This is a genomic window from Streptomyces sp. NBC_01288, from assembly GCF_035982055.1.
In the GTDB taxonomy this organism is placed as follows: domain Bacteria; phylum Actinomycetota; class Actinomycetes; order Streptomycetales; family Streptomycetaceae; genus Streptomyces.
Genome location: NZ_CP108427.1, coordinates 5091687 through 5147917, shown reverse-complemented (window position 1 = coordinate 5147917; position 56231 = coordinate 5091687). Strand labels below are relative to the sequence as shown.

Genomic DNA, 56231 nt, shown 5'->3' with positions numbered 1-56231 from the left:
CCAGGCCGAGGCATGGGCCTCGGAGATCATCCGCCCGCTGCGCATCACCGCCCGCCTGGCCGCAGGCATCATGGCCGGGACGATCCGCTTCGGCGAGACGGGTCTCAGCGGCGAGGAGATCCGCCCCGCCAACACCGGCTTCGGCGTCTCCTACGCCCTGCCGATCATCGTCGCCGGACTGCTCACCGAGCCGGGTGATCTGCTGATCGTGGAGAATCCGGAGGCCCATCTGCATCCGGCGGGACAGTCCCGGCTGGGCCGTTTTCTCGCGCAAGTGGCGGGCAGCGGCGTGCAGGTGCTCGTGGAGACGCATAGCGACCACGTCCTCAATGGCGCCCGCCTCGCGGTCGCGCAGGACGGCTCGCTCCCCGCGAAGGACATGGTCACGCACTACTTCGACCACGACCGAACCCTGCCCATCGCCATCAACGACAAGGGCGAGCTCAGCCACTGGCCGAGCGGCTTCTTCGACCAGATCGAGACCGACTTGGGGAGGCTTGCCCGTGCCCGGCGCGACAGGTGATGCCACGGCCGAGGACGACTACCGCGTCGTTGTCGGCGAGGAGTGCTTCGACTGGCGGGAGCTGACGGACTCGGATCTCCAGGACGCCCTCGACCTGCTCGCGGAGTTATTGGAGCCGCTGGCGGACGGGCGCACGGCGGCTCTCATGGAACCCGCGTACGAAGCCGAATGCCGTCCGTCCCTCGCCCTGTTCGACGTCCTCTACTCACCGGACGGCGGACTGCCCCGCGACAAGCGGGTCCGACTGCAGAAGCTGCTGGGCAAGTGCAGGCGCGTGGAACCCGACGAGGCGGATCTGCCCCAGCCGGTCCGCGTGGCCGACGGCCCCTGGCGCGAGCCCTCCTGGGGCACGGCACACGCCCTGGCCAGGGCGGCGGAAGGCCGCGCCATGTCCTGCCTGCTCGCTCCCTACGCCAAGGAACCCGACTGGCCGTCCGGGTGGCTCACCGTCACAAGGACCACGGAGACGGGCCACGACGAGGTGAAGGCGCACGTCCTGCGGACACCGGAGGACGCCCCGGGCTTCTGGCGAGGTCTGCTCACCCGTGAGCCCGTCCCGGCCGCCCACTTCCTCACCTTCACCGGGGACGCGTTCCCCCGGCTGCTCTTCGCCGACTCCCTGAACCTGCATCACTTCAAGGGCTCCTACGCCGAGGTCCTGCCCTGGCTGGTCAAGCTCCTCGGTGCGCTCAACGACCACTTCACCCAGACACTGGCCGACTGCGGCGGCGACCTGAGCCAGGTCATCCGCAGGTTTGACACGATGGATCTGGAGATCTCCCCCGAGAGCGCCAACACGAAGAAGAACGCCAAGGCGTGGGAGCAACGCAACGTTGACCACGGCGGCGGCACCTACCGGTGCGACTGGCACGGCAAACGCCTCTACGACCGCGACCGCGTGCACTTCTCCCTGCCGATCCCCGAGCGGGACGGCCGGATACTCGTCGGGATCTTCGTGGGACATCTCGCGACGTGACCGCCCGGCGAGGTGACTGTCAGTGGCGAGTGGCACTCTTGATCCATGACCGATGCATCCCCCGCCCCGACTCCCCGCCGAGCCCGTGTCCGCGCCCCCCAGCTGACCGGCAAGGGCGGCTGGCTGAACACGGGTGACAAGCGGTACACCCTCGCCGACCTGCGGGGACGCATCGTCATCCTGGATTTCTGGACCTTCTGCTGCATCAACTGCCTGCACGTCCTGGACGAACTCCGTGAGCTGGAGGAGAAGCACCGGGACACGGTCGTGATCATCGGCGTGCACTCGCCGAAGTTCGTGCACGAGGCCGAGCACCAGGCGGTCGTGGACGCGGTCGAGCGGTACGGCGTGGAGCATCCGGTGCTGGACGACCCGGAGTTGGCGACCTGGAAGCAGTACGCCGTCCGCGCCTGGCCGACGCTCGTCGTCATCGACCCGGAGGGGTACGTCGTCGCGCAGCACGCGGGCGAGGGGCACGCGCACGCCATCGAGCGGCTGGTGGAGGAGTTGGAGACCGAGCATGCCGCGAAGGGCTCCCTCCGGCGCGGGGACGGCCCGTACGTGGCACCGGAACCCGAGCCGACGGTGCTGCGCTTCCCGGGCAAGGCACTGGCCCTGCCGTCCGGCACCTTCCTGGTCAGCGACACCACCCGGCATCAACTCGTCGAGCTGGCGGCGGACGGGGAGACCGTCGTACGGCGGATCGGTTCCGGCGCGCGCGGCCTGCACGACGGTTCGGCCGACTCCGCCACCTTCAACGAACCCCAGGGGCTCGCCCTCCTCGACGACGGCTCCGTGGTCGTCGCCGACACCGTGAACCACGCGCTACGACGGCTCGACCTCACCACCGGCGCCGTCACCACCCTCGCGGGCACCGGCCGCCAGTGGATGCAGGGCGAGCCCACCTCGGGTCCCGCCCGCGAGGTCAGCCTCTCGTCCCCCTGGGACGTGGCCTGGTGGCAGGGCAAGGTGTGGATCGCCATGGCGGGTGTACATCAGCTCTGGGCCTACGACCCCGCCGCGGACCCGACTAACCCCGCCCACCCCGCCCACCCCACCGTCGCCGTCACCGCCGGCACCACCAACGAAGGCCTCGTCGACGGACCCGGACCCGAGGCCTGGTTCGCCCAGCCCTCCGGACTCGCCGCGACCGCCGACCGGCTGTGGGTGGCCGACTCCGAGACGTCCGCCCTGCGCTGGGTGGACCTCGACGGGGCTGTCCACACCGCCGTCGGCACCGGCCTCTTCGACTTCGGGCATCGTGACGGATCCGCCGAACAGGCGCTGCTCCAGCACCCGTTGGGCGTCACCGCGCTCCCGGACGGCTCGGTCGCGATCAGCGACACGTACAACCACGCCCTGCGCCGCTACGACCCCGCGACCGGCGAAGTCACCACGCTGGCCACGGACTTGAGGGAGCCGAGCGACGCCGTGCTCGTCGGCCACGACATCCTGGTCGTCGAGTCCGCCCGGCACCGGCTGACCCGGCTGCGCCTGCCGGAGGAGGCCGTGCGGGTCGAGTCCGTCGCTCATCGCACCCAGCGCGCGGCCACCGAAGTCGCCCCCGGCGAGCTGGAGTTGGACGTCATCTTCCAGGCCCCGGCCGGGCAGAAGCTCGACACCCTCCCCCACGCTCGAACAGACTCGCGCGGGGGGACCCCCATCGGCCCCTCGACCCGGCTGCTCGTCTCCGCCACCCCGCCCGAGCTGCTCGTCGGCGGTGAGGGCGCGGGCACGGACCTGAACCGCACCCTGGCCCTCAACCCGGCCGTGGCGGAAGGCGTGTTGCACGTCTCCGCGATGGCCGCCTCCTGCGACGACGACCCATCCAACGAGTACCCCGCCTGCCATGTCCACCAGCAGGACTGGGGCGTCCCGGTCCGCCTCACCAACGGCGGGGCGGACCGACTCCCCCTCGTGCTGGCCGGCCTGGACGAGCGAGGCGACGGGGCCGACCAGGACGCCTGAAACGGGGGACCACAAAGACACCCGGCAGGGTCAGCGGCGACGCGCCCGCGGTGCCAGCTTGTACAGCGCCATCCCCGCCGCGACCAGTGTCGTCGCCGCCACCATCATCGCCATGCTGTTCATCCACAGGCCCGTCGCGGCCAGCGTGGCCCCACCGGCGCCGGTCGTGCCGGCGCCGACAACTCTTCCGTACATAAACGTTTCTCCTAAAGGGTTCCGATACAGCGTTCCGGTGCGTGAGGGGTGGGCTAGGTCGCCACCCACTTCTCCTCGCTCCGGCGGGCCAGGCCCCACAGGGAGGTGAAGTAGACGGCGTGCTGGAAGAGGTCGTAGAGCATCTCGGGGATCATCAGCGCGGCGACCAGCACCGCGACGGGTCCGGCGCGGCGGACGGAGACGGTTTTCTCGACGACGAAGATCAGGCCGATCGCGGTCCAGAACGGGGAGACGCCCGGGAAGCCGTAGACCGTCGTGTAGGTGGCCATGAAGGTCAGGTAGACGAGGAAGGACAGGGCGCCGAAGCCCATCAGGAACTGCTGGAGGAAGTAGCGGGCGGTGACCTTGGTCCAGCCGTAGTCGCGGAGGTTCTCCAGGGCGCCGCGCTGCCAGCGGAGGCGTTGGTGCCAGAGTTTGGGGAGGCTGGTCATGACCTCGGTGGTGACCGCGCAGCCCGCCGGTGACATCGCGCGGTAGCCGAGGGTCTTGACCGCCTTGGTCATCTCGTCGTCCTCGGTGAGGGAGGCGAGGCTGTAGTAGCCGTCGCCGCCGCCGATGAGACCGTCGTGGCGGGCCTGACGCACCTCGCGCAGGACGCGGGCGCGGAACATCGTGCCGGTGCCGGTGAGGACCTGGGCCTTGCCGCCGGTGCGGTTCAACTCCCAGGCGTAGCGCTGGAACTCCATGCGCTGGAGGAGACCGAGGAGTCCGCCGCCCGGTTCGCCGTAGAAGACTCCGCCGACGGCGCCGACCTTGCGGTTGAAGGTGGCCATTGCGGTCTCGCTGAACCACGGGTTGAGGACGGTGTCCGCGTCCTGGACGAGCAGCAGATCGCGTTCGTCGAGGTGGGGCAGGACCCAGTCGATGGCCTGGTTGAGGGCGCCGGCCTTTTTGTGCGAGTTGCCCTGCGTGGCGAAGACTTCCGCTCCGTGCGAGGCGGCTACGGCGGCCGTGTCGTCGGTGCAGTTGTCGGTGACGACGACGATCAGGTCGGGCTTGCGGGTCTGGCGCCACAGGCCCTCGATCGCGGCGCCGATGCGGTCCGCTTCGTCGTGCGCCGGTATCAGGACCACCAGCCGTGGTTCGAGCACGGCAGCGGCCTCCCCCGTGAAGATCGTGAGACGGGCCCGGGGCTGCCTCTCCCCGGGCCCTCAACTGCACGAAGTCTTCACGAGGTTCACACAAGCCACAATGCGCACCGCGTCACGGATTGCTCACGGTTGGCTGTGTATGTCCTGTGCGGGTGATTCGGCCCGAGTGTGGACTACGCCCGAGTATCCACCGCCGAAGGATTCGGTCAGGCGGGGTTCAGGCGCCGTAGCCACCGCGGTAGCCGCGCGTCTCGTCGTCCTCGACGACGGTCGTCTGGCCCGGTATCAGCACGCGTCGGCGCCGGGCCATGCTGCTGAACGTCACGACCCCGATCAGCCCGACGATCATGAGAATGACGCCGACCAGGTCGAGATTGACCCCCTGCATGTGCCAGTCGGTCGCGAACGTGAGGATCGCGCCGACGGCAATCAGGATGATGCATCCGCCCAGGCCCATGAGTGTCGCCTCCCTGTCCGGTCCGGTCGGCCCGGTCCGCCTCCGGGTACCCGGGAAGGCAACACCCATGCGCCACAGGCGAGTTGACTAACCCTCCAGGAACGCCGTCAGCGCGTTGGCCAGCAGGAACGGGTCCTGGTCGCCGCAGAGTTCGCGGGCGCTGTGCATCGAGAGGATGGCCACGCCGATGTCGACGGTCTTGATGCCGTGCCGGGCCGCGGTGATCGGGCCGATCGTCGTGCCGCAGGGCATGGAGTTGTTGGAGACGAAGGTCTGGAACGGCACGCCGGCCTTCTCGCAGGCCGCGGCGAACACCGCGCGGCCCGAACCGTCCGTGGCATAGCGGTTGTTGACGTTGACCTTGAGGATCGGTCCGCCGTTGACCCGCGGGTGGTGCGTCGGGTCGTGCCGCTCCGCGTAGTTCGGGTGCACCGCGTGACCGGTGTCGGAGGACAGGCAGACGGTGCCGGCGAAGGCCCGCGCCCGGTCCTCGTACGAGCCGCCGCGCGCGAACACCGAGCGCTCCAGGACTCCGCCGAGCAGCGGTCCGTCCGCGCCCGTGTCGGACTGCGAGCCGTTCTCCTCGTGGTCGAAACCGGCGAGCACGGGGAGGTACGGCAGGTTCTCGCGGGCGGCGGCGGAGGCGAGCGCGGCGGCGCCGGCGTGCAGCGACAGCAGGTTGTCCATGCGCGGAGCGGCGACCAGCTCCTGGTCACGGCCCAGGTAGGCCGGTGCCTCCACAGAGTGCGTCATCAGGTCCCAGCCGGTGACCTCGCCCGGCGCGAGCCCCGACTCCTCCTCCAGGAAGGCGATCAGGTCGCCGTCGCGGACGTCGTCGCCCAGGCCCCAGATCGGCTGGAGGTGCCGCTGCTTGTCGAGCTTGAGCCCGTCCGCCGACACGGAACGGTCCAGGTGGATGGCGAGTTGGGGCACTCTGAGCAGCGGCCGGTCCACGTTCACCAGGCGGGTCGAACCGTCCCGCAGGGTCAGCCGGCCGGCCAGACCGAGATCCCGGTCGAGCCAGGAGTTGAGCAGCGGGCCGCCGTAGATCTCGACGGCGACCTGGCGCCAGCCGTGTCCGCCGGTGTCGGGACGCGGCTTGACCCGCAGGTTCGGGGAGTCGGTGTGCGCGCCGACGATGCGGAAGGGGGTGTGGGGGGCCGCACCTTCGGGGACGAACCAGGCCACGATCGCGCCACCGCGCAGCACGTACTTGCCGCCACTCGTCCCGTCCCAGGCGTCCGTCTCGGCGACCTGCCTGAAGCCCGCCTTCTCCAGCCGCTCGGCGGTGTTCGCCACGGCGTGGTACGGCGTGGGACTCGCCGCCAGGAAGGACAACAGGTCGTCGGTGTGGCCGCGGTCGAAGCGGGAGGGTTCGCTCATGGGGTTCACCTTAACGACGTACGAGGGCCCGCTCCCGGCGCCGGGAGCGGGCCCTCGCAAGGGCGATGTGGGGTTTCGCGAAGCTGTTCCGGTCTGTCCCGGAACGTGGTGCGGTGCTGGTGCGAGGCTGTCTAGAAGGCTGCCTCGTCCAGCTCCATCAGGTCCAGTTCTACGCCCTCGGCCACCTTCCGGGCGAGGGTCAGGCCGGGCAGAACGTTCGCCGCGAAGAACTTCGCGGCCGCGATCTTGCCGGTGTAGAACGGCTTGTCCTTGGCCGACGCCGTCTCCAGCTTCTCGGTGGCGATCGCCGCGCCCTTGAGGAGCAGGTAGCCGACGACGACGTCACCGGAGGCGAGCAGCAGGCGGGTGGTGTTGAGGCCCACCTTGTAGATGTTCTTGACGTCCTGCTCGGTCGCCGCGAGGTCGGTGAGCATCAGGCCGACGATGGCCTCCAGCTCGACGGACGCCTTGGCGAGGTGCTCGCGGGCGCCCGCCAGGTCCTCGCCGCCCGTGCCCAGCGCGAGGAACTTCTTGATGTCCTCGGCGAGGGAGTTGAGGGCAGCGCCCTGGTTGCGGACGATCTTCCGGAAGAAGAAGTCCTGGCCCTGGATCGCGGTGGTGCCCTCGTACAGGGTGTCGATCTTGGCGTCCCGGATGTACTGCTCGATCGGGTACTCCTGGAGGAACCCGGAGCCGCCGAAGGTCTGGAGCGACTGCGCGAGCTGCTCGTAGCCCTTCTCGGAGCCGTAGCCCTTGACGATCGGCAGGAGGAGGTCGTTGAGGGCCTCCAGGGCGGCGGCGTCCTCGCCGGAGGCCTCCTTGACCTGGATCTCGTCCTGGATCGAGGCGGTGTACAGGACCAGGGCGCGCATGCCCTCGGCGTAGGCCTTCTGCGTCATGAGCGAGCGGCGCACGTCGGGGTGGTGCGTGATGGTGACCTTGGGCGCGGTCTTGTCCATGAAGTTCGCCAGGTCGGGGCCCTGGACGCGCTCCTTGGCGTACTCCAGCGCGTTCAGGTAGCCCGTCGACAGGGTGGAGATCGCCTTTGTGCCGACCATCATGCGGGCGAACTCGATGATGCGGAACATCTGCCGGATGCCGTCGTGCTTGTCGCCGATCAGCCAGCCCTTGGCGGGGTGGCGGTCGCCGAAGGTCATCTCGCAGGTGTTGGAGGCCTTGAGGCCCATCTTGTGCTCGACGTTCGTCGCGTAGGCGCCGTTGCGCTCGCCCAGCTCGCCGGTCTCGAAGTCGAACTCGTACTTCGGGACGAGGAACAGGGACAGGCCCTTGGTGCCCGGTCCGGCGCCCTCGGGGCGGGCGAGGACGTAGTGGAGGATGTTCTCCGACATGTCGTGCTCACCGGACGTGATGAAGCGCTTCACGCCCTCGATGTGCCAGGAGCCGTCGTCCTGCTGGACCGCCTTGGTGCGGCCGGCGCCGACGTCCGAGCCCGCGTCGGGCTCGGTGAGGACCATGGTGGAGCCCCACTGCTTGTCGACGGCGATCTTCGCGATGTGCTTCTGGACGTCGTTGCCCTCCTCGAAGAGGATGCCCGCGAACGCGGGACCCGAGGAGTACATCCAGACAGCCGGGTTCGCGCCGAGCACCAGCTCCGCGTAGGCCCAGATGAGGGAGCGGGGCGCGGTGGAGCCGCCGATCTCCTCGGGCAGGCCCAGACGCCAGTACTCGGAGTCCATGAACGCCTTGTACGACTTCTTGAAGGAGGCCGGGACGGGCGCGGTGTTGGTCTCGGGGTCGAAGACGGGAGGGTTGCGGTCGGCGTCCGCGAAGGACTCGGCCAGCTCGTTCTCCGAGAGGCGTGTCAGCTCCGCCAGGACGCTCTTCGCGGTGTCCGTGTCCATCTCCGCGAACGGACCGGTTCCGTACAGCTTGTCGCGCCCGAGGACCTCGAAGAGGTTGAACTCGATGTCGCGGAGATTCGACTTGTAGTGCCCCATGGCGACGACTCCGTAGAAAGATATGTACAGCGAGACGTTTACTAAGCAGTAGCTACGATGATGCTACCCGTCGGTAATAAGACGCAACCCCAAGCCGTCCATCTGTGACTCGTTACTCTTGCGGGCATGTACGGCTACGACCAGAACGTGGGGGCTCAGCAGGGGTACGTCCCGCCCCAGCAGCAGGCAGCCGGTGGCGTGGGCGGCTACGGCCAGCAGCCGCCGCTCTACCCCGAGCCGTCCCCGCCCTCGCTCGCGGACGCGGTGCGCGCGTTCACCACCGGGCAGATGGCGGCCGAGGACTTCCAGCAGGTCTTCGCGACCTCCAAGGTGTACTGCCCGCGCGGTGACAACCCGGGCTTCCTCGCGCTCCACAACACCCAGCAGCCGGTGATCCCGATGTTCACCTCGCTCAAGGAACTGCGCCGCTACGCCGGCAAGGAGTCCAAGTACTTCGTGATCACCGGCGCCGAGGTCATCGACCTGCTGCCGACGGGCTACGGCTTCGTCGTCGACATGGAGGGCGAGCACCGGATGGTGTTCGACGCGAAGGCGGTCGAGCAGATGGTGGAGTTCGCGATGCGCAGGATGTACGGCTGAAGACTCGCGATGTACGGCTGAACACTCACGGTGTGCGGCTGACGTCCATCGCCCCGTCACACGGAACGCCCGGAGGGAATGCCCTCCGGGCTTCTTCTGTTGTGGGGTAGCAGAAAGTTCAACGCTCAACTAAACTCGACGCACAAGGAGGTCCCGACATGCCTGCAGTGACCGTAGAGAACCCGCTGACCCTGCCCCGCGTGGCCGCGCCGGCCGACGCCGTGGCACGTCCCGTGCTCGCCGTCTCGACCGCGCCCAGCGGTTTCGAGGGTGAGGGCTTCCCGGTGCGCCGCGCGTTCGCCGGGATCAACTACCGCCACCTCGACCCGTTCATCATGATGGACCAGATGGGCGAGGTGGAGTACGCGCCGGGCGAGCCCAAGGGCACCCCGTGGCACCCGCACCGCGGCTTCGAGACCGTCACTTACATCATCGACGGCGTCTTCGACCACCAGGACTCCAACGGCGGTGGCGGCACCATCACCAACGGCGATACCCAGTGGATGACGGCGGGCGCGGGCCTGCTGCACATCGAGGCTCCGCCGGAGTCGCTCGTCGTGTCCGGCGGGCTGTTCCACGGGCTCCAGCTCTGGGTCAACCTGCCTGCCAAGGACAAGATGATGGCCCCGAGGTACCAGGACATCCGTGGTGGTCAGGTGCAGTTGCTGACGACTCCCGACGGTGGCGCGCTGCTGCGGGTCATCGCCGGTGAGCTGGACGGTCACCAGGGTCCCGGCATCACGCACACGCCGATCACGATGATCCACGCGACGGTGGCACCGGGTGCGGAGGTCACCCTGCCCTGGCGCGAGGACTTCAACGGTGTCGCGTACGTCCTGGCGGGCAAGGGCTCGGTCGGTGCGGAGCGGCGCGCGATCCACATGGGCCAGACCGCGGTCTTCGGCGCGGGTTCGTCTCTGACCGTCCGCGCGGACGAGCAGCAGGACGGGAACACCCCGGACCTGGAGGTCGCGATCCTCGGCGGCCAGCCGATCCGCGAGCCGATGGCGCACTACGGCCCGTTCGTCATGAACACCCGCGAGGAGCTCCAGCAGGCGTTCGAGGACTTCCAGAAGGGCCGGCTGGGGACGATCCCGGCCGTGCACGGGATGGGTGAGGGCGGCCTGTAAGGCTGTAAGCCTGTGTGGCTGTAAGGCTGTATGGCTCACGAGAGCGGAAACACCGAAGGCCCCGTCCATGTCTGGACGGGGCCTTCGGTATGAGGGTGTTCGGCACGGGGGTGTTCGGCATGAGGTTCGGGCATGGCGGCTCCTGTGACGCGGCGCCCGGTGGCTCAGCGGGGCGTCGTACGGCCCGGTCGGGGCTGTGTCGTTCGCGGTAGGTGGTGGGGCGGGGGTAATTGCCCTGTGCGGGGGCGTCGTAGGAGAACCGTGTGGTGATCCGAGTCCTCCATGTGACCCAAGTCCGCCTCGGGCCGCGGTGGTTCGGGGACGTGACGCATGCCGGCGAACGGGTTGCGCCAGAAACGGGACCTGGACGTGCGCCAGTTGCGCCGCAGGGCGAGGACGCGCAGGCCGAAGGCGAGGGCGGCGGCGGCCGGGGCCGTCCACTCGTTGAGGAGCTGGAAGTGATGCAGGACGGCCACGCCGCCGGCGCCGACGAGGGCGGGGAGCGCGTACAGGTCCCGGTCGGCACGCAGCAGCGGCGGGAGTTCCATGGCGAGGACGCTGCTGACGATCCCGCCGCCGACGGCGGTGGCGAAACCCAGGGTGGTGGCGGCCTCCGGGTTCAGTCCGTACGCGAACGCCTTCGTCGCGCCGGTGACGCTGAACAGGCCCAGGGCCGCCGCGTCGAAGAGGTCGAAGGCCCTCGCGTGATGCTGTAGACGCGCGCTGTGGAAGACCACCAGGCCGCCGACGATCGGCGCGCAGAAATACCCGGGGTCACTGAATGCCACGGGGCGTACGCCGATCACCAGATCCCGGAAAACCCCGCCACCGAGACCGACGGCTTCCGCGAGCATCACCACGCCGAAAACATCGAAGTCCTTTCGGACCCCCAGAAAGGCACCCGATAAGGCGAAGGCCAGGATGCCCACCAGATTCATCACATACTGCACGATGCCCAACACGCCTTCGAACGACATCCACGCGCTCCTGTCCTTGTGGCGCCGTCTGCGTGCGTCGCGCGTCAACTTGCCTACGCACAGCGAAAGTTACCCGTTGGTTTCGCCAAGGTGAACCGGCCGGGGTCGCTGGCGGCCTTTTCGCCCCGGGGTCCGTGAACGGTCGTGGATATCTTGGCCGATGAGCCGGCCCGCGGTGGCCGATCGACCCCTGGAATGTCCGTGAGTAACGTAACGGGGATCGTTGACAACCGGACCGGGCGTTTGCCCCGTTGCGCCTTCGCGGGCTTATGGAGAATTGCTTTCCGCGACCGATGCCGCAGGCGGATGTCGAGAACGTGCCGCCGGCTCCGTCCCAGGGGCATCGGCGGCCACCACCGGCCGCACGGGGAAGCAGTACGGGGAAGCCGCACGGGGAAGCCGTCCGGGGAAGAAGGAGAGATCACCATGGCGATTCAGCGCATGGACAACGTCGGCATCGTCGTCGACGACATGGACGCCGCCATCGCGTTCTTCGTGGAACTCGGTATGGAACTGGAGGGCAGAGGGGAAGTCGAAGGTCTCTTCGCGGACCGGTGCACCGGACTCGACGGCGTCCACTGCGACATCGCGATGGTGCGGACCCCGGACGGCCACAGCCGCCTGGAACTGGCGAAGTACCGCAGCCCCGAGGCGACCGGCGCCGGTCCGCGCGACCGGCCGCACAACATCCTGGGCACCCACCGCGTCATGTTCGCCGTCGACGACATCGAGGACACGGTCGCCCGCCTGCGCCCGCACGGCGCCGAACTCCTCGGCGAGATCGCCCGCTTCGAGGACAGCTACCTCCTCTGTTACGTCCGGGGCCCGGAGGGCATCATCGTCGGCCTGGCCGAGCAGTTGGGGTGAGGCTCATACGGCGACGTTCAGGGGGACGTCCACGGTTTCAGGTACGGAGACTGTGCGGCCGTGGGGGCTGATGCGGACGCCGTGGATGACGTAGGGGCCGACGTCGATGCCGCGGTCGGCCATGTCGAGGGCCCAGAGTCGTTCCGCTTGGGCCCACTGTTCCGGTGTGGTGGGGCGATTGCGGGGCGGGGCGTCGAGGTAGGGCCGTACGGGATTGATCGTGTCGACGAACGGCAGGTTGGCGGCCGCGTCGATCGCGTACGGGCTCTTGTGGGGCGGGAGGGGTCTACGGGCCGCGGGCCTGGGGGCGGCCGGGGGTGCGGTGGGCGGTACGACGGCGCGCCGCGAACCGGTCGCGGGGAACACGAGGGCGCAGAGGGCATGGAGAGCCCGCGCGATAAGGTCTTTCACGTTCGTCAGCTCCTGGGGCTGATGGACCACGCCCCGGGACGGTTGCAGCCGTCGCCGGGGTCTTTCGTGGGCGAGGTTAGCGGCCCCTGTAACGACTTGTAAAGGCCAACGTGTGTCTGTTGAAGGTTGTACATGTCTGTAGGTGCCTGCCAGGCCTTGGCGGCACGTCGTGGGCCGGATACCTTCGACACATGAAGTACGGGCCTGATGACCAGGTGGAGCGCGACACTCCCGACGCGCCGTTCGAGCAGTTGACGGAGATTCTGCGAGCACGTCTGGAGCGGGGGGACTGGCGGATCAACCGGGCTATTTCCAGCGAGAACAAGCTGGCTGACGAGTACGGGCTCTCCCGCCCGACGGTCCGGCGTGCCCTCGCCGTGCTCGCGGTGGAGGGCTTCGTCTACACGGTGCCGGGGCGCGGGACCTTCGCCGCCAAACGGGAGCCCACGGCCCCCGCGGATACACCTGACTGAGGCCTCACTGGTGCCCCGGTCCGGTCGCCCATGGAGCAACCGGGGTCGATTCCAAGCGCCTGGACGGACCAGGATTCCCCGGGCCCGTCCAGCCAGGCGGTCTGCCCTTCCGCGTCGGCGGTGAGCCCGAACCGCTCATGCCCTGGCCTGCCTACGCCCTCCCACCACACGTAGGCGGACTCCACCTCGTCCCACAGTCGGCGCGGCCCCGACTGGTGGACGGTTGTTCCGGGCCGGCCGTCGCGGAAGAACGCGCAGGCCCAGGACGTGTCGTCGAGTCCGTAGAACCAGACCGGTCGGGCGCCCTCGCGTTTCGGGGCAACGCTGTGGGTGCACCGCGGAACACGAAGGCCGATCGCGAATACGGCCGTATCGAACGCGCCCCCGGTGAACACGCCCTCCGGCAGGGCCGTCGACGAGGTCTCCGCGCCCTGCACTCCGGACGGCACGTAGGTGTTGTGCCCGGCGAAAGGGAGCCGCTGCGAGCGGAGTTTCATGAATTCGACGGGGCCAGTGAAGTGTCCTGAGGCGCTGGCGCTGATGCTGTCGTCGGAGACGGTCAGTCGGGCCACGGCGTCCTGGTTGCTGAAGTGCGTCCCCCAGGGGGCCACGATCACGCCGCCCGGTGAGGTCTGCTCGACCCAGGCGAGGGGGACCTCGCGCACACCCACCGTGGCGATCACGCGGTCGTAGGGGGCGCCCTTCTCGTACCCCTCGAAGCGGTCTCCGGTGATGACGGTGACGGGCAACCGGGCCCGTTCGAGCGCCGACCGCGCCGCCGCCGCGAGAACGGACAGGCGCTGGCCAGTCCACAGTTCGCCGATGGGTGCGATCGGTTCTTCAACACGAGCGGCTACTTCGCGCGGTTGCTGATCAGGATCGCGCAGCACGGGCACCCTGAATGGTTCGTGCTGTACGTCGAGTTGGAGAAGTCGGCAGCCAAGATCGAGGACTACAGCACCAGTTTCGTCATGGGCATGTTGCAGACCCCGGAGTACGCGGAAGCGGTCTTCCGAGCGGCACACCCTCGTGAGACCGACAGCCAGATCAAAGCCCGGGTCGAACTCCGCCTTCGGCGCCGTGAGGTTTTGGAGCGGACGGACCCGCCGTTCCTGTGGGTGATCTTCCATGAGGCCGTCTTGCGTACGTCCGTAGGGCCTCCGGGTGTCATGGCCGGACAGCTACAGCACCTGGCGTTGATGGCGGAAAGCCCGCACGTCACGCTCCAGGTTCTGGCCTTCGGGGCAGGCCCCCCCCGCGTCCGGTCTGCCGTTTATGCGGGACCGGTCGGCCACCTACGAGCGGCTACGTGCGACAGCGGAGCCCGAGACGCGTTCCCTGGCCCTGATCCACTCGATCATGGAGGAGCACGCCAGATGAGCAACACCCCCGCCCCCTGCGGTTTTGTGTGGGTCAAGAGCACGTACAGCGACGGGCAGGGCGGCAACTGCATCGAGTGGGCCCCGGCGTACGCGAAAACCCACGGTGCCGTCCCGATACGGGACAGCAAGACCCCCGACGGCCCGGCGCTCATGCTCTCGCTCGAAGGTTTCGCCGGTCTCGTGGCGTTCGCGCGCAGCTCCGACGGGTAGGCGCGTAGCCGGCACTGCCGGTCAGGGGGCAGCCCGGGACCTGTCCTCCACCGGCACCGCTTCCTCCTGCTCCGGCTCCGGTTCCCGCAAGAACGCCGAGAGCAGCATCGCCAGCACCGGCACCGTGGCAAGTACAGCCAGCGCGCCCCGGGGACCGTAGTGCGTCGCGATGAGGCCCAGCAGCGGCATGAACAGTCCGCCCGCGCTCATCGCGAGGCCGAGGGTGACGCCGGCGGCGGTGCCGGGGCGGCTGGGCAGGTAGTCCTGGCCGAGCTTGATGAGGACGGCGAACGGGATGTTCGAGATCAGGCCGACCAGCAGCGCGAGGGGCAGCGCGGCGTACTTGTCGTCGCAGATCAGCATGAGCCAGAGGGCGGGCAGCATCGCCGCGTTGCCGATCTGGACGGTGCGCACCATGCCGATGCGGTCCGCCAGCCGTCCGCCGAGCAGCGTGCCGGCCACACCGCCGCCGAGTTCGAGTGTCAGGGCGAGTCCGCCGAGGCCGCTGCTCGCCTCCAGGTGGCGGATCCAGTAGAGGGAGATGAAGGTGTTCAGTCCCGTCGAGATGGTGGACCGTACGATCTCGACGGCGGTCAGGGCCGCGAACCGGCCCGGCCGGTCCTTGCCCTGGCGCCGGACCGCCCTGACCGCCGTGGCGGATGTGCGGTTGTGGTGGCGGAACAGGACGAAGCCCATGAGGACGGCGGGTGGGATGAAGAGGGCCGTGGCGCTCATCCCGAGGGTGTCCAGGGCCGGTGTGACCAGTGCCGGGGCGATGAAGAAGCCGACGCTGCCGCCCGCGGCGAAGTAGCTCATCGCGGTGGCGCTGCCCCCGGCCGCGCGGCGCGCGTCGCGGCCCGCGGGCGGGTGGAACATCGCGATACCGAGGCCCGCCGTCAGCAGGAGGGCGAAGACCAGCGGGTAGGAGGGCGTCAGTCCGGACAGGCCCGCCCCGATGCCCGCCAGGCTCACCCCCAGCGGCGACATCCAGCGCAGCCGGAACCGGTCGGCGAGCAGCCCGATCGGCACCTGCGGCAACGCGCTGCCGAGCGTCGCGGCCAGGGCCAGCCCTGAAGCCTGTACATAACTGAAGTCGCGTTGCAGTACGAAGTAGGGGACCGCGGCGGGGACGAGCCCCTGGTAGAAGTCGTCGACGGCGTGGGCGCTCGCCCAGATCCGCATCCGGCGCCAGTGCCCGGGCGGACCACCCGCCGCACGGGGAGTGTCTGTTTCCTGGATGGCTGTCACATATCCACGATGGGCGGGAACACCCCGGGCGCGCTTCCCGTATTCTGCCTATCCATGTCGCAGATCCGCCACGAGCCCGTCGCGCCGACCACCACCCGGTTCCTCGGCGGCGGCGAGACCATCGCCCGGCACCGCCACGACGACCACCAGCTGATCTACGTCAGCTCGGGCGTGCTCGCGATCACCACGGAACACGGCTCCTGGATCGCCTCCGACGACCGTGCCGTGTGGATCCCGGCGAACACCTGGCACGAACACCGCTTCCACGGCCGGAGCCGCTTCCACACCATCGGCTTCCCCGCCCACGGCAGGACGCCCCTGCTCGACGCCGAACGCCCCACGGTCATCGCCGTCGACCCGCTGATGCGCGAACTGCTGATCGCGCTCGCCGGCACCACCCTCACGCAGACCGAGAACCGGCACATCGAGACAGTGCTGCGCGACCGGCTGCGCCGCGTGACGGCAGAGCCCGTCGCCCTGCCCGCGGCCCGCGACCAACGGCTGGCCGACGCCTGCCGCCTCGTTGAAGAGAACCTGCACGAGCCCTGCACCCTCGCCCAGCTCGCCGGCCGCGTGCACACCAGCGAGCGCACCCTCTCCCGCCTCTACCGCGACGAGTTCGGCATGACATTCCCCCAGTGGCGCACCCGGGTCCGGATCTTCACCGCGATGGTCATGCTCGCCGAGGGCGCGACCGTCACGGACACCGCCCACGCCTGCGGATGGGCGACGACCAGCGCCTTCGTCCAGACCTTCGCCCGGACGGCGGGCATCACCCCCGGCACCTACCGCGCGGGCATGGACGGACCGCGGCGGGAGCGGTGAAGGCCTGACCCGCCGTCACCCGGGCGGCCCGTCCCGCCGGGCCCGCCCGCCCGACGCGTGATCGGGTGGGACCGTGCAGCTACTCCCCGTTCCCGTACGGCGGTTCGCCGCCTGGTGTGTCGTCCTGCTGCTCGTCTCCGGGGTCGGCTACGTCGGGATCCGGCTCTGTGCCGAGTTGAAGACCGCGGTGACGCCCGTGCTGCTCGCGTTGCTCGGGACCGCGTTGCTCGGGCCGCTGTACCGGCGGCTCGTGAAGGCGCACGTGAACCGGTCGGTGGCCGCGATGATCACCTGTGTCGCGGTCGTCGCCGTGGTCGGCGGGGCCGTGTACATCGTCGTCGCCGCGCTGATCGACACCGGGGACCAGATCGTGTCCTCGCTCAAGGACGCGGGGAACTCCCTCGCCGACCATTTCGGGGCCGCCGGCACCTCGGTGGACGACCTCGCCTCCAACGCCAAGGAACTGCTCACCAAGTTCGGCGGTACGGCCGCCTCGAACGTCATCAGCGGGGTCAGTGTCGTCGGCGAGACCATCGCCATGGCCGTACTGGCGCTGCTGCTCGTCTTCTTCTTCCTGCGGGACTCCGACCGCGCCGCCGGGCTCCTGCGTTCGCTCGCCCCGCACGACAACGCCGATCTCGTCGAGGCCATGGCCCGCCGTGCCTTCGAGGGCGTCGAGGGATTCATGCGGGGCACCACCGTCATCGCCCTCATCGACGCCCTCTGCATCGGCATCGGGCTCCTCGTGCTGGACGTACCGGGGGCCTTCGGCCTGGCCGCACTCGTCTTCGTCGGGGCCTACATCCCCTACCTCGGCGCGTTCCTCTCCGGGGCCGTCGCCGTGCTGGTCGCGCTCGCCGACCGGGGTGTCGTCATCGGGCTCTGGGCGCTCGGGGTCGTCCTCGCCGTGCAGGTGCTGGAGGGCCATGTGCTCCAGCCGATGATCCAGAGCCGGACCGTGCAGATGCACCCGGCGGTGGTGATGATCGCGATCACCGCGGGCGCGTCCGTGGCCGGAATCCTCGGCATGCTGCTCGCGGTGCCGCTGACCGCCGCCGCCTTCGGGGTCGTCCACGAACTGCGGGAGCGTTACGCGTCCCAGGACCCGAACTCCGAGACGCCGCCCGGGCCTTCACCGGCCGTGTCCCCGTCGCCGTCGGACTCGTAGAGCTCGAACCAGATGCTCTTGCCCTCGCCCCTCGGGTCCACGCCCCAGGTCTCGGCGAGGAGTTCGATGAGGAGCAACCCCCGCCCGGAGGACGCCAGTTCACCGGGGTGGCGCTTGTGCGGGAGGTCGTCGCCGGCGTCCGTGACCTCGACCCGCATCCGCCGCTCGCCCACATCGCCGGTCACCTCGGCTGTCAGCAGGGCGTCGGCGTCGGTGTGCACGAGGACATTGGTGAGCATCTCGGAGACGAGCAGGACCGCCGAGTCGACCTGGTCGGCGCCGGTCCAGTCGTGGAGGAGTTCGCGCAACTGCTGCCGGGCCACCGCGATCCGCTCGGGCTCGGCCTGCGCGACCGTGAGCACCGTACGGCGGATCTTCGGGGGGACGGTCGTCGTGTCGCCGCAGCCGCAGGCCTCGCCCTCGCGGGACAGCAGGAGTACGGCTATGTCGTCCTCGCGGCGGTCCGCGAGCGGGCCGGTGGTGTGGTGCGAGGAGGGTCCATGGACGGCCTGGACGAGGGCGTCGGCGAGTTCCTCCAGGTCGCCCTTGTGCGCCTCCAGAATCGTCCGGATGCGCTGCCAGCCCGTCTCCAGGTCGTGGCCGCCGGTCTCGATCAGCCCGTCCGTGCACATCAGCATGGTCTCGCCGGGCTCCAGCGCGAGCGTGGTCGTCGGATAGTCGGCGTCCGGGTCGATGCCGAGCGGCAGTCCACCCGCCGTGGGCCGCATCAGCACCGTCCCGTCCGCCATGCGTATCGCCGGGTCGGGATGGCCGGCCCGGGCGATCTCCAGGACCCCGGTCGCCGGGTCGGCCTCGACGTACAGGCAGGTCGCGAAGCGCGGGTCTGCCTTCTCCGCGTCGCCGTTGGTGATGCCGTGCAGGAAACGGGAGGCGCGGGAGAGCACGGCGTCCGGGCGGTGCCCCTCGGAGGCGTAGGCGCGCAGGGCGATGCGGAGCTGGCCCATCAGCCCGGCGGCGCGCACGTCATGGCCCTGTACGTCACCGATGACGAGGGCGATACGGCCTCCCCCGGAGGGGGTGCCCCCAGGCAGCGGAATCATGTCGTACCAGTCGCCGCCGACCTGGAGCCCGCCGCCGGTCGGGATGTAGCGGGCGGCGACGCTCATGCCCGGGATCTCCGGGCCCAGCGTGGGCAGCATGGAGCGCTGGAGCCCGTCGGTCAGCTCGCGCTCGGACTCGGCGACACCGGCGCGGGATAGGGCCTGCGCGAGCATGCGGGCGACCGTGGTGAGGACGGACCGCTCGTCCGGTGTGAAGGCGACCGGGTAGGTGAAGGCGGCCATCCAGGCGCCCATGGTCCGCCCGGCGACCGTCAGCGGCAGGAACGCCCAGGACTGCCGGTGGAAGTGCTGGGCCAGCGGCCAGGTGACCGGGTAGCGCTCCTTGTACTGCTCGGGCGTGGACAGATAGACGGCACGGCCCGTCCGTACGACCTCGGCGGCCGGGTAGTCCGTCACCATCGACATGTGCGAGAACGGGTCCTCGTCGCCCGGCTGATGCCCGTGGTGGCCGACGATCGTCAGCCGGTCTCCCGACACCCCGAACACCGCGAGGCCGTCCGGTGAGAAGCCCGGCATCGACAGGCCCGCCGCGACCCGCAGCACCTCCGCCGTGGACCGCGCCTCCGCCAGCGCCCGGCCCGCGTCCAGCAGGAACGCCTCCCGGGAGCGCCGCCAGTCACCGGTGACCGCGGTCCGCCCGGCCGGTGTGCCCGGCGTGGGCTCGGCGACCTCCTGGAGGGTGCCGATCAGCTCGTACGACCGCTTCTCGCGGTTGTAGGACGGCTTGGAGCGACTGCGGACGACGCGGATCACCCGGCCCCGCTCGTCCATGATCCGGATGCGGACCTCGGCGAGGGTGCCCTCGGCCACGGCCAGCCCGACGACCCCCGTGATCTCGTTCCAGTCCACGGGGTGGAGTCGGGCCCGTGTCTGGGCCTCCGTGAGGGTGGTCTGTTCGGGGGGCAGCCCGAGCAGCCGTGCGGCCTCGGCGTCCACCGTGACCAGCTCCGAGGCGGTGTCCCAATGCCACAGACCGGTCGCGAGGGCGGCGAGTACCTCCCCCACGGCGGGCAGGGGCTCACCAGTGCGCATTGCCCCACTCTAAGAAGAGGAGATCGAAACCTGCCACCGAGGGAGCCCGGAGTTAATGGTGGGGAGGCGATCTATGGGTGGCCGGTACCCTTGGGACGTCCGGGCTCCGGCCCTGGACGTTTCACGTGAAACACTCCCCGATCCGCGAAGGCTGGATGAACGACGATGCATCGGTACAGGTCCCACACCTGCGGCGAGCTCCGCGCCTCTGACGTCGGCACCGACGTCCGGCTGAGCGGCTGGCTGCACAATCGCCGAGACCTGGGCGGCATCCTCTTCATCGATCTGCGCGATCACTACGGCATCACGCAGCTCGTCGCCCGCCCCGGCACGCCCGCGTACGAGGCCCTCGACAAGGTGACCAAGGAGTCGACGGTCCGCGTCGACGGCAAGGTCGTCTCCCGCGGCACGGACAACGTGAACCCGGATCTGCCGACCGGTGAGGTCGAGGTCGAGGTCGGCGAGGTCGAGCTGCTCGGTGCCGCCGCCCCGCTCCCCTTCACGATCAACACCGAGGACGGGGTCAACGAGGAGCGGCGCCTGGAGTACCGCTTCCTGGACCTGCGCCGTGAGCGCATGCACCGCAACATCATGCTGCGGTCCTCGGTGATCGCCTCGATCCGCTCGAAGATGGTCGCCCTCGGCTTCAACGAGATGGCCACCCCGATTCTCTCCGCGACCTCCCCCGAGGGCGCGCGCGACTTCGTGGTCCCCTCGCGCCTGAACCCGGGCAAGTTCTACGCCCTGCCGCAGGCGCCGCAGCAGTTCAAGCAGCTGCTGATGATCTCCGGCTTCGACCGCTACTTCCAGATCGCGCCCTGCTTCCGCGACGAGGACGCCCGCGCGGACCGCTCGCCGGGCGAGTTCTACCAGCTCGACGTCGAGATGAGCTTCGTCGAGCAGGAAGACGTCTTCCAGCCGATCGAGAAGCTGATGACGGAGCTGTTCGAGGAGTTCGGCGGCGGCCAGCCGGTCACCTCCCCCTTCCCGCGCATCCCGTTCCGCGAGTCAATGGTGAAGTACGGCTCCGACAAGCCGGACCTGCGCGCGAAGCTCGAACTCACCGACATCACGGACGTGTTCGAGGGCTCGGAGTTCAAGGCGTTCGCCGGCCAGCACGTCCGCGCGCTGCCGGTGCCGGATGTCGCGGCGCAGTCCCGGAAGTTCTTCGACCAGCTCGGCGACTTCGCGGTCACTCTCGGCGCGAAGGGCCTGGCCTGGGTCCGCGTGACCGAGGACGGCTCGCTGACGGGCCCGATCGCGAAGTTCCTCACGGAGGAGAACATCGCGGAGCTGACGAAGCGCCTGTCGCTGGCCCCCGGCCACGCGGTGTTCTTCGGCGCGGGCGAGTTCGAAGAGGTCTCGAAGATCATGGGCGCGGTGCGGGTGGAAGCCGCGAAGCGCGCGGGCCACTTCGAAGAGGGCGTCTTCCGCTTCTGCTGGATCGTCGACTTCCCGATGTACGAGAAGGACGAGGAGACCGGGAAGATCGACTTCTCGCACAACCCGTTCTCGATGCCGCAGGGCGGTCTGGAGGCCCTGGAGACCCAGGACCCGCTGGACATCCTGGGCTGGCAGTACGACATCGTCTGCAACGGCGTCGAGCTGTCCTCCGGCGCGATCCGGAACCACGAGCCCGACATCATGCTCAAGGCCTTCGAGATCGCGGGCTACGACCGTGACACCGTCGAGGAGCAGTTCGCGGGCATGCTGCGCGCGTTCCGCTTCGGCGCCCCGCCGCACGGAGGGATCGCCCCCGGCGTCGACCGCATCGTCATGCTGCTCGCGGAGGAGCCGAACATTCGCGAGACGATCGCGTTCCCGCTCAACGGCAACGCGCAGGACCTGATGATGGGCGCGCCGACGGAGCTGGACGAGACGCGGCTGCGCGAACTGCACCTGTCGGTGCGGAAGCCGCAGCCGAAGTAGTCCGTTCTGTTCAGGCCGTTCTGTTCCGGCCGCAGGTTTTCCTGTGGGAGGGGCTCGAAACCGACGACGGTTTCGAGCCCCTTTCGTATGCGCACAGGATTCACAGCGCATTCTCATGTTCATGCCATGTCGGGCGCCCCTAGCGTCCCCGGCATGACGGATTCCCGAGTACCCCCCATGGATTCTCAGCCCCCCACGGACTCCGAAGTCCCGGAAGACAAAGGCCAGTTGGCACGCCGTACGGTCCTGGTGGCCGGCGGTGTGGCGGTGACGGCGGTGGGCGTCGCCGGAGCGCTGTCGGTGAACGCCTCGGCGCAGGAGAACGCCCCGCGTCCGCAGCCACCGAAAGCGACCGCCTCGGGGGAGGCGTGCTACACCCTCACCTCGGAGCTGACCGAGGGCCCGTACTACATCGACGCGGACAAGATCCGCCGCGATGTGACGGAGGACGAGGAGGGCATCCCGCTCACCCTCGACCTCAAGGTGATCGACGCGGACACCTGCAGACCGCTGCGCAACGCGGCCGTAGACATCTGGCACTGCAACGCGACGGGCATCTACTCGGGCTACGAGGCGAGCAGCGGCGGCGGTGGCGGCCCGGCCCCCACGGGCGCACCGCCGTCGGGCACCCCGACCGGTACCCCGACGGGTGGCCCGCCCGGTGGCGGCGGAGGTCACCAGGGACCGACCGACGCCGACCGCTTCCTGCGCGGCACCTGGCACACGGACCGCCGCGGCCACGTCACCTTCAAGACGGTCTTCCCCGGCTGGTACCAGGGCCGTTGCGTCCACATCCACGTCAAGGTGCACGTCGACGGCGAGTGGACGGACGCGGGCTACGAGGGCGGCCACACCTGCTTCACCGGCCAGCTGTTCTTCGACGAGAAGTCGGTCATCGCGTCGTCGGTCGTGGAGCCGTACGACTCGAACACGGCGACCCGCACGACACTCACCGAGGACGGGATCTACCCCCAGAACGGCCACGAGGGCGGCCTGCTCTACCTCAAGTACGACAGGCGGCGCATCGGGCGGGGCGTGCACGGGCATCTGACGCTGGGGGTGGCGCCGGACGAGACGAACGACGGGGAGGGCGGGGGCGGTCCTGGCGGCCCGGGTCCGTCGGCTTCGGCTTCGCCGTCGGCTTCGGCGTCGTAGCTCCCGCCGTCGCCACGGAGTCGTAGCTCCGGCAGTACACGTCGTCGCTACGGCCGCCAGGCCGCGACCACGTCCTTCGCCCCCCACACCAGGTCTACGGCGTCGTCCGACACCGCGCGGGTGACGCCGGAGAGGGACACGACCGCGAGGCCGGTGCCGCCGGGATCGAATCCGGGAACCTCGGCGGCGCCGGTCCGCAGGGCGTTCAGGTCCTGTTGGTCGAAGGGCGAGGCGAGCCACTTCACCGAGCCGGCGAAGTACACGGACCCGGCCACGGGGGCGCGGTCCGCGCCGATCAGGTCGATCTCCGGTGCGAACCGCCGGTTCCACCAGCCGCCGACGACCTCCGTGCCGGGCCAGGGGAAGTCCTCGGAGGCGGCCGCGGCCAGTTCCAGCGCCTCACGGATCAGGGGCTCGACGGCCCGTCCCCGCCAGGCCGTCCAACGCCGCTCCACGATCCGGTACGCGGCTTCGGGGCGTCCGCGTCTGGAGAGTTCCTGTGCGGACCGGGTCGCGGCCAGGTAGAGCCGCAGGTTGCTGTCGGCCACGCGATAGAGGGCGGGCTTGCCGGGGCTGGTGGACAGCGGCGGGTCCACGGCCAGCACGCGCTTCTCGACGGTGAGGCGTCTGAGCAGCGGGGACAGTACTCCGGAGGGCAGCGCCCCGCTCTGACTGCCCGCGGTCGCGGCGATGTTCGCATGCGTACGGTCTCCGCTCCCGACCGCCTCCAGGACCCGGCGCGTCTGGTCGGGTGCCGGGAACTCGGCCAGGAGCGCCGCCTCCGGCACCCCGAAGAGCGGCGAGGCGGGGTCCGCGCACTCGTCCTTGACGAAGTCGAGCGCCGGTGTCGCGTGCGGCCAGGCACGCAGGATGCCCGGCAGGCCGCCGGAGACGAGATGGGCGTCGATGGCGTCGGCGGCGTCCAGCCCCAGCACGTCTCCGGTCTCGGCGGGATCGAGCGGTCCGAGGACGAGGCTGTCGGCGCGGCCGTAGAACGGGCGGTCGTACGCCGTGAACCGCTCCATCATGTGCAGATCGCTGCCGAGCAGCAGCAGAAGCACCGGCCGCCCGGCCAGCAGCCGGTCCCACGCGGTCTGTAGCGCTCCGTCGAACACGGGGTCCTGCTCGGCGAGCCAGGGCAGTTCGTCGAGGACCACGATGCTGGGTGAGGCGGGCAGGACGGCCGCGAGTGTCCGGAAGGCGTCCGGCCAGTTCGTGGGGGCGGTGGCCGGCACCAGTTCGCGGGCGGCGGGCAGGGAGGACTCCCGCAGCTCCGCGGTGAAGTCGGCGATCCCTTCGACGGGGGAGGCGCCCTTGGTGGCGGTGAAGAAGACGTACGGCACCGCCGCGCCGTCGCAGAACTCCTGCACGAGCCGCGACTTCCCCACCTGCCGGCGCCCCCGTATGGCCACGGCGACGCCGGTGACGTCCGCGGAGACGCGGGCGAGGCGCTTGCGGAGGAGGGCCAGTTCGGTGTGACGGCCGACGAAGGGGGTGGGCATGGGGGCTCCGGGGACTCGGCGAGGTTGTGGCGAGTGCAGGTAGTCAAATTCTACGTAGATTGATTCTACCTAGATTCCTGGATGGATTTCGGAGCCATTCCGGATGGATTGCGGAGGTTCATGGAGGGCTCATGGCGAGCACACAGACGGATCGACGGTCTCCCACAGTGGCGGGGAGTGTCATGGGGCATAGGGGTCGGATCGGCTCGTCCCGTGAACCACGTGAGGTCTGGAGGAAACGATGGGATTCGTTGTGCTGGCATTGCTGTTGATCGCGGGGGCGGTGTTCGCGGTCGTCGTGCTGAGGCGCTCGCAGGGTGACCGGGACGGGTCGGACCTGTCCGATCTCGACGCCGAGGTCGAGGCGAGCGGTTCGGTGCTACGGCTCGGCGCGAGCCTGACCGTTCCCGAGGCGAGGGTCTGGGCGGGCGCCGACGAGGCGGTGACGCGGGCGCTGACGAATGCCGTCGAGTGCCACCGGGCCGCTGCGGCTCAGCTGACCACGGCACGCACGGTGACGGAGTACACCCAGGCGGCCCGCACGGCGCAGGAGGGGCTCGCGTATGTCGCTACGGCGCGGGCGGCGCTGGGGAGTGGGCTGGCGTTGGCGGACTCGGCGGCGTAGGAGCGGGGGCCTGTCCATGGAGGGCATGTCCCGCCAAAGGGCGAGGGTCTTCAAGTCCGCGCGGGCTGTGATGAGTTGTCAGGCCTGGTCGGTGCTGTCCTGGGGCTGAGGCTGGAGTGCCTCGGGGGTCTCGACGAACAGATCCTCCGCCGTGGACGCGGTCAGGGAACGGTCGAACCAGAGGGTGAGGGTGTCGAGGTCGGTGCAGGAGGCGATGCGTTCCTGGATGTGCTCGGGGACGGGATTCCGCGCTTCTCCAGCACGCGCAGGGTGAACGCGGCGCGGTTCTCTGCTCTGCCTTCGGCGTGGCCTTCGAGGTAGGCCTTCTCCATGCTTCCACTCCGGATTTCCGGCTGATTCGGGGGCGTTCGTCGCGTGAACATTCAGGCGGCCGTGGTCAGCTCGCACCAGACGTACTTGCCCTTGCTGCCGTTCCTGGACAGCGGCTGCCAGCCCCATTGGTCGGCGCAGGCCCTGACCAGGCCCAGACCCCGGCCCTCCTCCCCGTCCAGGAGCTTGGTCAACTCCCGTGGAGGCTCCGGGGGTTCGGGGTTCGCGTCCCAGGCGCCGACGCGGAGAGTGCCGGGCTTCCAGGAGACCCGCAGGATCACGGGGCCCTTCGTGTGGCGTACGGCGTTGCCCACCAGCTCCGTTGCGAGGAGTTCGGCGGTGTCGACGAGGCCGATGAGTCCGTGCATCGTCAGGATCAGGCGGAGGGTGTGGCGGCAGACGGTGACTGCGCGGAGGTCGTGGGGGATGGTGAGGGTGTATTCCCAGGGGGTGGCTGGGGCGACTGGTTCTTCGGGTTCGGGCATGGGTGACTCCTGGTCAGGGAGGGGGAGTTGGGGGTCGGCGTGTGGTGCGGGTCGGCGGGCGGTGGCTTGTCGCGGCCGTCATGGCAGGGCGGGGCGGTGCGCTTCCGGGGTCCCGGGGTTCCGCAGGGTGTGCGGCGCGTCACTGACGGTAGGGCATTAATTTGCTCCACGGCAAGCCGCTTGCGTAGTCTGACCCCGCAAGAGGGAAGCCGCGAGCGCCAGTTGAGAAGGGGACGCCATGCCGCCAAGGGGCCGGCCGACTGTGCGGCAGGTGCGGGTGGGCACCGAACTGCGCAGGTTGCGGGAGGCCGCCGGGATGACTGCGCGCGAAGTCGCCCAGTTCCTGGGGTCGACCTCGGCCCAGATGAGCCACATCGAAGCGGGTATCGGTGGAGTCAGCGGTGAGCGTGTTCGCATGCTCGCGGCGCACTACGCGAGTACGGACACCGAGTTGGTCGACGCGCTCGTGGAGATGGCGACAGATCGCACGCGGGGGTGGTGGGAGGAGTACCGGGATGTTCTGCCACCCGTGTTCTGCGACCTGGCGGAGTTGCAGGATCGCGCGGTGTCTCTTCAGGAGATCGCCACGGCGCACGTGCCGGGACTGCTGCAGACCGAGGAGTACTCGCGGGCCGTGTTCACCTACTGGCGTCCGGAACTGCCCGAGCGAGACATCGAGTTGAGAGTCGAGCACCGGTTGCGGCGCAGGGAGGTTCTCGGGGCCGTTCCGTATCTGGCGGTACTCCATGAATCGGTGCTGCGTACGAGGGTGGCCGACCGGCGGGTCGCACAAACGCAGCTCGACACCGTGCTGGAGCTGTCGGACAAGCCAGGAGTCACGGTGCGGGTTATCCCCTTCGACGTGGACGGTTTCGCGGGCGCGAGCGCGGAGTTGCTGTACATGGGCGGTCGCGTGCCGACGCTGGACACAGGACAGCGGGACACTGCCCACGACACAGCGTTCGTGGATGCACCGGCACAGCTCCTAGCCATGCGAACGCTCTTCCGTAAGGTGGAAGCAGTCGCCCTGGACCCGTCCCGGTCCCGGAGCTACCTACACCGCGTCGCCAAGGAGCTGTGAGGCATGATCCAGTGGCAGAAGTCCAGCTTCTCCAATGGGAATGACGGGGCCAACTGCGTGGAAGTGGCTGCCCCTGAAGGTGAATTGCTTCTCCGTGAGAGCGACGACCCCACCCGAATACTCCCCCTCACCCCCACCACTCTCGCCGCCCTCCTCCATCGCATCGACCCGTCCGCAGGTGCCCGGGACCAATGAGGACGGTGTCGGCAAATCCGGCACCGCCGGACCACCCATCCGAAAAGTGTGACACTTCTCGCGGAAGTGTCACACTTTCTCAGCTGCATACGGCTGCCCAGGCCGCTGACGGGGACTGTCCTACGACAGTGACTTGTACCCGCCCCACCCGGTCGCGATCTTCACCCGCGCCCCGAACGACCCCTTGCCGTCACCGGTGTTGCGGTACAGATTGCCGCCGGTGTCGCGGGACACGAGGTCGGGCTTGCCGTCGGCGGTGATGTCTCCGGTGCCGACGACCGTGTTGTACGAGCCGCCCCACGCCGTGAACAGCTTCGCCCGCGCCCCGAACGTGCCCCTGCCGGTGCCGTAGTAGCGGTACACGGTGTTCGACTTGTCCTGGGCCAGCAGGTCGCCGATGCCGTCGCCGTTCACATCACCGACGCCGACGACCTTCTTGTACGTCTTCCAGTTGGTGTACAGCTTCACGCGGGCGGACAGCTTGCCCGCGCTCGTGCCCTTGTAGAGGTAGACGTCCCCGGTGGACGCGTTGCGGGCGATCAGGTCCGGGCGGCCGTCGCCGCTGATGTCGCCGGGTGAAGTCAACACGTCGTACTGGTTCCAGCCGCTCGTTCCCAGTGTCGTGTACGACGTCGACGGCTTCGGCGCCGTACCGCAGGCCGGCTTGTACGCGCGGAGCGCACCGCTGCTCAGCCGGACCAGGACGTCGTTGCAGCGGTCGCCGCTCAGGTCGCCGAAGGGGACCGCCTTCACGGTCGTCGGCCAGCCGCTGCCGCTGATCCTGCCGGAGAACGTGCCCTTGCCCGTGCCCAGTTGATACGTCAGCGCGCCCGAGGAACTGAGCGTGAGGAGGTCGCCGGTGCCGTCCGGAACGGTCGACGTGCCGCCGAAGTCGTGGGCGACCGCCGCTCCGCCGGTGACCGTGACCGTGCCCGAGGCGAGCTTCACGGCCGTGGCCGCGCCCGCCTGGGTGGCGCGCAGGGTCCAGGTCAGCGGGCCGTTGGAGGCGTAACTCCCGGACGACGTACGGCCGTTCCAGGTCAGCGTGGCCTTGAGGCCGTCGGCCGTGCCGGTCAGGGTACGGACCGTTTTGCCGGCCCGGTCGGTGACGGTCACCGTGAAGGACGAGGTGGGCCTGCTGAGTTGCCAGGTCGGCGTCCAGGCCTTGCCGGACGCGGTGGTGCCCTTGAGCGCGGCGGTCGCCGGGACGGTGGAGGCGGTGACGGCGAGCGTGGGCCAGCTGGTCCGCGAGCTGTACAGGCGGTCGTCGCTGCTCGCGGTCGCGTTGCCGGTCCAGACGGCGGTCGCGGTGCCGTCCGCGCCGACGCTGACCTTGCCGAGGACGAACGCGGCGGCCGAGCCGGGCAGTTGGACGGCGGTGGTCCAAGTGCCTTCGCTGCGCACGGACTCCATCAGCTCGCGCTCGTCGCCGTGGCCGCTCTCCTGGGTCCACAGCGCGTGCACCGTGCCGTCGGCGGTGACGGTCGCGTCGTACTGCTCGGGGACGTAAGCCGTCGACAGTGTCCGTACGGCCGACCAGACGCCGGTGTCCGCCTCGCGGGTGGCGGTGCGGGTGCCGAAGGTGCTCGTGTAGTCGACCCAGACGAGGGTGACGTCGCCGTCGGGCGCGATCAGCGGCTCCGGGGTGTCGGCGAGGTTCTCCGTGGCCGTCACGGACTGCGGCGCGGACCAACTGCCGTCCGCCGCCGAGCGGTTGACCGTGAAGATGGTCGAGTCCTCGGATGCGTCCGTGCCCTTGTAGGCGACCGTCACGGAGCCGTCGTCGGCCGCCGTGGCCTCGGGATTGCTGATCGACACGTAGGAAGCGGTCGCCGCCGTCGACGCGGTCCAGGCGGTGGCGCCGGACGCCCTGGACACCGTACGCACCGAGGCGGATTCGCCCGCCGTCTGCTTGTACACGACGACGGTCGTGCCGTCGGGGGTGACGGCGACACTCGGCGCGTAGGCCGAGTCCGCCCCCTCCACGGTGGCGGCGCTGAGCTGTACGGGCGCCGACCAGGTGCCGTCCGTGCCGCGGGCGGCGGTGTGGACCTCGGGTTTCGACGCGCTGGTGGCCCTGGTGCTCCAGACCGCGGTGAGTGTGCCGTCCGGGCCCTCGGCGAGGTCGATGCCGCCGTCGGACCAGGTTTCGTCGGGGCCCACCAGTTCGGTGGGCGCGGACCAGCCGGAGTGGTCGGCCGCCAGCACGGCACTGACCAGACGGATGTTCAACCCTCCCGATCCCGGGGCGGTTTCGTTCGGGTACTCCACCCACAGCGCGGTGACCGTGCCGTCGGCGGAGGCGTGCAACTTGACGTTGCCGGCCTCGGTCGGGGTCGTGGCGAGCAGCGCGGGCGTGTTCCACGTGTCACCGGCGACCGGACGGACGGCGGCGTACAGCTGCCGTCCGTTGCCGCTCCCGAACTGGTTCCACACGGCCACGGCGGAGCCGTCGGACGCGGTGACGACATCCACGACGGAGGCCTTGCCGTCGGTGATCGGAGTGGCGGTCGCGGCCCAGGGGGCGACCGGAGCGGCGGCCGCGGATCCGGCGGCCAGGACCGGCAGCAGGGTGCCGCCCGTCAGAGCGAGCGTCACCGAGGTGATCGCGAACGCCGTCCGGCGCCGCGAAAGGGCGTATCTGCCCACGTGTTCATCCCTCCCCGCGGAGAGACACCCTCTCCGCACAAGTGTGCGGACATTACCAGCGCTTTTACTTCCGGAAGCAGGAGGGTCCCGCTCCCGTCGACTTCAGAATTCATGGGAACCCACAGCCCACACCCATGCTTCTTACAGGCCCCTTACCTACCGTCCGGGCATGACGGGAACCGAAACAACCAACGAGTCGCCGGAACAACCGCGTAGCCAATCCCCCGCGCACAAACGGGACTTGACCCGGCGCAAGGTCGTCGTCGCGGGCGGGGCCGCCGTTGCCGCGGTGGGTGTGGGCGGAGGGCTTGCCGCGAGTGCGTTCGCGGACGGGGCGACTCCCACCGCGCCCGGGAAGAGCAAGGCCAGTGCCGGCGAGGCGTGTTACACGCTCACCTCGGAGACCACCGAGGGGCCGTACTACATCGACGCCGACAAGATCCGGCAGGACATCACCGAGGACGAGGTGGGCATTCCGCTGACCCTCACCCTCAAAGTGATCGACGCGGAGACCTGCAAGCCGCTCCGGGACGCCGCCGTCGACATCTGGCACTGCAGCGCGCTCGGCATCTACTCCGGTTACGAGGCGATGAGCAGCGGTGGGGGTGGTGGCGCTCCGACTGACGCGCCCTCGGGTACGCCGACCGACACAGCGTCCGGTACTCCCACCGGCGAACCCCCGTCCGGCGCCCCCTCCGGCGGAACCGGTGGCGGGCACTCCGAACCAACCGACGACGAGCGGTACTTGCGCGGTACCTGGAAGACCGACAAGCGTGGCTACGTCACCTTCAAGACGGTGTTCCCGGGGTGGTACCAGGGCCGTTGCGTCCACATCCACGTCAAGGTGCATGTCGACGGTGAGTGGACCGACGCGGGTTATGAAGGCGGGCACACCTGCCACACGGGCCAGCTCTTCTTCGACGAGAAGTCCGTGCTCACGTCGGCGACGGTCGAGCCGTACTCCACCAACACCACCACCCGCACCACCCTCACCGAGGACACGATCTACCCGCAGAACGGCCACGAAGGCGGACTGCTCTTCCTGGACTACGACAAGAAGCGCATCGCCAAGGGCGTCCGCGCCCACCTGACGATGGGCGTCGCCCCGGACGAGACCCACGACAGCACCGACACCCAGCCGAGCGCATCCGCGTCGGCATCCGCATCCGCGTCCTGATGGATCGTTAACTGTGCTCAGGATCAAGAAAGTTGGCGGGCCGCGGCAACCTTCTTGATCCTGACGGCCACTGAGGAGTCGTAACCCCTCACCCCGCACCGAAGGACTCCCCGTGGCCACCCCCGCTCCCTCCTCCTCCCACCGCCGTTCCCTCCGCAAGCGCCGCACGATCGTCGTCACGGCCGCTGCCGCCGCCGCAGGCATCGGCGCCGGGTTCCTCGTGCTCAACGCGAACGCGGCCAGTACCACCGCGACCGCCGTCGACCTGTACCACCAGACGCTCGCCGCCAAGGACGGCTGGGCGTCGTCCGGTACCGGTACCACCGGCGGTGCGAAGGCCGATGCCGCGCACACCTTCACCGTCAGCACCCGCGCCCAGCTCGTGAAGGCGTTGGGGTCCGCCAGTGACACCGCCCCGCGGATCGTCAAGATCAAGGGGACGATCGACGCCAACACCGATGACTCCGGGAAGAAGCTGACCTGCGCCAACTACGCGGCGGGTACCGGGTATTCGCTGGCCGCCTACCTCAAGGCCTTCGACCCCTCCACCTACGGCACCTCCAAGCTGCCCTCCGGTACGCAGGAGAAGGCGCGGGCGGCGGCGCAGGTCAAGCAGGGGAAGAACATCATCTTCCGGGTGCCCGCCAATACGACCGTCGTGGGCGTGCCCGGCACCAAGGCCGGGATCACCGGCGGCATGCTGCAAGTGCAGAGCGTGGACAACGTGATCGTGCGGAACCTGACCTTCGCCGCCACCCAGGACTGCTTCCCGCAGTGGGACCCGACCGACGGGGACAGCGGCAACTGGAACTCGCAGTACGACGCCGTGACCCTGCGCGGTGCCACGCACGTCTGGGCGGACCACAACACGTTCACCGACGCACCCGGGCTCGACACCTCCGACCCCACCTACTACGGGCGCCAGTACCAGATCCACGACGGCGACCTCGACATCACCAAGGGCTCGGACCTGGTGACCGTCGAGCGCAACCAGTTCACCAACCACGACAAGACGATGCTCATCGGCAGCAGCGACACCGACAGCGTCGGCAAGCTGCGCGTCTCCATCCACCACAACGTGTGGAAGGGGATCGTGCAGCGGGCGCCGCTGGCCCGGATCGGGCAGATTCACATCTACAACAACTTCTACGACACCACGAACCTCAACGGGTACGTCCTCCAGTACAGCGTCAACTCCCGTGCCAAGGCGCAGGTCGTCGCCGAGGACAACTACTGGAGGATTCCCGCGAGTCAGAAGGTCGGCAAGCTGTTCAGCGGTGACGGGACCGGGTCCATCGCCGGCGGCGGCAACCTCGTCAACGGCACCGCCACCGACCTCGTCGCCGCCTACAACGCCGCCAACTCCAAGAAGCTGAAGACCACCGTGAACTGGACGCCGACCCTCACGGCCGGGCTGGAGACGTCGGCGAAGAATCTGCCGACGGAACTCGCGACCACGACCGGGGCCGGGGTGCTCAACTAGCCTGAGGCAAACGGACGTTGCCTCAGATCAGTTGCCTCAGATCAGCCAGAGCAGGCCGTTCCCGCCCAGGGTCGTGAGGCTCTTCTGGGTGAGGCCGACCGCGGGGGCGGTGAACAGCTTGCTGCCCGTGGCCGTCGGGTGGGAGGTGCCGCCGGGCAGGACCCAGACCGCGCCCGTGTCCAGGTTCTCGCCCGCCGCGCTCACGAACAGCTCCGGCTTGCCATCCTTGTTGACGTCCCCGACCGAGACCGTCGTACCGAAGAAGTCGTCGATCTCGGAGGCGCCGGGGACGCCGGCCGTGTCCTGGGTGAACGAATAGGCGCCCGTGCCGAGCGCGCCCGTGCGGCGGCCCGGGATCACGGTCACCGCTCCGGCCCGGGTCTTGCCCGCGACGCCTTCGAACGGGGCGCCTACGACGATGTCGGCGAGCCCGTCCCGGTTGAGGTCGGCCACGGCCAGCGCGCCGCCGAACTCGTCGTCCTTCTCGCTCGCCCCGGGCACCCCGGCGGTGTCCTGGGTGACCTGTACGGGCTCGGCGGTCGCCGCGATGCCCCTCGCGGTGCCGTAGTAGACCAGGACGCGTCCGCCCAACGCGCCGTCCACACCGGCGACATCGGGCTCCCAGGGGTCGCCGACGACAAGGTCGGCGTACCCGTCGCCGTTGACGTCGCCCGAGGCGGCGATGAGACCGTTGCCCCGCTTCGGCTGCATGACGGTGGTGGCCGGGTCGACGTAGACCTCGCCACCGCTCAGGTCGCTGAGGCCCTGGGTGGCGACGGCCAGGTCGAGCACGGTGTCGCCGTCGAAGTCGCCGAGCGCGACGCTCGCCGGGGAGGCGGTGTTCTGGTCGGGTACGGCCGAACCGTAGGTGCCGGTGCGGCTGAACGGTCCCTTGAAGACCAGGGAGTCCGATCCGGCGACCGCGACCTGCGTCCTGCTGCCCGCGCCGATGCTCAGAGCGGCCAGGTCGGTGCCGTACCGCTCCAGGTAGTCCGACGGCGCCGGCAGGTCGGTCGCCGTCGTCAGCCCGTTCTTGCCGCCCCACAACACGGTGACCAGGCCCGCGTCCTTGCCGCGGGCCGTGTCCTCGTACGGCGTGGAGACCACGAGGTCCGCGTAGCCGTCCCGGTTGAGGTCGGCCGTCGCGGTGGCGGAGCCGAACCCGTCGTTCGCCTCTGCCGTGCCCGGTACCCCGGTGGTGTTCTGGGTGATCGTCTTACGGTGCGACGCCGACAGGCCCGACGAGGCCCCGTACAGGATGACGACCGCGCCCGCCGATTCCTTGCCGGCCACGTTCGCGCCGGGCGCGGGCAGGACGGCGTCGCGGTACCCGTCGCCGTTGAAGTCGCCGGGGACCGCGCCGTGGACCGCGAACGCGGGTGCGGCGGGCAGCAGCGAGCCGCCGGCCAGCACCGCGGCCACCGTCGCCACGGTTCTCCATCTGCCCCTGGCCGTCCGTGACTTGAGCATGTGAGTCCCCTCCCACCCCGGGCGCATCCCCTGTGCGCCGACAACTGACGCGCAGTGTAAGGGCCCTGGCTGTGCGGGAGTTGGATATTCAAAGGCATGTCCCAGGAGCAGGCGCTCAGCCGTCGTACGTGCCGTCCCACGGCGGCCCGAAAGCATGCCGGTCCGGGTACAGCTCCGCCCAGCTGCCGTCCTCGTCCTCCTCGACCAGCAGGCCGAACAGGACGCCGTCGACGGTGCGTTGGAAGGGGCGGATCGCGATGTCGGTGTAGCTGCGGCGGGGGAGGGCGCGGAGCAGTTTCGCCAGGTGGATGCGGGCCTGGGAGAGGACCGAATCGTCGCCGTGCGGGGCGCGTTGCTGCTCGGCCCAGGTGCCGGCGCACCAGATCTCCGAGTCGCGGTAGCGGCCCGCGGCGTCGAAGGTGTGGAGCACCGTGTAGAGACGTTTCTGCTCTTCCCAGCCGTCGTCGGGACGGAAGCCTTGGGGGAACGCGTAGGTGACCGACGCCAGGAACTGGCCGTCCGCGTAGCGGCCGACGGCGCCGCTGCGTTGATTCGGCTCGTAGGCGATCGGAATGACCTCGGGGACTGCCATGGCGGAACCTTACGGGTTGGCGCGAACACGTCTACGACGGGGTCGGTCAGCGAGACCGTGCGACCTCGCCGAGTTGCCCCTGGGTCAAGGGTGGCACCTCGATCGGGTGGGCCGCACCGGCCCGCAGACCGCCTCCGGCTCGAAGTCGGGGCGCGACTACGCCCTGAACCTCGACGCCGCGCTCGCCGACAAGGGTGTCCACGCCGGGAACCTGGTCATCGGCGGACTCATGAGCGCGGCGACATCCACCGACTGGTGACGTCGAACCCCGGGCAGTTCGGGAACGTCGGCGACCGGACCCTCGACCCGGACGAACTCGCCGACGGCGCCTGGGAGTTGGTGGCACGGCGGGACCGCGCGGAGGAGACGTTCAGCGTGCTCGGCTGAGGAGTTCCGGCCGAGCACGCCGGGTCACGCCTGGTCGCCGCCGAAGCGCTCCTTGTACGTCTCCAGGTCCTCGTCCGTGAGCTTCGCGAAGAGGACCGGGGGGACGGTGAAGGGGGTGCCCGCGGGGACGGCGGACAGCGATTTCGCCTCGGCTGCGGAGATCCAGGTCGCCGTGTCGTCCGGCAGGGCGAACGCCGCGCGCATGGCCGCCGAGGAGGACGGGATGAAGGGTTCCGAGACCACCGCGTAGAGGTGGATCAGGTTCATCGCGGTGCGGAGGGTGAGGGCCGCGGCCTCCGGGGCGGTCTTGATCTCCAGCCAGGGGGCCTTCTCCTCCAGGTAGGAGTTGCCGGCCGACCACAGGGCGCGGAGTGCCGCCGCGGCCTTGCGGAACTGGAGGGACTCCATCTGGGTCTCGTACTCCGCCAGGAGATCGGCGATCTGCTCGCCCAGCTTCGTCTCCGGCTCGCCCGCCGCCGCGCCCGCCGGGACCTCGTCGCCGAAGCGCTTCTTCGAGAAGGAGAGGACCCGGTTGACGAAGTTGCCGAGGGTGTCGGCCAGGTCCTTGTTCACCGTGGCGGTGAAGTGCTCCCAGGTGAAGGACGAGTCGTCCGACTCGGGGGCGTTGGCGATGAGGAAGTAGCGCCAGTAGTCCGCCGGGAGGATGGCCAGGGCCTGGTCGGTGAAGACGCCGCGCTTCTGGGACGTGGAGAACTTGCCGCCGTAGTACGTCAGCCAGTTGAAGGCCTTGACGTAGTCGACCTTCTTCCACGGCTCGCGTACGCCGAGTTGTGTGGCGGGGAACATCACCGTGTGGAACGGGACGTTGTCCTTCGCCATGAACTCCGTGTAGCGGACCGGGTTCTCGCCCTGGTCGGACTCGTACCACCAGGACTTCCAGTCCCTGTTCCCCGGGTCCTCGTCCGACCACTCCTTCGTCGCGCCGATGTACTCGATCGGGGCGTCGAACCAGACGTAGAAGACCTTGCCCTCCGCGGCCAGCTCGGGCCAGGTGTCGGCGGGGACCGGGATGCCCCAGTCCAGGTCGCGGGTGATCGCGCGGTCGTGCAGGCCCTCGGTCAGCCACTTGCGGGCGATGGAGGACGCGAGCTGCGGCCACTCCTCCTCGTGGGCCGCGACCCACTCCTCGACCTCGTGCTGGAGCTTCGACTGGAGGAGGAAGAGGTGCTTGGTCTCACGGACCTCCAGGTCCGTGGAGCCGGAGATCGCGGACCTGGGGTTGATCAGGTCCGTGGGGTCCAGGACGCGGGTGCAGTTCTCGCACTGGTCGCCGCGGGCCTTGTCGTAGCCGCAGTGGGGGCAGGTGCCCTCCACGTAGCGGTCCGGGAGGAAGCGGCCGTCGGTGGGCGAGTACACCTGGCGGATGGCGCGCTCTTCGATGAAGCCGTTCTCGTTGAGGCGGCGGGCGAAGTGCTGGGTGATCTCGCGGTTCTGGGGGGAGGAGCTGCGGCCGAAGTAGTCGAAGGCCAGCGCGAAGCCGTCGTAGACCGCCTTCTGCGCGTCGTGCGCCTGCGCGCAGAACTCCGCTACGGGGAGGCCCTGTTCCTTCGCGGCCAGCTCGGCCGGGGTGCCGTGTTCGTCCGTCGCGCAGATGTAGAGGACGTCGTGGCCGCGCTGGCGGAGGTAGCGGGAGTACACGTCCGCCGGGAGCATGGACCCCACCATGTTGCCCAGGTGCTTGATCCCGTTGATGTACGGAAGGGCGCTGGTGATGAGGTGTCGAGCCATCGGGGGGCTGCTCCCAGGTCGGTGTGTTGCTGTTGCTGCGAACCTTGAAATCGTATCCGACATGGGTGTGCCGCCCGCCTCCCGTTTTACGGGGTGGAAGCGGGCGGCACATGGTCCTGCGGGTACTGCTCCGTGGCTACGGGCGCCAGTCGATCAGTACGCCGTCGTAGAGCTCCGCGTCCGTGAGCTCCAGGGGGGTCGGGCCCGCGTGGAAGAAAGCCGTGTTGTCGGTCTTCAGCTTGCGGAGGTAGTCGAAGGCCTTGTTCTCGTGGTCGCCGAACGCGACGAACGAGAAGAACACGGAGGCGTGTGACTTCGCCGCGTCCGTGAGGGACTGGGTGGCCGGGGTCTTCGCGTCCGGGGCGCCGTCCGTCTGGAAGACGACGAGGGCGGGGGTGCCGGGGGTGACGTTCTTGTCGTAGTGCGTGAGTACGGCTTCTACGGCGGCGTGGTAGCTGGTGCGGCCCATGCGGCCGAGGCCGGCGTGGGCCTCGTCGATCGCGTTCTCGGGGGAGGTGGGCGTGAGGTCTGTGGTGCCGTCGACCTCGGTGGAGAAGAAGACGACGTGGACGTCGGGGGTGGGGTCCGGGTCCAGGTGGGTCGCGAGGGCGAGGGTCTGGTCGGCGAGGGCTTGGGCGGAACCGTCCTTGTAGTACGGGCGCATGCTCGCGGAGCGGTCCAGGACGAGGTAGAGCTTCGCTTGGGTACCGGTGAGGTTGGCCTTGGCGAGAGCGAGCGCGGCGGAACCGGCCCCTACGGCCTCGGCTACGCCCTCGGCCCCGATCGTTTCCCCACCCGCACCGCCCGTGATGCTCTCGTCGTCGGGTGCGGGTGGCCCCTGTGGGGCGGACTCGCCGTCGGCGGCCGCGGCCAGGGGGGCGGGCACGGCTGCGTCCGCGCCTGCGGCGACTGGTTCCGCGGCGGGTTCGGTGACGGGTTCTGCCACCGGTTCCGCTGCGGGTGCGGGGGTGGTGGCCTCGGCAGTCACCGGTTCCGCGGCGGGCTCCGGCTCGGCTTCCGGTTCCGGCGTGACATCGGCGACCGGCGCCACCTCGGGCTCGGCCTCCGCGACGGGCTCGGCTTCCGCCTCCGGCGCCACGTCAACCGCGGGCGCAGCTTCTGCCTCGGGCTCGGCCACCGGCGCCACGTCAGCCGCAGGCGCGGCTTCCGCCTCAGCGTCGGCAACCGGCTCGGCTTCCACGACCGGCTCCGCTTCGGCCTCCGGCGTCACGTCAACCGCAGACCCGGCTTCCGCCTCGGTCTCAACGACCGGCTCCACCTCGGCAACTGGCTCAGCGACAGCCTCCGGCGCCGGCTCAACGGCCACCTCGGTCACCGGCTCAACAGCCGTCTCGGTCACCGGCTCGGCGACCACGGCGGCAGTCGGCTCGGCGACCACCTCGGCGGTCGGCTCTGCAACCGCCTCCGAGGTCGGCTCGGCAACAGCCTCCGCAGCCTCCGTCGTCGCCCCCGGTTCCGGCTCGGCCGTACCCCCGGTGCCCTCCGCTCCCTCCGTCGACGTCGCCGGCTTCGGGACCGAGACGTTGTCGAAGGCCAGTGCCACGAGGTCGTGTTCGTCGTCCTCCAGGGTGGAGGACGGGCGGGGTTCCGGGACCGTGGCCGTTGCCGCGGGGGTCGGCTTCGGGGTCGAGGTGAGGTCGGGTTCTGTGGAGGGGGACGGGACCTTCGCGTCCGGCTCCGCTGTCACCGTGGTCGGCTGCTCTTGCGAAGGAGTGCGTTCCGCACCCTCTGCTCCGGCGGCACGCTCCTTGCGTGACCTGCCGAATGCATTCCGCAGGAGAGTGAGAATGCCCATGTGCGCAACCCTTCGCGTGAGTTGAAGCCGTCAATCCCTGGCCAGGACGGACACGTAAGGTTAGCGGCCCCGAACGGCGATCTTCGGCAGGGGCGGAACCCCTGCCGGGACGATCACCGGGTTGAGCGGGCCTTTTGTGCCGTGCGCGCCCTGCGGATCCGGTCGGGAGCGAAGGCGTCGATGGTTCCCGCGCCCTGTCCTGGGGTCTCGTTCCAGCCGTTGATCGTGCCGGCGAGGTCTCCGAGCCGACGGTCACCGGGTCGGTGCCCGCCTGTGCGCCGAGCGGGTAGAAGAGCGGCCGTACGGCGATGGCCGTCCCGGAGAGGTGGTTGCTCTCGAAGGCGGCGCCGATCCCGCGCCGGGTGGTGTACCTGGTGAGCTCGCCGGGCCGCAGGGGAACTTCCACCCCTGCGGCGCCCTCGACGCTGAAGCGGGTGGAGAACCGCTCCGGCCGTCGGCCCGGTACCGAGCAGGAGGGCTTGACGGCGGGGCAGCCGGGATGCGGACGCCTCGTTCACGATGTGTGTCCATTCCTGTGCTTGTCGCGGATGACCATGACGGCGCATACGAGAGTGGCGGCGACACAGGCGTAGATCAGGGGATTCACCAATGCCGGAACGAAGCTGTAGGTGCGTCCGCTGTTCCAGTGGCAGGTGGCCGTGAGCGGGAAGACGCGCTGCTCGAACCAGTTCGCGTTCCGGGGCCATCGGATGGCTTCGTTGCCGCATCCCTTCGCGAAATCGACCGGGACGACGAACCAGAAGAGACTGAAGGAGTAGACGAGCACGGATGTTCCCGCCGAGAACAGGAGCCCGGGAAGCCGGCGCTTTCCCGCCTGCCACCGCTTGATTCCCCGTCCGAAGAGCAGCACCGGTGCGATGAGAGCTGTCAGGACTACGACAGCGAGGAAGTTCAGCATGCTGTTGCCTTCCGGGCGGGGCGCTCTGGCTCTCCAACTCTGCCCGCGACGCGATCGCTTCGGCGAATCCCTGGCAGAATTCGGTCTGCCTTTCTTGAGTTGTCTCGTTCAGGGCGTGCTTGTGAACGAGCGGAAAGGGCGGAGCTGAGCGGAACAATGAATTCCGGATTGTGCCGTGAATTCTGGCCGGATGGATCCTTGGTGGTCGTTGAAATTACCGTCGACGATCGTCGCGGTCAACGGATTGATAAGGGGAGGGAATAGCCCAATTCAACTGACGCTGCTCAGTGCGGCGACGCGATCGCCCGTGCCGCCGCCACTTCCTGTCGCAACGGCTCCAGCACACTCTCCGCCGGGCCCGTCAGATCCGTGCGGACCTCCACCAGCACCTCCGACTCGCGTACGCCCTCCGACAACTTCCGGAGCTGGAGCGTCACTTGGGTCACCTCAGCCGGGGAGGGCGGGGGTGCTCCGTGCTTCACCCGCACCCTGGCCGCCGTCGTCGCGTCGACGATCCGCTCCACGGCCACGACCAGGGGGAGCCAGCCGGCGGCGAGGCGGCCGGTGGGCGGGGGTTCGGTGAGGGCGCGCTGGAACTCCGTACGGATGACGGACAGGTCGCGGTAGAGGCGGCGGCGCATACGGGCACGGGCGGCCGGATCCACCTCCGCACCCGCCCCCGGTCCCGCAACGGAACCCTCCGACGTGCCGAACGCCGACTCCACATACGCCGCCGTGTCCGCCACCGCCTCCGCCAACCGGTCCCCCACCCGCGTGTGCCAGCTCTCCGGCCAGAGGAGATAGCCCGCGACCAGCGCGATCCCGCAGCCGATCAGCGAGTCCACCAGGCGGGGGAGCAGCAGCGCCGTGCCCTGGTGGTTCAGGACGTCGGAGAGGAGGAGGATCACCGGGGTGATCGCCATCGTCTGGTAGCCGTAGCCGCGTGGGGTCAGGGCCGGGATCAGGGGAGCCAGGACGAGCAGGACCAGGACGTCCCACCATCCCCCATAGCCTGAAACGGCATGGGGGGACCCCCATCGCGGTACCACCGACAGCACCGCCGCCGCGATCACCAGGCCCGCCACCGTGCCGAGCGCGCGCAGCAGTGCCCGGGAGAAGACCGAGCCGAAGTCGGGCTTCATGACGAAGGTGATGGTCAAGGCCACCCAGTACGAGCGTGCTACGGGGACCGTCGAGACCAGGATCTGCGCCAGGCCGACGCAGACCGCCAGGCGTAGGCCGTAGCGCCAGGAGCCCGAGGACAGCAGGACGTTGCGGGCGGCCCTCGCGGTGCGGATACGGAGCGCCGCCGGGCGGCCCAGGCGGTCGTCGATGCCTCTCGGGTCCACGTCCGGGGCGGTGACGACCTCGGCCGCGTGGCGCAGGGCGTGGTCGACCGCGCGGGTCGTCTCGCCGGTCGGGGTGGGGAGGTCGAGGCCTATCGGGCCCGTGTAGCCCGTTTCCACGGCGTGGGCCAGGTGGCGGACCGCCTCGCGGATCTGGGGTGGGAGGGGTTGGCCGGACTGGTGGACCGCGGGGGCTGCCTCCACCACGGGCGTGATGGCGTTCAACTGGGCCAGCAGGCGGGTGAGTTCGGGGCTGCGGCCGTGGTGGCGGGCTCTGCGGGCGAGGACGAGGTCGTACGACTGGTTCAGGGACTGGGTGACTGCCCGGCGGGCCGCGTCGTAGCCGGCTGTGGGGTCGTCGCCGCATGTCGCCAGGAGGTCGGCGACCGTGCGGTAGGTGTTCGCCACCGCAGATCGCTCCGGGACTCCGGAGCGCAACGGCCAGGCCAGCAGGGCGAGAAGGAGGACCAGGAGGCCGCCGCCGGACATCAGGGCGGGGGCCAGCCACCATGCGCCGGGGAGCGGAAGTCCCGCGCCGATCACCGAGTTGAGGAGCAGGAGCAGGCCCGATACGGAGGCCACCGCGCCGATCGTCGAGATCATCCCGGAGACGAGCGCGATGCCGGTGAGCGCGGCGACCGCGTACCAGCCGTGGCCGTACACCGCGGAGCCGAGCGTGACGCCGATCGCGCCGAAGAGCTGGGGGATCGCGATGTTGAGGATGCGCATGCGGTACGCGTCGGCGGTGTCGCCGATCACGCCGGAGAGGGCACCCATGGAGGCGAGGGCGCCGTAGGCCGGTTGCCCGACGGCCAGGCCGATGGCGAAGGGGAGGGACATCGCGATGGCGGCGCGGGCGATGGCAGGCCAGTTGAGGGGGGCCTGCTGGGGTTGGAGGTTCCTCACCAGCCAGTCGGGGGGTGTGAGGCCGATGGGGAACTCGCGGGACATGCGCCCATTATGAGCGGCCCCTCTCCTTATTCGTGCTGGTGAAGTGTGATGTCGACCAGCAGGGCGCGGTGGTCGGTGTCGGCGATGTCGAGGAAACGGGCGCTGTTCGCGGAGAAGTCCGGGGAGAGGAGGACATGGTCGATCTGGGTGCCGAAGGTGGGGGTGAACCTCCCCCACTGCCTAAAGGGCGTGGGAGGTGCCCCCATCGGCCAACTGGGGGTGCGGGGGTGCCCGGCCATGCGGGCCGCGTCGCGCAGGCCCGTGTCCAGGATGCGGCGGAAGGCCGCGTGGTCCTGGGAGGAGTTGAAGTCACCGGCCAGGATCGTGGGGGTGGTGGGATCGGCGGCGGCGAAGGTACGGAGCCTGCCCAGCTCGCGGCGCCAGAGACCGACCTGGTTCGGCAACGGGGGCATGGGGTGCGCCAGTTGGAGCCGTACGGAATGACCGGCCACGTCGGCCACCGCGCCCGGCATGCCCATCGTGCCGGTGACGCCCTTCGTGCCCTTGAGCGGGAAGCGGCTCAGGACGACCGACCCGTGCGAGCCGGCCGCCGCCACCGCCTGCCGGTACGGGAACTCGGTGCCGAACTCCCTTTGCAGCGTGGCCTGGCAGGTGTACTCGCACTCCTCCACGAACACCACGTCCGGCCGCTCCCGCCGGATCACCGGCACCAGGGAGCCCGTCCCCCGCCCGAACTCCACGTTCGAGGTCAGCACCCGGAACTCTGCGATCGCCGGGCCGCTCGGGTCCCCGCTCTTCCCGTACGGCTCGATGAACCACGCCAGCAGACCCAGCAGCGCGACGCCCCAGACCAGGCCCAGTCGCCAGCGGGTGAAGAGGGAGAGGAACAGGCCGAGGCCGGTCGGGGCCAGCAACCAGGGCAGGAACGCGAGGAGTTGGGGGACGGGAGTGATGGCGTCCGTGTCCGCCGTACGGCAGCCGACGACCACGCTCACGCCGGTGAACAGCAGCCCGGCGCACCATCGCCAGAAGCGGCGCGCGCGATGGCGTTCGGGCACGAAGTCGGCGGCGGTCCACTCGGTGGTCGCGGTGCCCAAGGGGTTACCTTCCGCCGGTGGACGTAGATGTCCGAATCATCCCACGTGTGCCAGGAACTCCCCCAGCATCTCGTTGAACTCCTCCGGGCGTTCGAGATTCGGCAGATGGGCCGCGCCCTCGATCACCCGGAGCGTGGAGTCGGGGAGCGCCGCGTGCATCGCCTCCGCGTCGGAGACGGGGGTGTAGGTGTCGTCGGCGCCCACGACCACCAGGGCCGGGACCGTCATCCGGGTCAACAGGGCGCGGTAGTCGGGGCGTTGGGTGCGGGCGCGCAGGGCGGCCGCGGCGGACCCGGGGTCGGTGGCCGTCATCATGCGGTGGACGTGTGCCTTGACCCGCGGGTCAGCGGACGGCGCCACCATCCGCTCCAGCACCTCGTCGGCGTAACCGCGCATGCCCTCGCGGAGGAGGCGGTCGGCCGTGGTGTTCCGGGTGCGGGCGGCCTCCGGGGTGTCCGCCGACGGGAAGGTGTCGGCGAGGACGAGACCCCGGACGCGGTCACCGAACCGGCCGTAGCAGTCCATCGCGATCTGGCCGCCCATCGACAGGCCCGCCAGCACGAACGTCTCCACCCGCTCCTTGTCCAGCAGGGCCTCGACGTCGGTGGCGAAGTCCGAGAAGTCGGTGACACCGGAGGGCGAGGGGGAGCTGCCGTAGCCGCGCAGGTCCGGGGCGATGACCCGGCGACCGGGGGAGAACGCCTCGATCTGCGGGGTCCACATCGTGTGGTCGAAGGGATGGCCGTGGATGAGGACAAGGGGGAGATAGGGGGAAGTAAGGGGTGGCATGTGATCGACCCTAGATCCGCTCAACTTCTCGGTGCAATAAGATCTTTGCCCTCGGTGCAATTCAGGGAGGGGAGGGCGGATGGCGGACTACCGGCACATCGCCGACCGCGTCGCGGGTGACATCGCCTCCGGACGGCTCCGGCCGGGTCAACGGCTGCCCCCGCAGCGGGTGTTCGCCCGGCAGCGCGGGATCGCCGGGTCGACGGCCGGGCGCGTCTACGCCGAACTCGGGCGCCGGGGGCTGGTGGTGGGGGAGGTCGGCCGCGGCACCTTCGTGCGGGCCGCGGCGGCGGGGCCGTACGGGCAGGCGATCGTCGAGGCGGCGACCACCGCCCCGGTGAACCTGGAGCTCAACTACCCTTCCGCGCGCGGCCAGTCGGAGCTGCTGGCCCCCGCCCTCGCGCCGCTGCTCCGCCCGGACGTCCTGACCGAGGCCCTGCGCCCGGCGGCCGCGACCGGCACCGCGGCGGCGCGCGAGGCCACGGCCGAGCTGCTGGCCACTCCCGCCTGGCGCCCCGCCCCCGACCGGATCCTCTTCAGCGGCAACGCCCGGCAGGCCATCGCCGCGACCCTCGCCTCCCTCGTCCGGCCGGGCGGCCGGGTCGGGGTCGAACCGTTGACGTATCCGCTGGTCAGGGAGATCGCGGAGCGGCTCGGGGTCACCCTGGTCGCGTTGGCGGCGGACGGGGACGGGCCTCGTCCGGAGTCGGTGCGGGCCGCACATCGCACCGCTCCCCTCTCCGCGCTCTATCTCCAGCCGACGCTCCACAATCCGACCTCGGTGACGACGAGCGAGGCGCGGAAGCGGGAAATCGCCGATGTCGTGCGGGAGTTGGGGCTGCCCGTCGTCGAGGACCGGATCTGGTCCTTCCTTCATCCGGACTCCCCCGCGCCGCTCGCCGCCTACGCGCCCGGACTCGTGCACGTCGTGGACGGGCTGTCGAAGCGGGTCGCGCCGGGGCTCACCGTCGGATTTCTCGTCGTACCGGAGGGGCGGGTCGAGGCCGTGGGTGCCGCGCTCCGGTCGGGCGGGTGGAGTGCGGGGCGGTTCGCGCTGGAGGCGGGGGTGCGGTGGATGACCGACGGGACTGTGGCGCGGCTGGTCGCGGCCAAGCGGGCGGACGCGGCGGCCCGACAGCGGCTGGTGGGCGAGGAGTTGGGCGGGTTCGCCGTACGGGCCGATCCGCTCACCTATTACGCCTGGTGGGAGTTGCCCGCGCCGTGGCGGGCCGACACCTTCACCGCCGCCGCGGCGGCGCACGGGATCGCGGTCACGCCCGGGACCGCCTTCAGCGTGGATCCGAAGGTGACCCCGGACGCGGTCAGACTTGGGCTCGCGTCGGCTGCTGTGCCCGATCTGCGGCGGGCGTTGCGGACGCTCGCCTCTCTCGCAGCAGGCGCAGCAGCAGGAACTCCCGTACGGGGCGCGCGTATCGGGTGAGCCAGGCCAGCGCGGCCACCGTGAGGCCCACGCCCAGGAGCAGCCAGGCGACCGTGCGCAGGGTCGCGGTCAGGGCGTCGTAGATCGCGCCGCCCGCCGCGCCGGAGAGCTCGGCCGGCAGGTCGGCGACGGTGAAGTGGCGGCCGATCGCGAGCGCGAGGCCGAGCAGCGCGCCGCCCAGGGCCGTGCCGAGCGCGGTCGCGGTGATCGCGCGACGGCGGCGCACGGCGACGGCGATACCGGTGACGGCGAAGACGGCGGCGGCCACGGGGAGCCAGAAGCCGGCGACCTCAAGCACGTGGAACTCCCTCCGGAGCGGGCCCAGTTCACCGGCCGGGAGAACCTCGACCCGGGTGTGCTGGACGGGGATGTTGTTCGCCAACGGGAGGTTCTCGTGGGCGAGTTGGTGTTTGACGCTGGCGGTGACCGGGGCGAGGTCGACGGTGACGGTGCCGGACCGTCCCTCGTCCTGGAGGGCGCTCAGGACGGCGTCGTGCGTGACGCGATTGCCCTCGTCCCAGGCCACGCGGAAGGCCTCGGTCTTCGTGAACGAGCGGACCGCGTCGTGCACGAACGGCGCCATCACGCCCTGGGTCGCGCTCATCCGGACCCCGCCGACCCTGGCTCCGCCGACCTGGATCCCGCCGATCCGCACCTCGCGCAGGATGCCCGCGCCGACCGTGTCCGCGATCGCGTCCCGTACGGCCGGGTCCGCGGCCAGCGGCGCCATCGTCGTGACGTAGCGGCCGGAGTCGGTCAGGCCGTACGCCGCCCAGGCTGCCAGCGCGCCGAAGGGCGTGAGGAGGCAGGAGAGGGCGACGAGGACGGCCGACAGGGCGCTCCGGAGACGTGGGGGCACCTCCTCAGGACACGGCCGGGGGGCGTCGTATGCGAGCGGGTCGCGGCTTTTTGACTGCATATGGGTTAAATGTCAAACCGAATGGGTGGGGGTCGCCCCGGAACCCTTGGCGGAACTGGGGAGTCCGCTCTCGGGTGGAGGCTTCACCCGAACGGGTGTTTCCTGGAGCTGGGGAGAAGGAGGCCGAACATGCGCACCACTCCGGCCCTGCGGACTCTGGCCGCGGCCCTGCTCACCGGTGGCACTCTCGCCGTCGCGGCGGCGGGCACCACGGCAGCGGCAGCACCGACCACGTACGCCGAAGGACATGGCGGTGGCGGCGGTGGCGGCGGTCCGATCTGGGGCACCATCGTGTCCCGCACGGAACTGAACGTGCGGGAGTCGCCCACCACCCACTCACCCGTCGTCGACGCGCTCTCACCCGGCAGTCAGGACCGCGTCCAGTGCGTGGTCAGGGGACAGAGCGTCAACGGAAATCCCGACTGGTACTGGCTCGTCGGCGCGCAGGCCTGGGCCAGCGCCGCGTTCGTCGACACCGGCGGTCAGGGCGTGCCGTCCTGCTCGGACCCGTGTCCGGGCTGGAAGGACGGCGGCAACGACTCCAACTGGGGCGGCGACAACTCCGGCTGGAACAACGACAACAGCTCGTCCTCGTGGAGCACGTCGGCCTCCGGGTCGAGCGCCTCGGGCTCGTGGAGCTGGAGCGCCTCCGGTTCGTCGACCGGCGGCGGCATCTGGAACTGGGCGCCCTAGAGCGGCCGTAGCGAAGGGATCGTAGACAGCAACACGTGGGCCCCGGCACCAACTCGGTGCCGGGGCCCACGTGTTGCTGCCGTGTCGGGTCAGCGGATGCGGTTGCCCTCTCCGTCCTCGCGTGTGTAGTAGCGGTAGAAGAAGACGAGGAAGACGGCCGCCGTGGTCGCCAGACCGATGGCCGCGGAGCGCAGCACGCTCTCACCGGTCTGGCTGTAGAGGAAGCCGAGCGCCGCGCCCGCGAAGCCGGACTTGACCAGCGAGTGCAGTTCGCGCTTGAGCAGCGGCGCGAACCGGGCCACCGCCAGGCACAGCACGATGAACGCGAGCGCCGTGACGAAGCCGAACAGGATGTTCCAGCCCGTGATGGGGCCGCCGCTGCGACGGTTGGCCGCCGCCCAGTAGCCGTAGACGAGCCCCAGGACGACCGGGATCGCGATCTTCGCCACGCGGTGGACGCGTGCGTCGAAGATGTCGGGCAGATTGCTCGTGAATCCGCCCCGGCCGGTGGTGTTGCCCGGGCCGGTCATTCCGCCGGGCGTGGGTGCCGCATGAGCCATGAGAGCACTCCTCTCTCTCCCCCGTACTACCAATGCACACCCCGGCGGAGGCGGTGGCAAGTCGGCGTGCGGCCTCCGTTGCGGCGTGTTTCGCTGGGGCGCATGAAGCTCGTACTCTTCGGCGCCACCGGCATGGTCGGCAGCCGGCTCGCGACGGAGGCGTCGGCCCGCGGCCACCAGGTCCTGGCGGTCAGCCGCTCCGGCCGGTCGCCCGTCCCCGGGGTCACCGCCACGGCCGCCGACGCGACGGACCCGGCGAAGGTGGCCGAGGTCGCGCGCGGCGCCGACGCGGTCGCCTCCGCGTGCGTACCGCCGCGCGACGGCAGCGATCCGCGCGGCCCCTTCCTCGCCCTGAACGAGGCGCTCGTGGCGGGCGTCCGCGCGGCCGGTGTCGGGCGGCTCCTGGTGGTCGGCGGCGCCGGCGGCCTGGAGGTCGCCCCCGGGCAGGCGGTCAGTGACCAGCCCGGCTTCCCCGAGGCCTACCTCCCGGAGGCGCACGCCCACCGCGACGTCCTCGCCTACTACCGCGCCCTGGACGACGGCCTCGACGACGGTCTTGACTGGACGTACGTCTCCCCCGCCGCGGAGATCGCCCCGGGCACCCGCACCGGCCGCTTCCGCGTGGGCGGCGACCGGTTCATGACGGACGACGAGGGCCGCAGCTTCATCAGCGCCGAGGACTACGCGGTCGCCTTCGTCGACGAGCTGGAGCGGGACCAGCACCCGCGCGCCCGGATGTCGGTCGCATACTGACACCGTGAGCGGCCGCGGACACAGACCGGTGCGCTACGGCGACCTCGGGCGCTCCCCGCTCGACGGCGACCCCGACGCGATCCGGCGGCAGCATCTGCTGCGGGTGCGCGGGCGGAGCGTCGCCTGGATACCGCCGCTGCTGGTGCTCATCAGCATCCTGGTGGTCGACTGGTGGACCGGCGGCGAGTTCCGGACCGTCTCGTGGATCGTGCTCGTGCCCGGGATCGCCGCGGCGATCTGCGGGGTGCGGGGCACGGCCGTGTTCGCGGTGCTGGGCCTCGCCACCTACGTCCTCGCCGACCACGCCTGGCCGCGCCAGTACCAGACCGGGCTGCCCGACTTCATCCTCGTCGGCGTCGGCGGCGCCCTCGCCGTCCTGGCCTGCGCGGTCCGGGTCCGGGGCGAGCGCCGCATGCTGCGGATGCGGGACGTCGCCGAGACCACCCGCCGTACGCTGCTGCGCCCGCTGCCGCCCGGCTGGGGCGGCCTCGACCACGCGGCCGTCTACCTCGCCGCGGACGCCTTCGCCCGGGTCGGCGGCGACTTCTACGACATCCAGCCCGGCCCGCACGGTACCCGCGCCCTCGTCGGCGACGTCCAGGGCAAGGGGCTCGGCGCGGTGGAGGCGGCGGCGGCGCTGCTCGGCACGTTCCGTGAGGCGGGGTACCACGAGCGGGAGCTCGCGACGGTCGCCGCGCGGCTGGAGACCCGGATTCACCGGCACGGGCTGCATCTCGCCGCGCTCGACCGCGAGGACGACGACCGCATCGACCGGTTCGCGACAGCCGTCCTGCTGAGCTTCCCCGTCGGCGAACCGGACACCGTCGAGGTCGTCAACTTCGGTCACGAACCCCCGCTGGTGGTCGGCCCGCACGGGGTACGGTCACTGCCGCCCGGGCACGGACTCCCGCTGGGGCTGGGCGAGTTGGCCCACATGGACGGGCCACCGCCGACGCTACGAGTCGCCCTGGGCCCCGGTGAGACCCTGCTCGTGGTCACCGACGGGGTGACGGAGGCGCGGGACGGGGCGGGCGTCTTCTACCCGCTCAAGTCCCGCGTGGCGGAAGGCGTTTCGGCCGATCCGAGCATCGCGGAACCGTCCCGCCTCGTCGCCTACGTCCGTGACGGCACCCTGCGGCACAGCGGCGGGCATCTCGCCGACGACACCACGGTCTTCGCGGTGCGCCGGTCCTGACATCACCCTTTGCGGCAGCAGAGGTTGGGCAGAGGTTACGGTGCTGAGGTACGAAGTGAACGATGTGATCGCTGTGTTCGACGGTTCGGGGGAGGGCGTATGCCTGGAACGGTGCTGCTGCTCGCGGCCTCGCCGGTCGGCAGGGGCCGGCTGGTGGACGCGGCCTCCGTACTCCCCGTCCTGGCGGCCGTCGACCCCGCCGTCCTGTCCGGCACCGACACCGCCAACGTCGTCGAACTCGCCGACCCGCTGGAGCCGCAGGCCGTGCTGACCCGGTTGCGGGCCGCCGCCACGGCACCGGGTCCGTTGACCGTGTTCGTCACCGGCCAGCTCCAACTCGACCGGAAACAGCACCTTCCGCACCTGGCACTGGCCCGTACGACCCCGGCGACCGTCCGCTACACCGCGTTCCCCTGGGCCTGGGTCCGCGAGGAGCTGCGCCTGCGCGCACCCGGGACGACGACGTTGCTGCTCGACCTGCACACGGATGCGGAGACCTGGCAGTGGCTGCGGGCTCACCCCCTCGACTCGGGCCGCACGAACACCGTTTACGGTCGCATCGCCCCGCCTCCCGCTCGGCGCAGCGTGGCTGTCCCCTCGTACATGAAGGCGGTCGCGACGATCCTGCGCAGCGGGTGGCGTCCGCCGGTTGAGCAGTTGCATCAGCAGGCGGTCGGTCGGCTGGGGGCGGAGGGGTATGCGGACGTGGTGTTGTCGTCGCCGGGGAGCGTTGGGGCGGGCGTCCCTGGGGGCTGCGCCCCCAGACCCCCATCGGCCCTGAAGGGGCCTCGTCCTCAAACGCCGGACGGGCTGATCAATGCTGGCCTGAGTCGGAACAGCCCAGGCCGGCATCAGGATGCCGACCCCCATGGCGCCATCACGGATGCCGTCCAAGCCGGTCGTCATGCCGACGCCGATGCCCTCGCCGCCGAACACGAGCAGGCCGCCGTGCGGGCGCACGGCCGGGGTTCCGAAGAAGCGCTGCACTGGATCGAAGTGCGGGCCGATCTCGCGATGTTGGCCGGGGATCCGGTGCGGAGCTGTCGGGCCTGGCTTGTGGTGGCTGCGGCGAGGTTGGCGGCGGGACAGTCACCCGACACAGCGGCCGTCGAGGCGGCGGTCGACCGGGCTCATCATCAGTGGGGGCAGATCCACGACCCCGCGACCGCCCGTGAACTCGGGCTCACGCTCGCCGAGTTGAGGAGTCGGGTGCCGGGGCGTCGCGCGGGTGCGCTGGACCACGTGCGGAAGCAGCTGCTTCAGCTTCAGCCGCAGGGCTAGGCGGTAGTTCGGGCCAACTCCACCTCCAGGGCTGTCATTTGCATGTCCAGGGCGAACTTGAAGCGTTCGTCGAAGGTGCCGGCGATGACGTGGGCGGAGGCCTTGCGCAGGGCCGGGAACGTATCGTCGTCGAAGGCCAGTACGGGGTCGGGGGCGTCGGCGGACTGGGCTTGTTGTTCCTGGGTGATGCCGAGGATCAGGTAGAACACGGTCCAGTTCGCCCAGGCCGCCGTCCGGGGTGGGAAACCCGCGTCCAGCAGGGTCTGGATCATCGTGTCGGCCAGCCGGTACGTGTGGGTCTCCGTGGTCGCGATTCCGGAGACCAGGCGTGCTCCGTCGCGATGGGCCAGGAGGGCTCTCCGGCTCCAGCGGGCGAGGGCGCGGAAGCGGTCGTCCCACTGCGCGGGGAGCGTGTCGACGTCCAGCCCCGTGAAGATGGCGTCCGACATGAGGACCAGCAGGCGCTGCTTGTTCTCCGCGTGCCACCGGACGGTGTTGTGCTGCACGCCCAGCCTGTCCGCGACGGCGCGCATCGTCACCTTGTCCAGGCCCTGCTCGTCGAGCACGTCGAGTGCCGCGTCGACGACCGCCGCACGGCTTATGCCCATGGTGCGCCTTCCTCCATGACTCCTGGGCTCCTCGGCTCCATGACTCCTCGGCTCCTCGACCCCTCGGCTCCTCTTGTCCGGTGGCCAACGATATAGATGATCGCCCTTGTCCACTGGACAAGGGAGCGATACCGTTGGTCAGTGCCCAAGAGGTGAGGAGTGTGCTGTGTTCCTGGATCCTGAGTTTCTTCCGGTTTATGACTCGCTGCCGGAGATGGATGTTTTCGCCGATGTGCCGGGAGCCCGGGTGGCCCTGAGCGCGGCCAGCGGTGACGGCAAGTCGGACGGTGAGGTGAACGTCGAGGACCGTGAGATCCGTGTGGACGGTGTGGACGGTCACGTGCTGAGCCTTCGGCTCTACACCCCCGTGGCGAGGAGCGCCGCCCCGCTGCCCGTGGCGGTCTGGATCCACGGGGGCGGGTTCGTCCTCGGCGGGCCCAACGCGGAGGACGCCACCTGCCGGCGGCTGACCGCGGAGCTGGGTATCGCCGTCGTCGCCCCGGACTACCGGCTCGCCCCCGAGAACCCCTACCCCGCCGCGTTCGACGACTGCTACGCCGCCCTGCGCTGGGTCGTCGACGAAGCGGACGCCCTGGGAGTCGACGTGGCGAGGCTGGCCCTGGGCGGGCACTCCGCCGGTGCCGCCCTGGTCGCGGCCGTGGCCCTCGCCGCCCGTGACCGGCAGGGACCGCACATCAGGTACCTCCACCTCGGATACCCGGTCCTCGACGACCGCCTGGAGACCGTTTCGGCCCGGGCCGTCACCGACCCGAAGCTCTTCAACCGGCAAGGGGCGGCGGCCGGTTGGGAGTTCTACCTCCAGGGGCGCGACCCGGAGGCCGGGTACGCCGTACCGGCTCGGGCGAAGGATCTGAGCGACCTGCCGGCCAGCTACATCCTGGTCGACGGGGTCGATCCGGCGCGGGACGAGGCGCTGGAGTTCGCCGCCCGGCTGAGCGCGGCCGGCAACTCCGTCGAACTTCACCTCGTACCCGGCGTACCGCACATGTTCGACGTCCTGGCCCCGGGCATCCGCGCGAGCCGCCGGGCCGTAGCGGCCTGGACTACCGCGTTCGCCCACGGGATCGGAGCGTCATGAACCAACAGGTCGGCACGAATCGACAGGTCGCCGGTAATCAACAGGTCGCCACGAACCACCCGGGCACCATGAATCAACAGGTCGTCATCGCGGGAGCGGGGCCCGTCGGGCTCTGGCTGGCCGCCGAGCTGCGGCTCGCCGGCATCACGGTCACCGTCCTGGAGCCGCGCCTGGAGCGCGATCCGAACTCCAAGGCGCTCACCGTCCACCCCCGCACCATCGAGCTGCTGGCCTCCCGCGGCCTGGAGAAACCCTTCCTCGAAGAGGGCCTGCACATCCCCAGCGGACACTTCGCGGTCCTCGACAGCCGGCTCGACTTCGGCCTGCTGGAGACCCGCTACCCCTTCACCCTGGCGCTGCTCCAGAGCCGTACCGAGGAACTGTTCGAGATCCAGGCCCGGGCGGCCGGCGCGGACATCCGCCGCGGCCACCGCGTCACCGGTCTGACCGAGACCGCCGACTCGGTCACCGTGCACATCGAGGGACCGGACGGCCCGTACGACGAGCAAGCGCTCTACGTGGCGGGCTGCGACGGCACACGCAGCACGGTCCGTACGAGCGCTCACATCCCTTACCCGGGCGACGACTTCACCGTGCTGGGCTTCCTCGGCGACGTCGTCCTGGACGAGCCCCCGCCCGGGGTGGCGTTCAGCAGGACCGGCATCGACGGCCTCCTGATGATCGTCGCGCTGCCGGGCGGCCTGCACCGCGTCGTCGGCACCGTGCCCGCCGACGTCCGCACCGACTGGCCCGGCGACCTCACCCTGGAGGAACTACGGGCGAACGTCCGGCAGGTCACGGGGACGGACTTCGGTCTGCACTCACCGGCCTGGCTGTCCCGCTACGGCAACACCAGCCGCCTGGCGGAGCGTTACGTCAAGGGCCGGGTGGTCCTCGCCGGTGACGCCGCCCACCAGCACATGCCCGCGGGCGGGGTGGGGCTCAACGTCGGCGTCCAGGACGCCACCAACCTCGGCTGGAAACTCGCGGCCACCATCCAGGGCCGGGCACCGGCCGGCCTGCTCGACACGTACCACGACGAGCGCCACCCGGTCGGCGCCGACCTGCTGGAGCACACCGCCGCGCAGACGGCCCTGATCGCCGCGTTCACCCCGGACGGCCAGCGACTGCGTTCGCTGCTCAGCAAACTCGTCGCCGAGCAGCCCGCGTTGAGCCGGACCCTGGGCGAGCGCCTGTCCGGGCTGCACGTCGCCTACGACGCCCCCACCGCCGACGCGCACCCGCTCGTGGGCCGGCGAGCGCCCGACCTCGCCTTCACCGACGACGGCGACACCGTGTTCGCCCTGCTCAGGACCGGCCACCACGTCCTGCTCGACCTGCGCGGCCCCCGCGACGACCGGGAAACGCCCCTGGCCACCGCCGAGGACGGCCCCCTGGTCACCCGCACCGGCACACACACCGGGGAACACGCCCCCTGGGCGGAGGTCACCGCCGCCCTGATCCGCCCCGACGGCCATGTGGCCTGGGCGACCGAGGAGCACGACCCCGGAAAGCTCGCGGCCGTCACCCGGGATGCCCTCGACCGGTCCGGCCTCACCGGAACCAACCGCTAACGGTCCCGTCCACTACACCCGGCCCGCCTCAGTCCCTCGACGCTTCTCCGGCGAATCCTGCCGCAGACACGGGATCCGGCACGCCCGCCTCACCCAGCCCACCGGCGCTGATCAATCCCCGCCGGTTTCCCGCGACCTGATCCGCCGGGCAGGCCCCAGCCACGGGCCGGGCTGTCCGACCCGACCCCAACCACCCTCTCCACAACACCCTCGCCCGACCCGGCCCACCCCCTCCACAACACCCCCGCCCGACCCAACTCGCCCTCCCCACAACCCCCTTGGGAGTACACATGTCCGCGGAAATGATCAACCCCCCGACACTCGCCCCGCCCGTCATGAACCTCTACACGCAGGTCGTCGCCGCGACCGGCACCCGGTTCGTGGCCATCGCCGGGCAGGTCGCCATCGACACCGAGGGGCAGCTCGTCGGCCCCGGTGACTTCGCGGCCCAGGCCGAACAGGTCTTCCGCAACCTCAGGGCCGCGCTCGAAGCGGCCGGCGCCACCCCGGCGGACCTGATCAAGATGACGATCCACGTGGTGGGCCACCGCCCCGAGATGATCGACACGGTCTTCACCGCCGGCAGCAAGGCCTTCGACGGCGAGTGGCCGCTGCCCGCCAGCACCTACCTCGGCGTCGAGGCACTCGGCCTGCCGGAATGGCTCATAGAGGTCGACGGCTACGCGGTCATCGCCTGACCCGAAGCCACCCTGACACGGAGCCACCCCGGCACGGGCCGCGCCGGGGTGCTCGGCGACCGCGTCTAGTTCACCGTCAGGATCTCCAACGCCCCCGACACCAGGGTCCGTACCCCCGGGACGACCGTCACCAGGTCGGGTGCGAAGTTCGGGCTGTGGTTGCTGGGCACCGCGTGGAACTTCTCCATCAGGTCCGTGCCGGGCGCCGCGTCCCACACGTCCGCCGGGGTGCTCGTCACGAACCAGTAGGAGTACGGGACGCCCTCGGGGACCAGGCGGGGGAAGTCCTCGCTGCCCGTGGCCGGGCCGGGGTCGAAGACCGTGCCCGCGCCGAGGACCTCGGTGTGGACGGCGCCGATCCGGCGGTCGGTGTCCGCGTCGTTGACCATCGTCGGGAGGCTGGTGCCGATGGTCACCTCGGGCTCGCGCGGACAGCCCGCGGCGAGGCACTCGCCGGACGCGATACGGCGGATCGCGGCGATCATCCGCTCCCGCACGTCGTCGGACTGGGTGCGCAGGTTGAGGGAGATCCGGGCCTCGGTCGGGATGATGTTGTGCCGGGTGCCCGCCTCGATACGGCCCACGGTCAGGACCGCGGAGTCACGGGCGGCGATCTCCCGGGAGACGACCGTCTGAAGGCGGGTCACCAGGTACGCGGCGGTGACGACCGGGTCGACCGTCGCCTCCGGGCGTGAGCCGTGGCCGCCGAGGCCGTGGACGACGATGTCGATGTCCGTCGAGGCCGACATGATCAGGCCGGGCACGTGCGGGTAGAACCCGGCCGGTCCCGGCGCCGCGTGCTGGGCGAGCAGCACGTCCGGGCGCGGGACGCGCTCGTACAGGCCGTCGGCCACCATCGCCGCGGCACCCGAACCCGTCTCCTCCGCGGGCTGGCCCACCAGCACCAGCGTCCCCGACCAGGTGTCCCGCCCGGCGGCCAGCGCCCGCGCGGCACCGGCCAGCCAGGTCACGTGCAGGTCGTGCCCGCAGGCGTGCATCACACCGGGGACCGAGGAGGCGTACGACAGCCCGGTCTCCTCCTGCACCGGCAGCGCGTCCATGTCGGCGCGCAGCAGCACGGTCGGGCCGTCACCGTTGCGCAGGACCGCGGCGACGCCGGTGCCGCCGATGCCCTCGACGGTGTCGTAGCCCGCCTTGGTGAGGCGTTCGGCGAGCTTCGTGGCCGTGCGGTGTTCGCGGCCGGACAGCTCGGGGTGTCGGTGCAGGTCCCGGTAGAAGTCCTCCAGGTCGGGGACCGGGAGGTCGGCGGTGAGGTCAAGTGCGGTGCGCGCGGCGGGGGATGAGGTCACGGGGGCAGCGTATGCGGGCCGGATGTGAAGGCAGCGTATGCGGGCCGGGTGAGGGTACGGGGAGCCCCGGCGGGACAGGGGGGATGTCCCGCCGGGGCGGCAAGGGGTGGGCGCCGTCGGCTACTTGGTGCCCTACTTGGTGCCCTGCTTGATCGCGAGGCGCAGGATGTTCGCGATCGCCTGGAGGGTGTCGAAGTGGTAGCGGCCGATGTTCGGGGTCGCCGCCGTGTTCTGGTTGTTGAGGCGGTTCTGGAGGTTGTTGCCGAGGGTCTGCCAGTTGTGGATCAGGCCGTCGTCGTCCGCGTCGAACTGGTAGCCCGTGCTCGACCCGATGTTGTTCTCGATCCGGTCCGAGATCGCGTTGAAGCGGGCGCCCTCGGAGATCGACTCGACGAAGAACATCAGCGCACCGGCCCGCTGCGCGCCGGTGGAGTT

53 protein-coding genes and 1 pseudogene (2 of these 54 cut by a window edge) are annotated in these 56231 nt (G+C 70.3%); 28 read left to right on the top strand and 26 right to left on the bottom strand.

The window, feature by feature from the left end; genetic code table 11:
* The 3 genes in view from OG194_RS23020 to OG194_RS23010 are tightly spaced (at most 45 nt apart) and all read left to right on the top strand, a layout consistent with a single transcriptional unit that may run on beyond the window.
* Positions 1 to 523, top strand: the end of a protein-coding gene (locus OG194_RS23020; protein WP_327402715.1) for an AAA family ATPase. The gene continues 602 nt to the left of window position 1, outside the view; 523 of the gene's 1125 nt are visible here — the last part of the coding sequence; its start codon lies beyond the left edge, outside the window; it ends in the stop codon at positions 521 to 523.
* The gene (locus tag OG194_RS23015; protein WP_327402714.1) at positions 504 to 1499 is read left to right on the top strand and encodes a hypothetical protein; all 996 of its coding nucleotides are present in this window, start codon (positions 504 to 506) and stop codon (positions 1497 to 1499) included. Before OG194_RS23020 ends, OG194_RS23015 begins: the two co-directional genes overlap by 20 nt.
* A 45-nt stretch (positions 1500 to 1544) precedes the next feature.
* A complete protein-coding gene (locus OG194_RS23010; protein ID WP_327402713.1) occupies positions 1545 to 3467 on the top strand; it encodes an NHL domain-containing thioredoxin family protein in 1923 nt (640 codons plus the stop codon).
* A gap of 30 nt (positions 3468 to 3497) precedes the next feature.
* On the opposite strand, the gene OG194_RS23005 is transcribed toward OG194_RS23010, so the two are convergent.
* From OG194_RS23005 to OG194_RS22985, 5 genes are all read right to left on the bottom strand, one after another.
* The gene (locus OG194_RS23005; protein WP_199811102.1) at positions 3498 to 3662 is read right to left on the bottom strand and encodes a hypothetical protein; all 165 of its coding nucleotides are present in this window, start codon (positions 3660 to 3662) and stop codon (positions 3498 to 3500) included.
* 53 nt (positions 3663 to 3715) lie between these two features.
* On the bottom strand, positions 3716 to 4774 hold the full coding sequence (locus tag OG194_RS23000; RefSeq protein ID WP_327402712.1) for a glycosyltransferase: 1059 nt from the start codon (positions 4772 to 4774) through the stop codon (positions 3716 to 3718).
* A gap of 217 nt (positions 4775 to 4991) precedes the next feature.
* Entirely contained in the window at positions 4992 to 5231 is a 240-nt protein-coding gene (locus tag OG194_RS22995; RefSeq protein ID WP_327402711.1) for a DUF6458 family protein, read from the bottom strand.
* Between the two features lie 87 nt (positions 5232 to 5318).
* Positions 5319 to 6614 carry a M18 family aminopeptidase gene (locus OG194_RS22990; RefSeq protein WP_327402710.1) on the bottom strand — a complete coding sequence of 432 codons (1296 nt, stop codon included), beginning with the start codon at positions 6612 to 6614 and terminating at the stop codon, positions 5319 to 5321.
* 131 nt (positions 6615 to 6745) lie between these two features.
* Positions 6746 to 8572, bottom strand: a complete 1827-nt coding sequence (locus tag OG194_RS22985) for an acyl-CoA dehydrogenase (RefSeq protein ID WP_327402709.1) — start codon at positions 8570 to 8572, stop codon at positions 6746 to 6748.
* Positions 8573 to 8698: 126 nt separating this feature from the next.
* Between OG194_RS22985 and OG194_RS22980 the strand changes: the two genes are divergently transcribed.
* A complete protein-coding gene (locus OG194_RS22980; protein ID WP_019055242.1) occupies positions 8699 to 9172 on the top strand; it encodes an SseB family protein in 474 nt (157 codons plus the stop codon).
* A gap of 158 nt (positions 9173 to 9330) precedes the next feature.
* Positions 9331 to 10302, top strand: coding sequence for a pirin family protein (locus OG194_RS22975; RefSeq protein ID WP_327402708.1), 972 nt, complete (start codon positions 9331 to 9333; stop codon positions 10300 to 10302).
* 164 nt (positions 10303 to 10466) lie between these two features.
* Here the strand turns inward: OG194_RS22975 and OG194_RS22970 are convergent, their stop codons facing one another.
* Positions 10467 to 11279, bottom strand: a complete 813-nt coding sequence (locus OG194_RS22970) for a trimeric intracellular cation channel family protein (protein WP_327402707.1) — start codon at positions 11277 to 11279, stop codon at positions 10467 to 10469.
* Between the two features lie 426 nt (positions 11280 to 11705).
* On the opposite strand from OG194_RS22970, the gene OG194_RS22965 reads away from it, so the two are divergent.
* A complete protein-coding gene (locus tag OG194_RS22965; protein ID WP_327402706.1) occupies positions 11706 to 12146 on the top strand; it encodes a VOC family protein in 441 nt (146 codons plus the stop codon).
* Positions 12147 to 12149: 3 nt separating this feature from the next.
* On the opposite strand, the gene OG194_RS22960 is transcribed toward OG194_RS22965, so the two are convergent.
* Positions 12150 to 12557, bottom strand: coding sequence for a hypothetical protein (locus OG194_RS22960; RefSeq protein WP_327402705.1), 408 nt, complete (start codon positions 12555 to 12557; stop codon positions 12150 to 12152).
* A gap of 191 nt (positions 12558 to 12748) precedes the next feature.
* On the opposite strand from OG194_RS22960, the gene OG194_RS22955 reads away from it, so the two are divergent.
* Positions 12749 to 13030, top strand: a complete 282-nt coding sequence (locus OG194_RS22955) for a winged helix-turn-helix domain-containing protein (protein ID WP_327402704.1) — start codon at positions 12749 to 12751, stop codon at positions 13028 to 13030.
* On the opposite strand, the gene OG194_RS22950 is transcribed toward OG194_RS22955, so the two are convergent.
* On the bottom strand, positions 12958 to 13920 hold the full coding sequence (locus OG194_RS22950) for a hypothetical protein (RefSeq protein ID WP_327402703.1): 963 nt from the start codon (positions 13918 to 13920) through the stop codon (positions 12958 to 12960). The two genes, OG194_RS22955 and OG194_RS22950, sit on opposite strands and share 73 nt — an antisense overlap.
* Positions 13921 to 14001: 81 nt before the next feature.
* Here OG194_RS22950 and OG194_RS47650 point away from each other — a divergent pair.
* Positions 14002 to 14235, top strand: a pseudogene (locus OG194_RS47650) (Scr1 family TA system antitoxin-like transcriptional regulator); the annotation flags it as partial.
* Positions 14236 to 14406: 171 nt separating this feature from the next.
* Entirely contained in the window at positions 14407 to 14622 is a 216-nt protein-coding gene (locus OG194_RS22940; protein ID WP_327402702.1) for a DUF397 domain-containing protein, read from the top strand.
* 21 nt (positions 14623 to 14643) lie between these two features.
* On the opposite strand, the gene OG194_RS22935 is transcribed toward OG194_RS22940, so the two are convergent.
* Complete coding sequence (locus OG194_RS22935) at positions 14644 to 15804, bottom strand: MFS transporter (RefSeq protein WP_327407174.1); 1161 nt, start codon at positions 15802 to 15804, stop codon at positions 14644 to 14646.
* Between the two features lie 120 nt (positions 15805 to 15924).
* On the opposite strand from OG194_RS22935, the gene OG194_RS22930 reads away from it, so the two are divergent.
* Entirely contained in the window at positions 15925 to 16695 is a 771-nt protein-coding gene (locus tag OG194_RS22930) for an AraC family transcriptional regulator (RefSeq protein ID WP_327402701.1), read from the top strand.
* A 73-nt stretch (positions 16696 to 16768) separates the two neighbouring features.
* A complete protein-coding gene (locus OG194_RS22925; RefSeq protein WP_327402700.1) occupies positions 16769 to 17863 on the top strand; it encodes an AI-2E family transporter in 1095 nt (364 codons plus the stop codon).
* On the opposite strand, the gene OG194_RS22920 is transcribed toward OG194_RS22925, so the two are convergent.
* A complete protein-coding gene (locus OG194_RS22920) occupies positions 17785 to 19977 on the bottom strand; it encodes a SpoIIE family protein phosphatase (RefSeq protein ID WP_327402699.1) in 2193 nt (730 codons plus the stop codon). The genes OG194_RS22925 and OG194_RS22920 overlap by 79 nt on opposite strands.
* Positions 19978 to 20142: 165 nt before the next feature.
* On the opposite strand from OG194_RS22920, the gene aspS reads away from it, so the two are divergent.
* Complete coding sequence (gene aspS / locus OG194_RS22915) at positions 20143 to 21906, top strand: aspartate--tRNA ligase (RefSeq protein ID WP_327402698.1); 1764 nt, start codon at positions 20143 to 20145, stop codon at positions 21904 to 21906.
* A gap of 177 nt (positions 21907 to 22083) precedes the next feature.
* Entirely contained in the window at positions 22084 to 23061 is a 978-nt protein-coding gene (locus OG194_RS22910; RefSeq protein WP_327402697.1) for an intradiol ring-cleavage dioxygenase, read from the top strand.
* Between the two features lie 47 nt (positions 23062 to 23108).
* Here the strand turns inward: OG194_RS22910 and OG194_RS22905 are convergent, their stop codons facing one another.
* A complete protein-coding gene (locus tag OG194_RS22905) occupies positions 23109 to 24563 on the bottom strand; it encodes an AAA family ATPase (RefSeq protein WP_327402696.1) in 1455 nt (484 codons plus the stop codon).
* A 241-nt stretch (positions 24564 to 24804) separates the two neighbouring features.
* Between OG194_RS22905 and OG194_RS22900 the strand changes: the two genes are divergently transcribed.
* Complete coding sequence (locus OG194_RS22900) at positions 24805 to 25188, top strand: hypothetical protein (protein ID WP_327402695.1); 384 nt, start codon at positions 24805 to 24807, stop codon at positions 25186 to 25188.
* Between the two features lie 383 nt (positions 25189 to 25571).
* On the opposite strand, the gene OG194_RS22895 is transcribed toward OG194_RS22900, so the two are convergent.
* Positions 25572 to 26003: an ATP-binding protein gene (locus OG194_RS22895; protein ID WP_327402694.1), complete on the bottom strand. Its 432-nt coding sequence runs from the start codon at positions 26001 to 26003 to the stop codon at positions 25572 to 25574.
* Positions 26004 to 26241: 238 nt separating this feature from the next.
* On the opposite strand from OG194_RS22895, the gene OG194_RS22890 reads away from it, so the two are divergent.
* Together OG194_RS22890 and OG194_RS22885 are read left to right on the top strand one after the other, a co-directional pair.
* The gene (locus OG194_RS22890) at positions 26242 to 27084 is read left to right on the top strand and encodes a helix-turn-helix domain-containing protein (RefSeq protein ID WP_327402693.1); all 843 of its coding nucleotides are present in this window, start codon (positions 26242 to 26244) and stop codon (positions 27082 to 27084) included.
* A 3-nt stretch (positions 27085 to 27087) separates the two neighbouring features.
* A complete protein-coding gene (locus OG194_RS22885; RefSeq protein WP_327402692.1) occupies positions 27088 to 27279 on the top strand; it encodes a DUF397 domain-containing protein in 192 nt (63 codons plus the stop codon).
* Between the two features lie 120 nt (positions 27280 to 27399).
* Here OG194_RS22885 and OG194_RS22880 read toward each other — a convergent pair whose 3' ends face one another.
* Positions 27400 to 29928: an FG-GAP-like repeat-containing protein gene (locus OG194_RS22880; protein WP_327402691.1), complete on the bottom strand. Its 2529-nt coding sequence runs from the start codon at positions 29926 to 29928 to the stop codon at positions 27400 to 27402.
* A gap of 169 nt (positions 29929 to 30097) precedes the next feature.
* On the opposite strand from OG194_RS22880, the gene OG194_RS22875 reads away from it, so the two are divergent.
* Positions 30098 to 31105, top strand: a complete 1008-nt coding sequence (locus OG194_RS22875) for an intradiol ring-cleavage dioxygenase (RefSeq protein ID WP_327402690.1) — start codon at positions 30098 to 30100, stop codon at positions 31103 to 31105.
* A gap of 112 nt (positions 31106 to 31217) precedes the next feature.
* Positions 31218 to 32588: a pectate lyase family protein gene (locus OG194_RS22870; protein WP_327402689.1), complete on the top strand. Its 1371-nt coding sequence runs from the start codon at positions 31218 to 31220 to the stop codon at positions 32586 to 32588.
* Between the two features lie 36 nt (positions 32589 to 32624).
* On the opposite strand, the gene OG194_RS22865 is transcribed toward OG194_RS22870, so the two are convergent.
* Entirely contained in the window at positions 32625 to 34019 is a 1395-nt protein-coding gene (locus OG194_RS22865) for a VCBS repeat-containing protein (protein WP_327402688.1), read from the bottom strand.
* Between the two features lie 154 nt (positions 34020 to 34173).
* The gene (locus OG194_RS22860) at positions 34174 to 34650 is read right to left on the bottom strand and encodes a hypothetical protein (RefSeq protein WP_327402687.1); all 477 of its coding nucleotides are present in this window, start codon (positions 34648 to 34650) and stop codon (positions 34174 to 34176) included.
* Positions 34651 to 34756: 106 nt separating this feature from the next.
* Here OG194_RS22860 and OG194_RS22855 point away from each other — a divergent pair, with 106 nt between their 5' ends.
* Entirely contained in the window at positions 34757 to 34909 is a 153-nt protein-coding gene (locus OG194_RS22855; protein WP_327402686.1) for a hypothetical protein, read from the top strand.
* Positions 34906 to 35037, top strand: a complete 132-nt coding sequence (locus OG194_RS22850; RefSeq protein WP_327402685.1) for a hypothetical protein — start codon at positions 34906 to 34908, stop codon at positions 35035 to 35037. The genes OG194_RS22855 and OG194_RS22850 overlap by 4 nt, the downstream gene beginning before the upstream one ends.
* A 24-nt stretch (positions 35038 to 35061) precedes the next feature.
* Here the strand turns inward: OG194_RS22850 and metG are convergent, their stop codons facing one another.
* The 6 genes from metG to OG194_RS22820 all read right to left on the bottom strand — a co-directional run bounded on the left by metG (position 35062) and on the right by OG194_RS22820 (position 43665).
* Positions 35062 to 36786: a methionine--tRNA ligase gene (gene metG / locus OG194_RS22845; RefSeq protein ID WP_327402684.1), complete on the bottom strand. Its 1725-nt coding sequence runs from the start codon at positions 36784 to 36786 to the stop codon at positions 35062 to 35064.
* A gap of 136 nt (positions 36787 to 36922) precedes the next feature.
* Entirely contained in the window at positions 36923 to 38602 is a 1680-nt protein-coding gene (locus OG194_RS22840; protein WP_327402683.1) for a VWA domain-containing protein, read from the bottom strand.
* Positions 38603 to 39116: 514 nt separating this feature from the next.
* Positions 39117 to 39521, bottom strand: a complete 405-nt coding sequence (locus OG194_RS22835; protein WP_327402682.1) for a hypothetical protein — start codon at positions 39519 to 39521, stop codon at positions 39117 to 39119.
* 284 nt (positions 39522 to 39805) lie between these two features.
* Positions 39806 to 41818, bottom strand: a complete 2013-nt coding sequence (locus OG194_RS22830) for an FUSC family protein (protein ID WP_327402681.1) — start codon at positions 41816 to 41818, stop codon at positions 39806 to 39808.
* A 26-nt stretch (positions 41819 to 41844) separates the two neighbouring features.
* Positions 41845 to 42876 carry an endonuclease/exonuclease/phosphatase family protein gene (locus tag OG194_RS22825; RefSeq protein ID WP_327402680.1) on the bottom strand — a complete coding sequence of 344 codons (1032 nt, stop codon included), beginning with the start codon at positions 42874 to 42876 and terminating at the stop codon, positions 41845 to 41847.
* Positions 42877 to 42912: 36 nt separating this feature from the next.
* Positions 42913 to 43665, bottom strand: a complete 753-nt coding sequence (locus OG194_RS22820; protein WP_327402679.1) for an alpha/beta fold hydrolase — start codon at positions 43663 to 43665, stop codon at positions 42913 to 42915.
* Between the two features lie 79 nt (positions 43666 to 43744).
* Between OG194_RS22820 and OG194_RS22815 the strand changes: the two genes are divergently transcribed.
* Entirely contained in the window at positions 43745 to 45106 is a 1362-nt protein-coding gene (locus OG194_RS22815; protein WP_327402678.1) for an aminotransferase-like domain-containing protein, read from the top strand.
* Here OG194_RS22815 and OG194_RS22810 read toward each other — a convergent pair.
* A complete protein-coding gene (locus OG194_RS22810; protein WP_327402677.1) occupies positions 44988 to 45965 on the bottom strand; it encodes a hypothetical protein in 978 nt (325 codons plus the stop codon). The two genes, OG194_RS22815 and OG194_RS22810, sit on opposite strands and share 119 nt — an antisense overlap.
* Before the next feature lie 189 nt (positions 45966 to 46154).
* Between OG194_RS22810 and OG194_RS22805 the strand changes: the two genes are divergently transcribed.
* On the top strand, positions 46155 to 46718 hold the full coding sequence (locus tag OG194_RS22805; RefSeq protein ID WP_327402676.1) for an SH3 domain-containing protein: 564 nt from the start codon (positions 46155 to 46157) through the stop codon (positions 46716 to 46718).
* Positions 46719 to 46807: 89 nt separating this feature from the next.
* On the opposite strand, the gene OG194_RS22800 is transcribed toward OG194_RS22805, so the two are convergent.
* Complete coding sequence (locus OG194_RS22800; protein WP_327402675.1) at positions 46808 to 47278, bottom strand: hypothetical protein; 471 nt, start codon at positions 47276 to 47278, stop codon at positions 46808 to 46810.
* 102 nt (positions 47279 to 47380) lie between these two features.
* On the opposite strand from OG194_RS22800, the gene OG194_RS22795 reads away from it, so the two are divergent.
* From OG194_RS22795 to OG194_RS22785, 3 genes are all read left to right on the top strand, one after another.
* Positions 47381 to 48031, top strand: coding sequence for an NAD(P)-dependent oxidoreductase (locus OG194_RS22795; protein WP_327402674.1), 651 nt, complete (start codon positions 47381 to 47383; stop codon positions 48029 to 48031).
* Between the two features lie 4 nt (positions 48032 to 48035).
* Positions 48036 to 49226: a PP2C family protein-serine/threonine phosphatase gene (locus OG194_RS22790; RefSeq protein ID WP_327402673.1), complete on the top strand. Its 1191-nt coding sequence runs from the start codon at positions 48036 to 48038 to the stop codon at positions 49224 to 49226.
* A 99-nt stretch (positions 49227 to 49325) separates the two neighbouring features.
* Positions 49326 to 50507: a hypothetical protein gene (locus OG194_RS22785; protein ID WP_327402672.1), complete on the top strand. Its 1182-nt coding sequence runs from the start codon at positions 49326 to 49328 to the stop codon at positions 50505 to 50507.
* On the opposite strand, the gene OG194_RS22780 is transcribed toward OG194_RS22785, so the two are convergent.
* Positions 50504 to 51115 (bottom strand): TetR/AcrR family transcriptional regulator C-terminal domain-containing protein, encoded by a 612-nt coding sequence (locus OG194_RS22780; protein WP_327402671.1) that lies wholly within the window; start codon positions 51113 to 51115, stop codon positions 50504 to 50506. The two genes, OG194_RS22785 and OG194_RS22780, sit on opposite strands and share 4 nt — an antisense overlap.
* 214 nt (positions 51116 to 51329) lie before the next feature.
* Here OG194_RS22780 and OG194_RS22775 point away from each other — a divergent pair, with 214 nt between their 5' ends.
* The 3 genes from OG194_RS22775 to OG194_RS22765 all read left to right on the top strand — a co-directional run bounded on the left by OG194_RS22775 (position 51330) and on the right by OG194_RS22765 (position 54486).
* The gene (locus OG194_RS22775; RefSeq protein ID WP_327402670.1) at positions 51330 to 52214 is read left to right on the top strand and encodes an alpha/beta hydrolase; all 885 of its coding nucleotides are present in this window, start codon (positions 51330 to 51332) and stop codon (positions 52212 to 52214) included.
* A gap of 68 nt (positions 52215 to 52282) precedes the next feature.
* A complete protein-coding gene (locus tag OG194_RS22770) occupies positions 52283 to 53788 on the top strand; it encodes an FAD-dependent monooxygenase (RefSeq protein ID WP_327407173.1) in 1506 nt (501 codons plus the stop codon).
* A gap of 290 nt (positions 53789 to 54078) precedes the next feature.
* Positions 54079 to 54486 (top strand): RidA family protein, encoded by a 408-nt coding sequence (locus OG194_RS22765; RefSeq protein ID WP_019055281.1) that lies wholly within the window; start codon positions 54079 to 54081, stop codon positions 54484 to 54486.
* Between the two features lie 65 nt (positions 54487 to 54551).
* Here OG194_RS22765 and OG194_RS22760 read toward each other — a convergent pair whose 3' ends face one another.
* Positions 54552 to 55796 (bottom strand): amidohydrolase, encoded by a 1245-nt coding sequence (locus tag OG194_RS22760; protein WP_327402669.1) that lies wholly within the window; start codon positions 55794 to 55796, stop codon positions 54552 to 54554.
* A gap of 132 nt (positions 55797 to 55928) precedes the next feature.
* On the bottom strand, positions 55929 to 56231 hold the end of the coding sequence (locus OG194_RS22755) for a ribosome-inactivating family protein (protein ID WP_327402668.1). Its footprint extends 627 nt past the window's final position; only the last 303 of its 930 coding nucleotides appear in the window; its start codon lies beyond the right edge, outside the window — the gene reads right to left on this strand; the stop codon is at positions 55929 to 55931.

Coding starts and splice junctions, on each gene's coding strand:
- OG194_RS22815 (WP_327402678.1), top strand. CDS start 43,745: ATGGCGGACTACCGGCACATCGCCGACCGCGTCGCGGGTGACATCGCC.
- OG194_RS22955 (WP_327402704.1), top strand. CDS start 12,749: ATGAAGTACGGGCCTGATGACCAGGTGGAGCGCGACACTCCCGACGCG.
- OG194_RS22840 (WP_327402683.1), bottom strand. CDS start 38,602: ATGGGCATTCTCACTCTCCTGCGGAATGCATTCGGCAGGTCACGCAAG.
- OG194_RS22975 (WP_327402708.1), top strand. CDS start 9,331: ATGCCTGCAGTGACCGTAGAGAACCCGCTGACCCTGCCCCGCGTGGCC.
- OG194_RS22770 (WP_327407173.1), top strand. CDS start 52,283: ATGAATCAACAGGTCGTCATCGCGGGAGCGGGGCCCGTCGGGCTCTGG.
- OG194_RS22785 (WP_327402672.1), top strand. CDS start 49,326: ATGCCTGGAACGGTGCTGCTGCTCGCGGCCTCGCCGGTCGGCAGGGGC.
- aspS (WP_327402698.1), top strand. CDS start 20,143: ATGCATCGGTACAGGTCCCACACCTGCGGCGAGCTCCGCGCCTCTGAC.
- OG194_RS22795 (WP_327402674.1), top strand. CDS start 47,381: ATGAAGCTCGTACTCTTCGGCGCCACCGGCATGGTCGGCAGCCGGCTC.
- OG194_RS22765 (WP_019055281.1), top strand. CDS start 54,079: ATGTCCGCGGAAATGATCAACCCCCCGACACTCGCCCCGCCCGTCATG.
- OG194_RS22830 (WP_327402681.1), bottom strand. CDS start 41,818: ATGTCCCGCGAGTTCCCCATCGGCCTCACACCCCCCGACTGGCTGGTG.
- OG194_RS22940 (WP_327402702.1), top strand. CDS start 14,407: ATGAGCAACACCCCCGCCCCCTGCGGTTTTGTGTGGGTCAAGAGCACG.
- OG194_RS22800 (WP_327402675.1), bottom strand. CDS start 47,278: ATGGCTCATGCGGCACCCACGCCCGGCGGAATGACCGGCCCGGGCAAC.
- OG194_RS22920 (WP_327402699.1), bottom strand. CDS start 19,977: ATGCGCACTGGTGAGCCCCTGCCCGCCGTGGGGGAGGTACTCGCCGCC.
- OG194_RS22835 (WP_327402682.1), bottom strand. CDS start 39,521: ATGCTGAACTTCCTCGCTGTCGTAGTCCTGACAGCTCTCATCGCACCG.
- OG194_RS22775 (WP_327402670.1), top strand. CDS start 51,330: ATGGATGTTTTCGCCGATGTGCCGGGAGCCCGGGTGGCCCTGAGCGCG.
- metG (WP_327402684.1), bottom strand. CDS start 36,786: ATGGCTCGACACCTCATCACCAGCGCCCTTCCGTACATCAACGGGATC.
- OG194_RS22885 (WP_327402692.1), top strand. CDS start 27,088: ATGATCCAGTGGCAGAAGTCCAGCTTCTCCAATGGGAATGACGGGGCC.
- OG194_RS22935 (WP_327407174.1), bottom strand. CDS start 15,804: ATGCGGATCTGGGCGAGCGCCCACGCCGTCGACGACTTCTACCAGGGG.
- OG194_RS22985 (WP_327402709.1), bottom strand. CDS start 8,572: ATGGGGCACTACAAGTCGAATCTCCGCGACATCGAGTTCAACCTCTTC.
- OG194_RS22910 (WP_327402697.1), top strand. CDS start 22,084: ATGGATTCTCAGCCCCCCACGGACTCCGAAGTCCCGGAAGACAAAGGC.
- OG194_RS22905 (WP_327402696.1), bottom strand. CDS start 24,563: ATGCCCACCCCCTTCGTCGGCCGTCACACCGAACTGGCCCTCCTCCGC.
- OG194_RS22890 (WP_327402693.1), top strand. CDS start 26,242: ATGCCGCCAAGGGGCCGGCCGACTGTGCGGCAGGTGCGGGTGGGCACC.
- OG194_RS22875 (WP_327402690.1), top strand. CDS start 30,098: ATGACGGGAACCGAAACAACCAACGAGTCGCCGGAACAACCGCGTAGC.
- OG194_RS22965 (WP_327402706.1), top strand. CDS start 11,706: ATGGCGATTCAGCGCATGGACAACGTCGGCATCGTCGTCGACGACATG.
- OG194_RS22780 (WP_327402671.1), bottom strand. CDS start 51,115: ATGGGCATAAGCCGTGCGGCGGTCGTCGACGCGGCACTCGACGTGCTC.
- OG194_RS22995 (WP_327402711.1), bottom strand. CDS start 5,231: ATGGGCCTGGGCGGATGCATCATCCTGATTGCCGTCGGCGCGATCCTC.
- OG194_RS22980 (WP_019055242.1), top strand. CDS start 8,699: ATGTACGGCTACGACCAGAACGTGGGGGCTCAGCAGGGGTACGTCCCG.
- OG194_RS22900 (WP_327402695.1), top strand. CDS start 24,805: ATGGGATTCGTTGTGCTGGCATTGCTGTTGATCGCGGGGGCGGTGTTC.
- OG194_RS22805 (WP_327402676.1), top strand. CDS start 46,155: ATGCGCACCACTCCGGCCCTGCGGACTCTGGCCGCGGCCCTGCTCACC.
- OG194_RS22820 (WP_327402679.1), bottom strand. CDS start 43,665: ATGCCACCCCTTACTTCCCCCTATCTCCCCCTTGTCCTCATCCACGGC.
- OG194_RS23005 (WP_199811102.1), bottom strand. CDS start 3,662: ATGTACGGAAGAGTTGTCGGCGCCGGCACGACCGGCGCCGGTGGGGCC.
- OG194_RS23010 (WP_327402713.1), top strand. CDS start 1,545: ATGACCGATGCATCCCCCGCCCCGACTCCCCGCCGAGCCCGTGTCCGC.
- OG194_RS22895 (WP_327402694.1), bottom strand. CDS start 26,003: ATGCCCGAACCCGAAGAACCAGTCGCCCCAGCCACCCCCTGGGAATAC.
- OG194_RS22860 (WP_327402687.1), bottom strand. CDS start 34,650: ATGGCAGTCCCCGAGGTCATTCCGATCGCCTACGAGCCGAATCAACGC.
- OG194_RS22990 (WP_327402710.1), bottom strand. CDS start 6,614: ATGAGCGAACCCTCCCGCTTCGACCGCGGCCACACCGACGACCTGTTG.
- OG194_RS22930 (WP_327402701.1), top strand. CDS start 15,925: ATGTCGCAGATCCGCCACGAGCCCGTCGCGCCGACCACCACCCGGTTC.
- OG194_RS22970 (WP_327402707.1), bottom strand. CDS start 11,279: ATGTCGTTCGAAGGCGTGTTGGGCATCGTGCAGTATGTGATGAATCTG.